Genomic DNA, 57,671 nt, shown 5'->3' on the forward strand with positions numbered 1-57,671 from the left:
AGTTCGGAGTTGAATTCGGGAAGCACTCATCTAATGATAGGTGCTTTTCTCATTATAGTTACAAATTATTAAGTGTTATTTTTCTAACTGTTTAAAGTATGCATCATATGAAATAGGATCTAGGTTTTCTTTAGATCTAACCAATGTCACACTTGTCGCTTTTTCAACATTGTAAATAATAATTTCATCTTTAGAAACGACATCCATTGCCATTAACTTTGAATTAGTGCCTAAAAAGAAAAAATCAACACCTGCTTTTATATCAAATCCATACTGACTTTGAATTTTTGCAATTGAGTTATCCCAACGAGATTTATAGTTGCTAGGTAATACCTCATAATTACGATAAAGAAATAGAGCCATAGCATCAGTGCCATAAATAAGACCTTTCTTATTATAGAAACTAAGCATTAGAGCATTTTCTTCATTATCTTCTACATAATTATTAAATAATTTGAAAGAATCACGGTCTATCTTATTTTTATCTGCGCTAGCATACGTATCTACACTATAATTTTTGTTTATGTAATCAATATCATTGGCTGTCGCCATAATGCTTTTCACATATGATTTGGTTTTATTGGTGTGTAGACGCTCAGTTCTAAGTCCTTGTTTTTTAAATTTATCCATCGTAGCATCAAGAACCCCATTGGATGCCTGAGACATGATAATAAACTTAGGTTTTTTTCTGAAATTTTTAAAGACCTGTCCTTGTTCCTTAACAAGCCATTCACCCGCAATCAAGCTGGAGTTGTATTCTGGTTTGTCACCTTGGTTTTTAATCCAAGGTTCACTTGCAAAAGCGGTTGAGGTGGCTACTAAGGTTGCAGCGATTGTTAAGTATTTTATTTTTTTTAGCATATCAAAACTCCATTTATTAAATTGCTAGTTATAATTTAGTTTGGGCGATACACATCTTTTTGTATTTATTACCCTGACGTTCAATTTTTGAAATAATTTTGCTATCAGACATGGACTGAAATTCATCAGTGCCAGCACTAGCAACCAATTCATCAACTTTTCTAATCGCTTTATTTATTTGGTCATAAAAGTAGTATTCTGGGGTTCGAAATTTAACTTCTGAAGCTGTCTTTGTGTGAGTTGATGAAAAAGCTGTTTTGATTTCTTCGGCTGTTGCACCATTAGCCGCCATTTCCATGATTTTCATATCGTATTGACTGCCAAATTCACACTGTTCATCTTTTGAAGCATCTAAAGGGTATGTATCAGTCAATTCAACATTACTAACGCTCAATGCTCCGCCACTAAACATAGCACCAAGTAGCAGTATCACGGCTAAACCACCTCCACCCAACATTGCTTTTTTCTTATTATCTAAGCCTTTGAGGTTTTCAGCAGTCACATTCCCTTTAGTTTCTTCTGCAATCTTTTCTGCCTTTCCTTTTATTTTTTTAAAGTCCATCTGATATACCTATATATAAATGTCAACACATAATATATAAACAAGCCTGATCAATGAATGCAAAATCAACACTCCGACTTATGCATGCAGATATTTGTGATATATGTCACCAAATGTATATCAACAGGTTTATATGCATAAAAAATAAGTGATTTTTTTCTTACCTATATGCTGATAGATCATTCGTTATTATTCCTGTTTTTCTTTCATAGCATAGTATTCAATCTTACACCGGCGTTGACCAACACGCAGGCTTTCTTAAGAAGGCGAAGCAAAACTACACAGAAGATCGTTGTCAGTTTTTGGCGGGTGATATGAGCAAAATGAACCTTGAGGCGCACGACATTGTCATCGCTAGTGGTTCACTGAACTACATCTCTCGTGATTCTGATTATCTGACAAACATGATTACTCGCATGTATGAACTGGCGAATCAGACGGTGATTTTTAATCTTCTCAACTCAAGCCAGTATCCTTCGCGTAATACCTTGATGAGTTATCACCCTCAAGGTGTCTATCGTTTCTGTAAAACGCTCTGCGATGATGTCTCTTTAACGGAGGGCTACGCAGAAGGGGATTTTACGATAGTGATGAACAAAGCCGTGTCAGGAGCTTGATGTCGTCTTTGTTTTTATCTTTACGCAGGTTTTGATATTAACAACTTTTGATACGAGTACTGACGTAGTAAACAGCAAAAAGCCGCAGCCTTGAAAGGTATGAGGCTTTTTGGGTTCTATGATGAACCTAGGCTAGGTATGTTGCTAGTTCTTCGGTGGTTGGTTTTTAATGAGTCCGTAAGGGATGTTAGTAAACACCTTAGGGTTGCCTTCATAAGTCGGCGCTTCATTCACTTGCTGCCAATCGAGTAGCATGATTGCTAATACGTTGCGGTGTTCACCGTACTCAAGGTCAAAATCGCCAGTAATTGAAGGGATCATGCCTTGTTTCTCATCGATTGAAGCTTGAATCGCGAGTCGAGTTTTCTCTAGAACTGGGTCATCTTCTAAACCTGCCAATAAGAAGGTTAATCCAACCTCAGCAATCACATCTTCTTTCGCACGCAGCAGAATCGTATCGATGTTTTCTCTAAAGTAATCGTAGATCCATTGATGGTCTTGTTCGCTTACTTGATGTTGGTAATATTCTGAGTCGCCGAAGATGACGTGTGTCATACCATAGATCTTATTGCCGAATTGCTGGCTTGAGAGTTTTTTGTCTTTATCGTCTGGATACGCTTTTTTGAAGGTATCGACAAACTCATCAACGACATCCTGCTCACCCAGTTGGCGCAACCAGTAAACCTGATTCGCTAATTGAGCGGCCCACGCTTTCACCATGTCTTCATTGGTCACGTATCGTGAGAAGTCATAGCGACGAATGATTTCGCGTAGCTTGGCATCGTTCTTGTGTTCTAAACCGTATTCGTTAGCACGAGCCATAGAGCCTAGAAGGTCAACACCAAGGTAAAGGTATTCAGGCATGTGCTTGGTGATGTTGTAGCGTCGAATACTGCGCTCATCGTTATCACCAATATAAGATGCAACTCGCTTCTCTGAGTAGAGTACGATTTGTTCCATGGTTTGAACGTCATTCGACAGGGTGCTGAGCTTGCTTGCCACTCGAGCCATGTCGCTCCACACCGCCGCTGAATACTTATCGTCTAATGTTTGACGATACATGCGCAGCTCGTAGTGACCTTCTTTGAATGCAGGCAGGGTGTAAAGCTGGCTTTCGTAGGTGGTGCGAATTAGGTCTGCAGATTGCTTGAAAGATTGTTCTTGAGAATTGAGCGAATCTGCTTGGGATTGAACGTTCACTGCGGTTGGCGCTTGAACGTTTTCTTGTGCGTGAACGGCAACCGAGGCTGATAGCAATGTACACAGTGTGATAGTTTTTAACTTCATGTCGTGAGGTACCAAGCTGATTATTAGTCTATGTAAAATAACATTGATGAATCCTTCAATGTAAGCGTTGAGTCAATACAATGTAAGCTTTATAAGGTTCACTAACCCTTTTTGATTAAACCATTCGTTTAGTAAAGAAGTTTGAAGTGATGGATCACCCAATATTTGATAGATAGTCGACGTTAGTATGGATTTTTAATGACTTAGCGGCATACTGGAGCAATAAGCCAGAAATGAGCCGTTATAAGGCAGTATATAGAACAATAGTGTTAGAGGTTCGTAAATGCCAAGTGGTTCTAGCAAGCAGTGGTCTGCCAGAGTAGTAGCTTTTCTTTTTTTTCTTGCGATAGTAAGCGCAATTGAGTTCTTTCATGCCAAGCAATTAACTTTTCTTAAAAACGAATCGTATTCAGAGGCAAAAAAGCAACTATCCATTATTCGTTCTCGGATTGAAGCCGCGATCGTGTCAGATATGTATATCCTCAATAATTTCTCGACCTTAGTGACTATCAACCCCGATGGTGAGGTGAAAAATTGGGATAAGATTGCTGAGAATATCATTCAAGATGGCTTCCATATTCGACTTATCGGACTCGCCAAAGACGACATTCTAAACTTTGTTTACCCGATGGAAGGTAATGAGCAGATTCTCGGTATTAATTATCGTGATCACCCAAATCAATGGGAGTCTGTTGAGATAGCCCGTAATCTTGGCAACACCTTTATTGCCGGTCCTTTTGAGCTGTTTCAAGGTGGACAAGCCCTCATTGCACGCACTCCGATCTTCCGAGACCCGCCTTTCAATCAAGATTACTGGGGTGTCTCCAGTGCTGTTATCGGTTTAGATGAGCTGTTTGAAGATGTTGGAATCGGCAAGATAGAGAACAAGTATGAATTAGCAATTCGTGGTGCAAACAGTTCAGGGAAAGATGGCGCTGTCTTTTATGGCACTCAGGATGTGTTCGATAATGCGTTCGCCACTGAACAGGTGAGTTTCCCATACGGGGGTTGGTACCTTGCTCTCTCCGGTAACGAACATGTATTGATGGATGAGCCTTGGTATCGAATCCAAGCGGTAAGGCTGGTAGGCTACTCCATTATATTAGTGTTGGCGTTTGCCTTCTTTACTATTTATCGTCTGTACCGGATTGCAGATAGCCGCTCTATGCATGATGAGCTAACGATGTTACCGAATCGTCGATACTTCATGTATAGCCTCAAACAGGCCTTCAAAACCACTCAAAAACAGAGAGCGAGAACCTTTGCCGTTGTAAATATCGACCTCGATGGGTTTAAAGCAATCAACGACACTTATGGTCACGCGGCAGGCGATCAGGTATTGATTGAGTGTGCTAACCGCATCAGAAGTGAGCTGCGTGTTTCAGATATCGTTGCAAGGATAGGCGGTGATGAGTTCTTGGTCTTGTTGCCACGCATCATCGATGATCAACACGTATCTTCAATCGTGACTAAACTACGAAAGGCGATATGCTCGGCGCCAGTTGTGTACGAAGCGCACTCTATTTATCTCAGAATCAGTGTGGGTTGGGTTATTCACAATAGTAACTACAATGATGTCGATGCGCTCTTGAAAGCCGCTGATGAAAAAATGTACGAACAGAAGCGACAAGTTATCTAGGTTGAATTTTAGCTGCGATTAGAATTTAGTTGCTGAATGGGGGGAAAAGCCTCAGAATACCGCGCTTTGCTCCGTATCAATGTATTTGATGAGCAAAAGCTGAAGCAACGAACTTTTTAACGTGTTGCTCATACTAAATGTTATTCAACTGAGAAAATAATCTATGAGTTTTACCTCCCTTGGCCTTTCTGAACCGATCCTTAAAGCTATTGAAGCACAAGGTTACGATAAGCCATCACCAATACAAGAGAAAGCCGTGCCAGCTGTCCTAACGGGCAAAGATGTTATGGCCGCTGCTCAAACAGGTACAGGTAAAACTGCAGGCTTCACGCTACCTATTCTTGAAATGTTATCGAAAGGTACTCGCGTACGTCAGAACCAAGTTCGTGCGCTCGTGCTAACGCCAACTCGTGAGCTTGCTGCGCAAGTGAATGGCAGCGTAGTGAAGTACGGTATTAACTTACCGCTGACTTCGACGGTAGTGTTTGGTGGTGTGAAGATTAACCCTCAGATGCAAAAACTGCGTAAAGGTAGTGACGTGTTGGTGGCAACACCTGGTCGTCTACTTGACCTATACAACCAAAATGCAGTGCGTTTTGACCAACTAGAAATCCTAGTGCTAGATGAAGCGGACCGCATGCTAGACATGGGTTTCATCCGCGATATTCGTAAGATCTTAGCTTTCTTGCCTAAGAAGCGTCAGAACCTACTGTTCTCAGCGACGTTCTCTGATGATATCCGCAGCTTAGCGAAAGGCTTGGTGAACAATCCTGTTGAGATTTCAGTAAGCCCTGCAAACTCAACGGCAAAAACGGTTGAGCAAAGCATCTACCCAGTAGACAAAAAGAAAAAGAGCGCAATGCTAGCGAAGCTAATCAAAGATAACGATTGGCAACAAGTGTTGGTGTTCAGCAAGACGAAACACGGTGCGAACAAGCTTGCTCGCTTCCTTGAAGAGCAAGACATCACTGCTGCACCTATCCATGGTAACAAGAGCCAAGGTGCACGTACTAAAGCCTTAGAGAACTTCAAAACAGGTAAGGTACGAGTACTTGTTGCAACTGATATCGCCGCTCGTGGTATCGATATCCCGCAACTGCCTCAAGTAGTTAACTTCGATCTTCCTCATGTATCAGAAGACTATGTACACCGTATCGGTCGTACTGGCCGTGCAGGTGAAGTAGGTAAAGCGATTTCATTGGTTTGTGCTGATGAAGTGGGTGAGCTGTTCGGTATTGAACGCCTGATTCAACAAGTGCTAGAGCGTCGTGAACTGGAAGGTTTCTCTCCAGTAAATAAGTTACCTGAGTCTCGCTTGGATTCACGTCCAATCAAGCCTAAGAAACCGAAGAAAGCAAAACAGCCACGTGAACATGCTGATGGTCAACGCTCTGGTGATAACGCTCGCGGGCACAAGCCAGCAGGTAAGAACAAGCGTCATGTAGCTGGTAATGGTTCGGCTCCAAAGCGTAAGCCGACATCTGGTAAGAAACCTGCTGAAAACAACTCAGCTGCGACAACTGAAGATAAATCAGTAAGAAACAACGGCAGCAACTTTAAACGCGGTAGTGCGGGCAATAAACCTGCTGCAAATAACGCAGGTGCTCAGAACACTCTGAGCAAACCAAGCGGTGCGGGTAAATCTAACGGTACTGGTAAGCCAAACAACGCGGGTAAACCTGCAGGCAAACCTAAGAAGTCTGGTTACGGCGGCAGCTACGGCCCAAGCAAGTCGTCAAATAAGCCGACAAGCAACAAACCTTCGACAAACAAACCGTCTCGAAGCCGTTCTAAGCCAGCTCCTCAGAAGTAATCTTTTCTGAGATATTGAAAGAGCAACGAACATGAGTCGCTTTATAAAAAGGCGTCTCGTGGGTTAAGTTCTTTCTGTCATAGAAATCGAATAAGCGCGAATATTGAATCTCAATGTTCGCGTTTTTTTATGGGCGTTGTTTAGGGTGTTGTTTATGTTGAGTAACCGTATAGCTTGAGTAAGCTAGGGGAGGTTTATTGCTGTTTAAAGTGATTGAATCTAAGGGAAATATGACATTTTTGGGAAGGGTAATGAATCTTTAATTATTCATTAATAATAACATAATCACTAGCGTTTTTGTTGAATTTTGCAATTTGCAATTCCAGTTTGCAAAACAAACAAGGATATCCGGCCAATACGTGTCCAGATGCGTAGTAAATACGTGTTTTAAAAGTTGGCACGCATGCTGCATTAGTAATGGTGACCCTTCTTAAGCCGAGGGTCACCTAGCCAACTGACGTTGTTAGTGAACCTTTTTTGTTCACACAAAATATATGACCAATCACCCTTATTGTGATTGGTTTTTTTTGCCTGAAATTTAGGTTCTATTTTTTGTTATTACTTTTTTACTCACCACACTTAGAGTAACAGCTTGGTTGGCGTGGGCATTCTCCACCTCTGGAGCAGATAAGCCTCGCCTCTGTCTCAATCCCACGTTCAATCCAATTTATATTTAGAATCTTGGCTATTGTCGTGAGATCTTTTTTGATGTTACGCGGAATTGCCACAGAGCCACCATTGTTAACGCATGACGCTTTAAGCTGCTCTGCTATGTCTCTTGAATTACCGCCTTGAGCATCAATCGCAGGGTTGAGATCTATACCAGCACACAATACACGATTGTTACCCGCAGGATCCGTCATATTGATGGATTCACAGCAGTAGATTCTTGGCTCATCACCCACGTTCAAAATGGAGATTTGAGCCGAGCTTCCCGCTCGAGGTTCTGATAATCGACGGAACACAGCCCAATGTTGACATGGGTCAGCGACCGTTCTCATATTTCCCCAAGGTAGCGGAATCCCGTTCCCGCGATATACCGCCTTGAGTTTCCCCGGCCCATAAGCATCAAAGTAGTGCCAGTGAGGGTAGGGCGATACTACAGTCATTCGACGCATCGCAACAGAGGGGGAAACCCCTGCTCTTTTGTGAACGTCGATTTCGTAACCAGTGCGGTCAAGTAGCTGCCTAAACGGGACTTTCGGGCACAGAAGTGCGCCAGCAAAGAAGCTGGATTCAAAGTCTCGCCATGCTTGAAGAATATCTTGGGAGTTGAGCTGTGAAGAGCCTGATACCTGGTTGTCGTCCCACGTGTTGTTGTTACCGACCGACAACACACTCTTTAGGCCTTCTTTGCTGTGCAGAATGCAATGACCGATATAAACCGAAAGGTCGTATTTCAGACGAGTTGGATACTCTTTAAGAATCTCGTTTAAGAAGATAGTACCGGGAGGCTCAAAGAAGGAGGTCACTAACTGCTTAGCGTTAATTCCGAGCTCATCGACGACGTCTTGCGGCGTGCGCGTCACCCAGCGGATGTTGATTCCTAGGCTTCTAGCGATGTCTATCAGGTCTTCTACGCTGAGGTTAAGACGTTTTAAGCCTACTTCTTCCGCAGCACGCTCAAGGTCAGGGAAGTGGTTCTGGTTGCTCTCTTGGTGTGCTCGAATCAAGAGGTGCGCAAACTGGCGGCCTGAAATGCCCGTTTGTGACAGCATCTCAGGAATCGCAATTTGCAGGATGTCGTTTGAGAATAGGAAGCTCGGCTCGAGCGCCATGCCACTTATCCCACCACGATTCCCCTTATCAGGAGCAATGGCTTGTTGTTCAGATTCGTCGTCGAGGAACCACGTCGGATTCTTCTGAAAGACCTGTGCAATCACTTCCAGCATATCGATGCTCGGAACCCGCTTTCCACGTTCAATCATTGAAAGGTAAGAAACGGAAGGAGCACATTCTGGGTCGATTCTAATACAACGCGCAGACAGGTCTTCCATCGTTAAATGGTTACGTTTTCTTAGGTTACGTATTTTCGTACCTAGGAAATGTGACTGACGAACTAAACTTTTTGACAAGGCCATATTTGTAAAATTCACATTGTAAAATTTTTGTTGTGAAATTGTATGTAAAAAAGCGCTAATCTACAAACTAAGCAATTCACAAAATGACAAATAAATTAAACGTTAGTTTGGAATAATTGCTCTAGGACACATTTTTGCTGTAGAAATCGGTGGTTATCACCGGACTGGTCAAGAGGGAAAGACTATGAATATGCTTACATTCGATAAAACAGAAATCCAAAAACAATCAAAGCCATTTATCGCTGAAGCTGTCTTTGCCGTGGAGACAATCAATGCTAATCAGCAAACTGAAAAGCAAGTGAAAGCAAAGCAGCTGCTTGATCGACTATTCCCACTAGAGAATGGCTCACATCAAGACGTAACCAGCTACGTAGTCGATTACCGCCATATTATGGCTTACTTTAAAGACGGTCAGCACAGCGGTCTGAAGCACCCTAAGCAGTTTGTAGCGTACATGGGTGAGAAGAACGACCCAGACTCTATCTTGTTTCGAGATGGCAGTGGCAGCCACCTAGAGGTGATGTTTGGTTGCCACAAAGGGACAGGTTGTATTGAGCTAGTAGAAATTGATGATATTCAGTTGGAATCATGCACCACGTTTGGCCAATCACCAATGGAAGCAACAACCACAATGCGTGAAGAGACCATTGCAGCGATGCGCCACTGGATCAGTTTGATTCAAGGTGACGCAAAGGGTAAACCAAAGGCATGCAGTGAAGATAAAGAGTTCAGAGCAAAGAGTGGTGAAGACTACTGCTTGAATTATTGCTTCCAGATCTAACGGTGAATCCTAGTTAGCTAAAGTAATTTATACAACTAAAGAAAAAGCCCCGAAGATAATGTCTTTGGGGCTTTCTAGTCTCAATACGAGCCGACTAATATGTCGATAAGAGCATTGTTGGTGTGTTTTACAAAGGCATGACTCGGTTACGGCCAAGTGATTTCGCTTCATAAAGTAGCTTATCAGCACGTTCAATCAGCGATTGAGCTGATTCGCCGGGTTCAAGTTCAGCGACACCAAACGATGCAGTGATACTGCCGACTTGTTGACCACTGCGGCGATCTTTAATCGACAGCTTTTCTAGAGAGCGACGATTGGTATCAGCGAGTTGACGAGCAATACGCAAAGACTTGTTAGGCACAATCAGCGCGAACTCTTCACCACCAAATCGATAGGCAGAAATACCTTCACGGCAACTTAACTTCAGCTTGCGAGCGATCGCTTTAAGCACCATATCGCCAAACAAGTGGCCATAGGTGTCGTTGAAATTTTTAAAGTGGTCGATATCGAGAAGAATCAGACACAAAGATTGTTGTGCTTCACACAGGGTTTCTATGTCACGGTCGAAAGAGCGACGGTTATAGAGTGTGGTTGTACTATCGAAAAGCGCATCTTTCTGAACTTCTACTAACTGGGTTTTTAGCTTGGTGATCTCTGAGGTTGCAGAGTTTAGCTGAGAGTTTAAAAACTGAGTAGAGTGACGAATATGACGGGATTCAGACACCAGCTGTCGAACTAAGGACATGACTTCATCAATAGATAGGCTTTCATTATCAACACGAGCCAAGTCCTCGAAGCTTTTATCGATCATGTCAGAAAAAGCGGAGGTGTCGGTCAGGGTGTCATTCATTGAATTGGAAACTTCAGAAACTAACAGTTCCAAATTAGCGCGAAGGTCATTGATATTGGTTTCGGATTTGCTGGCAACATAATTGTTGTATAGCTGCTCACCAACGGCAGGAGGACAAATACCGTAGTGTTCTAAAACACCATCCATGTCTTGAGTCAGCTGGGGAATAGCGTTATCGACATAGGTGTACCAAAGTGCGTAATTTGCAGGTGTCGTTGACACCCTGTTCTTCATCATAAGAGGCACCGCTTTTTTTAGATTTGCGGTGGATTTCTGAAATTCGTCTTTGTTCATTATTTTTACTGCAGATACCAAAACAACTAAGCCACTTGCGAACAAGGTTAGCGGATTTCGAAGGTCTTTGCTTTAAAAATTATATGATTAGTGGATGAGGGTTGGATAAATAACTCATTTTTATTATGAATATCGATTGCGTATTCATAAGCGTAATCTAATGGATTGTTCTTTAACCATATTTGGGCTTATCAAACTTTCGGCGTAGCGTGAGTTAGTATCAAAAGATTGCTGAGAATTAAGTGTTGTCTAGGGAAGTGCATACAAAAAGTGACGTAAATTGATCGTTGAGCTTTAACTGAGAAAGTCTAGGTTGAGGACGCTTGGCTGGTGATTTGCATTTGTTCAGAGTTTACGGGGGAAAGCCTGTATCGAGAGGGGAAATGTTTATAAGCAGGCATAAAAAAGCGCCGATAAAAATCAGCGCTTTAAAATTCTTTTTAGCTATAAGAGCTAATTATTGAGCAACAACGTTTGCTGCTTGTAGGCCTTTTTGACCGTTTTCAACTTCGAAAGAAACCTTTTGGCCTTCTTTCAGAGTTTTGAAGCCTTCAGAAACGATTGCACGGAAGTGTACGAATACGTCAGCGCCGCCGTTGTCTTGAGAAATGAAACCGAAACCTTTCTCTTCGTTAAACCATTTTACAGTGCCAGTATTTGTGTTAGACATAATTTGTCCCTTATTCATAAATTTTCTAAGTTGTTGATTGCATTTAATGCAATGCGCTGATAATTGAATTATTTAATATTGCTAAGAAATAAGGAAAAACTACTTACAAAAACGGGTAACGATTTTACATGTCAATTTTTTACTATTCATCTAACTTAAATAACTCCGGCTAACAGAGCGAGAGCATGTTAACACAGTCTTTTGAGATGTACACGCATTGCTTAAGAAATTTGTGCTTTTTTTGTCATACCGTGCGAATGTACAAGATTTACACTGATTTAGTGATAGTTTTGTCGCTTCGTCCAACACAACAAAAGGAAGCATCTCAGCTTCCTTTTGATCATTAGTATAGACGATATTAACGCTTAAAGTTGATATCTTCAGTTTGATCTAAATTTATTTTTGTTTTCGCTGGTTGAGTCTCTGCAATCACCTTACCGTGGCGTATTGAGTACTGCACTGGTACTTGGCGGCGTACTGCATCAAAGCCATTGTCAGCAGGAAGAATCAGCAAGCTACCTGGCTTACCTTCTTCGATACCGAAGTTGTCTTGAATGTTCAATGTGCGAGCAGAGTTCTTGCTGATCAAATCAAGTGAGTTGTTGATTTGGTCGTAGCCCATAACCTGTGTTACATGCAGTCCCATGTGCAGAACTTGAAGCATGTTCGCTGTGCCCAGTGGGTACCATGGGTCAAACACATCATCGTGGCCAAAACAAACGTTGATGTCTGCTGCTAGCATCTCTTTAACGCGCGTTACACCGCGGCGTTTCGGGTAATCGTCGAAACGGCCCTGTAAGTGAATGTTCACTAGCGGGTTTGCCACGAAGTTGATACCTGACATCTTCAATAGACGGAACAGGCGAGATGTGTAAGCACTGTTGTACGAACCCATTGCAGTGGTGTGGCTAGCAGTTACTTTCTCGCCCATTTCAAACTTATGAGCAAGGGCTGCTAATGTTTCCACAAAGCGAGACTGTTCGTCGTCGATTTCATCACAGTGAACGTCGATCAGACAGTCGTACTTGCGTGCAAGCTCGAACACATAATGCAAAGATTCAACCCCGTATTCACGAGTGAATTCGAAGTGAGGGATAGCACCGATAACGTCAGCGCCGATCTTCACTGCTTCTTCAAGCAACTCTTTGCCGTTAGGGTATGAAAGAATACCTTCTTGAGGGAATGCAACGATCTGGATGTCGACCCACTCTTTCATCTCTTCACGAACTTCAACCATCGCTCTTAACGCAACGAGTGTTGGGTCAGACACATCAACGTGTGTACGAACGTGTTGAACACCGTTAGCTATCTGCCATTTTAGTGTTTGCTTGGCACGAGACTTTACGTCTTCGATTGATAGCAGTTCTTTGCGCTCAGCCCAACGCTCAATACCTTCAAACAAAGTGCCAGAGATGTTCCAGTTAGGCTCACCAGCAGTTTGAGTAGTATCTAGGTGGATGTGCGGTTCACAGAAAGGAGTAACTGCAATGCCACCTTCAGCATCAAGGATGTCGCCTTGATGATTGATTTGCGCGCCATTATCGAGAATGCGAGAAAATTGACCATTTTCAATCAGAATCTGTTTCAAGCCTTCTTGGTCTTGAAGTTTCGCGTTCTTGATTAATAAGGTTGTCATAGTGTGTCCTTAAGCGGCCTGAGATTTCAGAGCTTTTTTGTTCAATAGAGGATTAAGCACGAGGTAACTGATTGCACCACCTAACACTGCGTTCAAAGGAACAACGCCAGGTAGGAAGTGACCAGCGGCTACGCCTGTTGCTACCGCGATAATGCCAGCCCAGTTAACGGTTTGGAACTCTGCATTTGCAAAATCTTTGTAACGTTTACGGTTCGCGAAGAAGTCGGCGATGATTACGCCACCAATTGGTGGAATCGCCAGCGAAAGGAAGGTTAACCAACCAACGAAGTTGTTGTATAACCAAAGTGCGAAAATCGTACCGATAATGCCGTTAATGATTGACATTGTAGTACTTGAGCGACCAGTGATGTTAGATAAACCCAAACCGGATGCATAAAGTGCATTTTCATTGGTTGTCCAGATATTCAAGCCTAGCACGATGATGGCTGGAAGCAGCAGACCTTGCGCGATCATCACATCTGAAATATCAGCCTGACCGGTTGCTGCTGCTCCTGCTGCGCCGAAGATAAACATCAGCGAGTTACCGATGAAGAACGCAACCATAGTAATTAATACTGCGCTTGCTGGCTTTTTACCAAAGCGAACGAAATCGGCCGTTAACGTACCCGCACTTACGAACGAACCTACAACCATTGTAAGAGCCATTGAAAAGTCCATTGGCGTCTCTGGTTTAATAAGTTGCAATTGCTCTAGTCCACCAACACTGTCTACCGCAGTCAGTACTGAGTAACCACCCAGAATCGCAATCGCAGGCACTGCAATCGCTGAAAGCACCATTAGCGCTTTAATGCCGAAGTACACTGTACCCGTCATCAATAAGCCAGATACGATAATCAAGGTGTTGGTATCAATGCCCGTTGCTTTTTGTACTGGAATAGCAAACATCGCAACACCCACACCAAACCAACCGACTTGTGTACCACCAAGTAAAGCAGAAGGAAGCCATGAGCCTTTAGTACCGAAAGAGAAACGAGCAAGGAGGTGGGTAGAGAGGCCAGTAGATGAGCCGATGTAGCCAAGAAAAGAAGTGTAAATACCGAGGATTAGGTTACCGATGAGAACGGCGAGGAAGAAATCGTTGAATGAAAGACCTGTCCCGAGTGAAGCACCTGTCCACATACTTGCAGAGAAGAAAGTGAGTCCAAGCATTACCATGGTGAGTGAAGCGACTCCTTTCCTAGCCGATGTAGGAACCGGCCCTAGACTGTAGTTATTATCAGCAGCCATTTTTTACCTCCGCAAATGATCAAAATTAAAATTAACGGCCGCCGTATTGCAGGCAAACTTGCGCATTGTAGTGATATAAATCACATAGTCAATGCTAATTTTGTCAATAATTGCCCATAAAAACCAGTTATTGCAGTGATTATCTTGTAAAACATAGGGTTATTTTCTGTCTTTATTTAAAAAAACAAATAGAAAACGTTTTCTATAATGCGTTGGTTATCTGCTGTTCTTGGTTGGCTATGAATGCTTATTATTATACGTCTGAATGGGTGTCTGTATCGAAAAAGAGGGCGGTTGGCCAAACTGCAGGCAAAAAAATAGCCAATCGCAATAATCGCAATTGGCCTATATATTTTGTGAACAAGAATAGGTTCACTAACAACGTCAGTTGGCTAGGTGACCCTCGGCTTAAGAAGGGTCAATATATACATTGCAGTTAGTGTGCCAACTTTTAAAACCACGTAAAACGGCAGTTTTATAGCAATCTGGTGCGTATTTGAGCGTTTAATTTGCGTTTTTGAAATACCCAATTGCAAAATACAATTGCGATTTGCAACTTTAGAGTGTTTATTCGTTTTTCGGGTTTGTGTTCTTTCTGGCGACGAATGGTGAAATAAACAAAAAGCCCGTGCGATCTAAGAGCGCACGGGCTTGGGTATTGTTTCACCAATAGGAAGTATTAGATGGAGTAGAAGAAGTACAGTTGAGACTTCATTCTAATGATGATCCCGCGTATTACGTCTAGGAACGCCATAAAGCTGATAGGCTTCTCACCGCTTACCCACGCTAATCCGACAGAGCCAACAGGAATATCGTAACCCTCTGCCTCATCAATTTTTAAACGAACAAAGTGGTGCTTGTTCTGAAGGTTTTTGCCTGTGGTAACACGAACCTGCTCATCGATACCCAGCAAACTTGCTTGCGCTTCACCAGTGGCTTCTACAATGCCTTCTACGGTTGCAGAGAACACTTTTCCTGGGTATACCGCTGTCGCAAATTCCGCAGGTTGACCGACCTTAATATTACGAATCGCTTGGTGGTTAACTCGCATCAGCACGTACTTCTCTTCGGTATACATCTGGATACGAGGCATCATTGAAACACGCTGACCTTCACGAAGAATAAAGTTCGTTACAAAGCCGTCAGTCGGTGCCGTGACTTTGGTGCTGTTCAAGTCCCATTGTGCTTGTGCCAGTGTTGCCTTTGCTGAATCGACCTCAGTTTGCGTCTTGCTCACATTGGTTTCAGCTTTGTGGATGTTCAACTTCGCATTCTCGGCATCGACTTCTTTCTTGCTAAGCTGAGATTCCAATGTCGTAACGTTATACGTCGCTAAGTCTACCTTTGCTGTTTGTTGGTCGATGTCAGTTTCAGTGATCGTATGTTCTACCACTTTGTTTTGCTTCTGGTAACGATCAAGCGTCTTTGACTGCAGTACTAAGTCTGTTTTAGCCGAATCTATTTGTGCGACTGAAGCTTTGATGTCTTCAAGCGCCGATTGATAGCTGACTTTTGCAATGCTCACTTCTTGACGAGCTGTGTCTAAAGCGACCTCTGCAGACTCAAGTTGAACGCTGGCTTTGTCTCTTGCGATGACATATTTAGTGTCATCAATTTCGTAAATTAGCTGTCCTTCAGTCACATCCTGGTTTGGGTCGATGTGGACTTTGGAAGTTTTTCCCGACACATTAGTTGAATCGGGACGCAGCTGAATATGTGGAGACTGAACCACTGAGCCTCCCGATAGATCCATCGGAGTAAAATTGAGTAGGCCAACCCATACAAACAGCAACCAAGATGTACCCCCTAGGTACGCAAACGCCTTGGTGCCTTTGTTCCAAGGCATACCAACAAGTCTGAGTAAGTAAATGAACAGTGCCCAAATTGCCAAGCCTTCTAACATGTTTGGCTCTCCTCATCTTGCTTGTCGGAAGTTGTTTGCTCCTTGGTTGTGGTCGGTGACTTCCATGTGTCTCTTAGATTGATGATGGCTTTTTCCATATCAACGAAGGCCAAAATTACTGCTAGTACCCATACCCAGTGCCATACAAAACCAATCCATGTTAATGCGGTGATCAAACCGAGTTGTTGATGCTCTTTACTGTGAGCCTTGTTGATTGGTAATTCATGCACACGCCAGAAGCCGTAACATGCAGCAGCGATGGTTGCGACTAACACTACGCCTGCAACTACGTGTAGTGCGGTATCTGCGCCGGTTCCGACAAATGGGACACTAACTAAACTCATTGATATACCCTAGGTTAAATTGAGCACCGAGTGTTATTGATATCAGATTTAGAAGTTGATAATTTACCAATTACTTTAATAATGATGTCATTATGATTTGATCTGTAATAGTGACTTCTAAGTATGGTGGCTAATGAACAATTGTAACTTCTTAAGAGCATTGGGTATTTTGGGTATTTACCAATACGCAACGACTAATAAGGCTGTGAATACTGAGCAATTAGGTATTCCTAAATCGGTGTTTAATAACCCGATGAACCTTATCCCCGTAAGTGAAGTGGACAAATGGTATGGCTTACTTGAACAACAAACCGGTGATTCCGATATTATCTTGAAGCTGGCTGATAGAGTGGATATTGAAAGGCTAGGTCCTCTCTCTAACTGGTTTTTCTCGGGGCACGATCTGGCGTCGTCTATACGCCGAGTTAACATCGGGTTGCACTGTTTGCAGTCCGGGGCTTTTCTATATGGCGCTCAAGTCGGTAATTTCATCAAATGGTGCTACGACAATCCTGCTTATACTGAGGTGGGTAAAGTTCATGACTCAATTCGAGTTGCCATCTTTATGATGAAGATATTAAGGCGTTACTTGGGAGACGACTTTACTCCCGCAGCCGTCTCTATCGCAGGTTATCGCGAGAACACTCAACTCTATCAAGAGTATTTTGGGTGCAATATTCAGTGGGGCCAGCCACGAACTGAAATCTGGATACCAAGCCAGTCGAGGTTATCGAGCAATCAAGCCCCTTCTAGCGGCAAGATGAGCTTGGCAATGAACTTTCATGACTTAGATAATTACCTCAACATGCCTGATGCCGCGGATGAGCATAAGGTGACCTATGAGATGATCAATTACAGTCGCCATTTCGGCCTGCCAACACTGCATAAAGTGTCGAGTTTGCTTGGGTTATCTGAACAGCAATTTCAACGTCGATTGCATAACTTAGGCATCAACTTTTCTACCATTATGGGCTATGCGTTAAGTAATGTGGCGGTGGAGTTGTTGATGTATTCAGTGCCAATAGATAAAGTCGCGACGAGGCTCGGCTATACCAATGTCGCGAGCTTTAATCGGATGTTTAAGAAACATCGAGGTTTGACACCCAAGCAATATGTTGAGCGCCTAAAAACTGGCCTGTAACTATTCAGAGCTAACTTATGGTTCGTTTATGGATCAGGCTGGACAAGTAAACCATCCCCCAAGTACTCAAAATGAAAGGGGCGGTGAGTGGTAGTAGTGACAGTTCATGAAAACCAAGTGTGATGAGACAGCTTAACAGCATGCCTAATAGGATTAACGGCCAACGGATTCGCGGATAGGGCACAAGTGCTAAAGTGGCAAGAATGGCGTTGTACCCGTAAAGACCTTGGGCTACCAGTTCGTTAGAAGCGCCAATCAACCCGCTAAATACGGTGCTAATTATTACTGCGAGCATAACCTAAATGGCATGCTTGATATTGTTGAGTGCGATGGCGACTAAGATAACGAGCCCCGACAACGCATTTTCGATGAAGCTGACTTGGCTTATCCCTTTTAACAACGGGATCACCACTGTCGGCAGGTTGAACCACGAGTTAGCCTCAATACTGATGAGTGGCATCAGTGCGGAATCAGGTGCAGAAAACGCTGACAGCTCAAAGGTTGATTGGATAATATAAATCAGCCAAGTGGTGAGGATAAAGGCGCTAGTGTAACCGCGATATTTCTCAAAACTGAATACGATGTGGGCAATCGGCACCGTGAGTAATGCACCTAACGCAGTCACTAAAGCCAATAATGGTGTCACACCAAAAAAGTTACCGATAAATAAACCAATCAAAGCGCCATTTAGCGCGTACATTCCACTATCAATGTCGTCAACTGACTTGTTGGTGTTGGTGTTGGTGTACATATAGCCATAGAAAGCTAATGCATAGCTGCAACTGGCGCCAAGTAAGGTAAGAAAAGCCAGCGCCAGTGACTCAATAGAAATGGCAAGCAACAGCAAAGTCGACGTCATGATAGACGGTGTGAAATAGACTTGCCCAATGCCATTGAGCAAGCCTTGAAACGGCAGAATATCCTTGTTCGTTTTCATCGTCTGATTACATTATTGAGTCATGTTAAATTTTTGTAATTCAGATTGTATGCAATTTTATCAAGTTCACCATCTTCGAGTGTTAATTCTGATACCAGCGTTCACCATAAGCTTGTTGGTAATCTGGTGTTTCAATGATGCCTTCTTGTTCTGGAACGGTTTCTAACGGCCCAACAACAGTTCTATAGGGTAATACGCCAGCCCAAACTGGAATGTCCATATCGGCTTTATCATCATTCACTCCATGTTTACCAATCTTCACGGAAGCTTCTGTTAAAGGTATCGCCAACAACTCGGTCGCAGTGAGTTCTTTTTCATTACTGAGCCTCACTTCATCGGTTCTGCCCGGTGCGATTTGCTCAATAAAGATATTCAACAAGCGATCCTTTTCTTGATTGTCATCGATGACTGAAAATGACCCCAATACCACAGCAGAACGATAATGCGCACTATGATGAAATGCCGAACGAGCCAGCACCCAACCATCGAACAAGGTGAACGTTAAACAGGTTGGTTCTCCCTTTTTTAGTCCTTTTAGTAGGCGACTGTTTTTAGCTCCATGAATGTAGACTATATCACCCACTCGCCACGCGAGCATCGGGATGACCATTGGTCCTTGTTCGCCCTGCAATGCAATGTGTGCGATTAAGCTCTCATCAATAATTTGGTGCAGTTTCTCTTGTTCAAATACGGCTTTGTGAGCCCCTTTTTTAATCGTGGTTCTTTTCGTGTTAGATAACATAATCGCTCCTTAATCATTGCCTTTTGATTAATGTAGCGATTAACTGGTCTATTAAATAGAGCCACTTTTAAACACTATTTGGATCCAGTTATGCAGCCTATCGATGTCGGTGATCTACAGTTAGACGAACAACACGGCACGCGTCAAACCGCCTTGTTCCACGCGATAAGAGAGAAGATCGTTCAAGATTTATGGAGCAAGGGCAGTAAGTTACCTTCAACACGTAAGTTGGCTGTCGAGTTATCGGTGAGTCGAAATACGGTGATTTATGCGTACGAACAACTGGTTACTGAAGGCTATATCGAGAGTAAGCAAGGCTCAGGGTTTTATGTCTCGGTTGAACAACCAGAACACTTTCTAAGTTTGTCTAAGCCAAACAGTGTTCAGGATCCGAAGGTCAAACAAACAGTCAGTAAACCGAGTACAAACATAGCGACACCTAACGACATTAACCGCAGCTTTGCCCCAGGAGTTCCTGACTTAGATGCGTTCCCTTTTGCGAAATGGCAGAGGTTGCTGCAACGTCACTCTACACGTCAGAACATTGCGGGCAATCAAGAGGTTCAGGGAAGCTCAGCCTTGAGGGAAGCGTTGAGTGGGTATCTTGCAAGCAGTCGTTCCGTTCATTGTAATGCCGACAGAATCATCATCACCGCAGGTGCGCAGCAAGCCATCTCAATCGGATTAATGGCAACGTTAGCGATGGGCGACAAAATCCTCGTGGAGGAACCCGGTTATCGACAAGTACATAAAATTATCGATCTGTTGAGACTAGAGTTAGAAGGTGTAAGTGTGCGTGAAAAGGTGGGGTTGGATATTGAGAAAGTGTTGGCCAGTAATGCTAAGGCTCTGTATGTCACACCGAGTAACCAATACCCAATGGGCACGACTTTAAATACTGAGCAGCGCCTTAAACTAATCGATTGGGCCAATCAACATCAGTCATGGATCATTGAAGATGACTATGACAGTGAGTTCCAGTTTGCTCATCGCCCTTATACCTGCATGCAAGGGTTGGCGGGAAAGTTGGGGTTCGATGATCGCATCATCTATGTCGGCTCTCTGAGTAAGGTTATGTTCAATGGCCTTCGATTAGGGTACTTAGTGGTACCAGAAAGTCTGGTGGCGAAGTGTCTTGAGATCAAAGACGCGCTTACTGGAGACACGGCGTCCCACACACAGGAAGCTTTGGCGGATTTTGTTCGAGAAGGCGACTTGCTGCGTCATATTAGAAAGATGCGTCGGTCATACAAACTCAAGTATGAAGCCATGATAGAAGCGATTGAAAGCGAGTTTAACGGTGATCTTGAAGTGATCAGTCAGGCAGCAGGGCTACATGTGACCGTGAAGTGGTATCAAGGTATATCTGAGACTGAATGGAGTCATAGAGCTGAGATTGAAAATATCATCATTCGTCCGTTTGATTTTTATGAATATGGATCAAGTGATGCTCGTGATTGGAGTGGGGTGGTGTTGGGGTTTGGAAATATCCGATTGGCTGACATAAAGCCGAAGATCAAACAGATCGCTCGGCTTTTTTATCAGTAATATTGGTAGGGCTTGTTTACCATTTTCTGATTCATCACGAATCGAGTTACAACTTGTCGATAGAGACGGTGGGTTTACCTTTACCTAGCCACTTCCGCCAAGGGAGTGACAATGTCACAAAAACAGTCACAGCATAGAGCATCGACCAACTTAAACAGATAAACACCAAGGTACAGATGACCAATGAAAGCATGGCAGTGTATCTAGATGCGCCTGTTAGTAATCGGCAAGCGGCTAACATTGCGAGCAGATAAACCAGAACAAAAATACCGTTGGCGAGCTTGAGAAAGAACTCAAGGTCTAAATTAGACAGCTCACCAATCACACACGAAATAAGCACGACAAAGCCAATTGCTAACGTTGGGTAGAGCGGTACGCCGCGGCTGTTCAGTTGAGCCATTCGACTTGCAGGGCTGTGTTGGCGGGCCTGAGCCCAGATCATCCGAGACAGGCTTTGTGTGTAAAGGTTTAGGCTGGCAAAGCAAGCAAAGAACCCCAGCACGCTGATGACGGTTTTGAAGCCATTACCAAACAGTTGTTCTGTTACCCAAGGGATGGATGCGGCATCGAATTCAGATGAACCGAAAGCACCCAGCTTAAGAATCACTACTGAACAAGCCCAGTACACTAGCCCCGCAACAAAACAGCCTGCAATGATGGCGATTGGGAAGTCACGTTGTGGATTTTTGAATTCCTCTCCCATGTGAGCAAAAGCTTCTATTCCGACAAAGCACCAAAACATGACAGCTAAAGCAGCGCCGATAGACCACATTGAATTGGATGAGATGGCAGGAAGAGCAACATCGGTTGCCGTGATGTCGGCTTTCCAAACAAAAGCGCTGACTAAGGCAAAAATCGACAATGCGATCACGGTTTGCAGTCGGCCAGAAGATTTACTGCCCATCAAATTGACGGCAATAAGCAGGGCGACGGTAAAGGATTGAGCACCAAGTGGTGTATCGAGAGGTGCGGGTAACAATTGTTGAGCAAAACCACCAGCCAGTGCAATGGCCGCTGGAATACCGACAGGAATAACACTCACAAACAACCACGCCACGCTTGTTTCTAATCGCTCGCTAAACGCCTGGCGCACAAAATAGGCAGTACCACCTGCATTCGGGTAGCGTTTTCCTAATGATGCGAAGGTCAGTGCAATCGGGCAAATAGCGATAAACAGGATTAACCAAGCGAGAAGAGACAACTGTCCTGCAATGCCTGCTGCGATCGCAGGGATCATAAATAATCCAGTGCCTAGCAAGGTCGTCGAGAGTTGTCCGATTCCTGAAATAAGCGTGATTTCTTGTTTGAGTTGTGTCATTCGCTCTCCTAGCTATTTGATTCTGGTCACGGTCTTCCAGTAACTTTCTTCTGGTGTGTGAGAAGTTATGATTGAGAGCATACATTGTTGACATCAATAATACAGCTAGCGAAACGTCGTAAGACACCGTCATTTTAACGGTATTAATCCGATTCAGTGTGAAAGTGTCGGCTGTCAGAATGGCTGTTATAAGTAGGAAAGTTGTGTCAAATTAGGCGTTATAAATAGAACAATAAATGAAAAGAATCAGAAGCATGGATAAATTTGATCGCCAGATTTTGGATATTCTCAAAACCAATGCACGATGCTCAGTGAGCGATATCGCCCGAGATGTCAGCCTCTCGCGCTCAGCGGTGAACGCCAGAATCAAGAAACTGGAAAGCGACAAAGTGATTACGGGCTACTGCGCTCAAGTGGTAGAACCCAACCAAACGAAGAATGTGTGCGCTTATATCTTGTTGAAGTTCGACATGTCGAGTAGTGACCATAGTTGTGAGTCTTACGCGAAACAAATCCAGAGTATTGATGAGGTGCAATGGTGCCACTCTATTAGCGGTGAGACAGATATGATGTTGTACGTGGAAGTGGAAAGCATGGAGAGCTTGAACCGAGTTCGCGATCAGCTGCAAAGTTACCCGGATCTTCGCCACTTAATGACTCATACGGTTTTGACCGAGTTTTTCAACAAACAGAATGCGACGGTGCATTCATGTTAGGCAATATCAACTTAAACCTACTGCGTTCACTGCATGTACTTCTTGAAGAGTGTCATGTGAGCCGTGCCGCCCAACGTTTGCATATCACACAATCCGCGGTGAGCCGTCAGCTCAGCCAGTTACGTGATTTGTGTGGCGACCCTTTGCTGGTCCGTGACGGCAACAAACTGGTGCCGACCAACCGTGCATTGCTACTCAAAGGTAAACTCGACGACCTGCTTGGCGAGTTTGACCACCTGTTAGATGATAAACCCTTCGAGCCGCAAGACTGGCAGGGTGAATTGGTGTTGTCTTCGAGTGATTATGTCGCTCAGTATATTCTTCCTGTGATTGTGGCAGAGGTGTCTGCTGAAGCGCCGAACATTAATTTGGCTTATCGATTGTGGCAGCCAAACTACCTTGAAGCACTGAACGAGTCTGGGATTCATTTGGCTTCCAGTATGTTTCCCACAAAGCCAGAACATGTCTCAAGTATCAAACTTGGTGAAGATAAGTCGGTGTGTTTGATGCGAAAGTCGCACCCGCTGGCTCAACAAGCGGTTTTGAGTGCAGAAGATATTGTTCACTACTCTCACATCAAAGTGACGGGTGGTGGAGATAAAGACAGTTACGCGGACATAGCATTGAAGAAGCAAGGGCTGAAGCGAAGAGTGGCTTTACAGGTTCCGTTCTTTTCATCTGCTGGTACTGTGTTATTGCAAGACGACTATCTGATGATCGTGCCAGAACATATCGCCTATAACCTAGGTCGACACCTCGATACTACCTACTTTTCGTTGCCATTTGATACGGAAATGCATACCTATTGGTTAATGTGGCATCCTAAATATGACAACGACTCTGCCCACAAATGGGCGCGAGAAAAAGCATTCCAAGCCATGCAAAAGTCGAGTTACAATATCAGTATGACTTGAAATCATAGGTGTGATGATAATCTTTGATTTCAAATAATACCTCCTGCGAATTATGGTAAGTGCCAAGTATTGAGTATTAAGCGTAGAGCGTTCAGCTGGAACGCTTTATTTTATTAGGAATGGAATGATGACAGTAACAATTTGGTTTTCTTTATTAGCGATTTGCTTGTTGGGTGCAATGTCTCCGGGCCCAAGCTTGGCGATGATCGCTAAACACAGTTTGGCTGGTGGCCGTATGAACGGGCTTATCGCAGCTTGGTCACACGCTGCTGGTATCGGTATTTATGCGTTCGCAACCATTGTTGGTTTAGCCGTTGTGCTTGAGCAATCCCCAATGTTATTTAAAGGTATTAGCTTAGCGGGGGCTGCTTATCTGCTTTATCTTGGCGTTAATGCGTTACGTTCGAAAGGTGGTGTTGCCGCGAAATTAGAAGCGGGTGAAAAGATGAGTTACATGCAGTCTGCTCGTGAGGCTTTCTTGATCTCTATCTTGAGCCCAAAGATCGCATTGTTCTTCATCGCTCTGTTTAGCCAATTTGTAGCGCTAGGTAATGAACTGACCAATCAAGTGATTATTGTCTCAACGCCGCTGATTGTCGACGGCCTTTGGTACACCTTTATCACCTTGGTACTGTCTAGCCCGTTGATTGTTGAACGTATTCGCTCGAAAGCTCAGTTGATTGATCGACTATCTGGCGTGGTGCTGATCCTGCTTGCTGTTCGCGTGGTGTGGACGATATAGCAGTAAACGATAAGAATAAGTAACTAGGGTCTGTTAACTTTTAGTGGTTAAATTTTGTTCGAGATAGAATCGTTTTAGGCGCGGCAAGGAGTATGTAGCCTAGTCATTCTAAGTTAATACTTCTTAACAAAGCATAAAACGATTCTAGCCGAACCCTTCGGGCAGCCTTTGTGGTTCATTTCTACTGCGTTATCGGCTTCTCATGTAGGCTAGCTACACTTCAAAGCCTCTGCCTTGTAGAAATTTCCCACAAAGTGCTGCAAAAATCAGCTCTAAAGGTCAACAGACCCTAGACGTTCACCAGAAACGACACTCATTAAAAAAGGCTCACTAGACGTTATCTAGTGAGCCTTTTTGATTTCTCTGGATTAGCTTTTGGAAGACTTGAGCTTATTAGCCTTCAGAGTTCAGTACGGCATCTAGCTTCGCCATCGAGTCTGAGAAGTAGGGGTTGTAGGTCAAACGCGCATGGTTCTTCCCTTCTTCACGATAGCCCCAAGCTGAGTACCAAACCTCACTGGTTGCATTGCATTGTTCTTCAAACCCTTCTGCCTGACCATTGGAGCAAATCTTCTCGCTACCATTGATTCCGTAATAAGGGTTGTTTGGTGAGAACAGTAAGCCCATGTGAGAGCCGTTCGAGATGCGTTGCTCTGGGATCTTCATGCTGTACTGAACAGCGCGAGGATCCTCGAGAGTCGTCTCTCCTTGCCAAACCAACACATTGTTTGGATTCGGCATAGATTCAGTAAAGGCTTGCTGAACGTAGTTGGTGTCAATCACGCTGTCGCCTTCACTCATCATAATAAAAACTGGTTTATCGAAGTGTTTATCTTGTAAGTCACCACGTACGACTTCTGATGTCTCGTAGTAAACCGATGCACCATTCATTGGCAACGAGTTGTAACGCAACACATTGTCTTCAGGATCTTGATCCGCCCAAGTGACAAAGTAGCTTGCTAGTCCCGCGTATTGAACGGCAGACGAGCTCGGTTGAAACGCAGGTGAGAACAGCAGTAACCCAGAGATCTTTGGATCGTTCATCGCCTGTGAAGTCACGAGGTTCGCGCCGGTTGAATAGCCGCCTAGCCAAACAGAATCATACTCTTGCTCAAGTAACTTCGTATGATGAGCCACCACACCTTGCCAATCTTCTAGGCTCGGCTGCATTAAATCACCCACGCGACTGCCGTGACCCGGAAGTAATACGGTTCTCACTAAGTAACCTTGCTCTGCCAAATGGGTAGCGATGTCTTTAAATGAGTAAGGTGAGTCGCCTAATCCATGAACCAATAATACCGCCTTGCCGTTTGGCGAGGTTGGTTGATACTCGGTTGGTGAATTGAGTTGGATCTCGAGTTGCTTGTCTTCCGTCATGAACACGCGGTTTTTCAATAACCAATCTTGTGTGTCATTGACGTAGGCATCAAAGCTGTCTTGCTGATAGCTAGGCAAGTCTGGAGATGTTTCGTAAGCGGGTATCGGTGTCTCGTTGGAACAACCAACGAGACTTAAAGTCGTTAAGGCCAGCAGTGCTAGGAGGGGCTTTCTTTGCATTATGTAATCTTGTCTCTGTTGTGCTTTCACTATGTCTGAAACTAAAGTTTAGGTTACTTTTTGCTTGAAAGGTCTTCGTATTCACCTTCAATAACACCGGCATCATTGGTTGATGACTGACGAGTGTTCATATGAGCTGCGAAACCTTGTTTCTTCATTTGATTCTGAATGCGCTTGCCAGTAATTAAAGCTGCAATAGCTAAAGGAATAGCAAGGATCAAGCTTGTGAATAACGCCAAAAGGCCAGTAAACAATGCAACAATCGTAACTAATATATTTTTCATATTCATTCCTCTTTTTCTATGTTGTTACTTTATCGCTTCTATTCTGAACGAAACATGAACGCCGTTAATAAATCTCTGAGAGTCACTATGACACGGATGTGTGCTGTTAGGGAGTTTATATGTAGTCATAATCACGCACTAAAAACATGGAATAAAACTAAGTTTAATAAAATCAATATGTTAAAAGTTGGCACGCTTGATGCTCTATAGGGGTTGGAATAAGTCACTGTAAGCAAAGTACTTACAGTTAATAAAAATTACTGGAGCCCTTATATGTTCTGTATTCAATGTGAACAAACAATTCAAACCCCAACCGTAAAAGGCTGTTCTTTCGCACAAGGTATGTGTGGTAAAACTTCGGAAGTATCCGACCTTCAAGACGTGTTGGTGCATTCTCTTCAAGGTGTTTCTTTTTGGGCCAATTTGGGCCGTGCGTGTGATGTTATTGATACTGAAATCGACGAGTGGGCGCCAAAAGCGTTTTTCGCAACACTAACCAACGTTAACTTCGACCCTGCTCGTATCATCGAATTCGCACAACAGTCCCATGAATTCAAGCAGCGTTTAGAGCAACAGGTTCGCGCGGCAGCGACATTGATTGGTTTTGAGATCCCAGCGCTTTCTGCTGCTGCTCAATTCGACCTTCCAACGGACTCTTCAGAGCTATTGGCGCTTGCCCCTCAAGCGGCGGTAAACCGTGGTCACGACTCTCAACACGAAGATGTGATTGGTCTTCGCCTTCTTTGCCTATACGGTCTAAAAGGTGCAGCAGCTTACATGGAGCACGCACGTGTTCTTGGTCAAACTGATAATGCTATTTTCGCTGAATACCATGAAATCATGGCGTTCCTAGGTACAGATCCATCAGACCTAAAACAACTGTTAGATACGTCTATGCAGATCGGCTTAATGAACTACAAGGTCATGGAAATGTTGGATAAAGGCGAGACAGATACCTTCGGTCACCCTCAACCAACAACCGTGAATGTGAAGACGAAGCGAGGTCACTGTATCCTTGTTTCTGGTCACGACCTGCATGATCTAGAAAAGATCCTTCAACAAACGGAAGGCAAGGGCATTAACGTTTACACCAACGGTGAGATGCTACCTGCACACGGCTACCCTGAACTAAACAAGTACCCACACCTTGCGGGTAACTACGGCAGCGCTTGGCAGAACCAGCAAAAAGAATTTGCGAACTTCCCAGGTGCGATCGTAATGACATCTAACTGTCTGCTTAACCCAGATGTGGGCTCGTACGCTGACCGCCTATTTACGCGTAGCATCGTAGGCTGGCCGGGTGTTGCTCACCTTGAAGGTGACGATTTCAGTGCAGTGATCGATTGTGCTCTTGCGCAAGAAGGCTTTAAGCATGACGAGATCGAGCAAATGATCACTGTCGGTTTTGGTCGTAACGCCTTGATGGAAGCAGCGCCTGCGGTTGTTGAACAAGTGAAAGAAGGCAACATCAAACACTTCTTCCTAGTGGGTGGTTGTGACGGCGACAAATCTGAACGTAGCTACTACACAGATTTCACAGCTCAAGCGCCAGAAGATTCAGTAATCCTGACATTGGCATGTGGTAAATTCCGTTTCAACAAAAACCAATTCGGCGACATTAACGGTATTCCACGTCTGCTCGATGTTGGCCAATGTAACGATGCATACTCAGCGATTCAGCTTGCTCTTGCGCTGTCTCAAGAGTTTGATTGTGGCATCAACGAACTACCACTAACACTTGTTCTTTCTTGGTTCGAGCAAAAAGCGATCGTTATCCTGCTTACTCTGTTCGCACTGGGTGTGAAAGGTATCTACACAGGCCCAACAGCGCCTGCATTCCTAACTGAAAACCTACTAAAGATTATTCAAGACGAGTTCGATATGCGTTCTATCTCAACGCCAGAGCAAGATCTTAAAACAATCTTAGCGGCTTAATCTAAGCCCACTCCCAAGCCCCGTTGTTGCTGTTCTCTAGGGACGTGCAGCGGCGGGGCTTTTTAGATTTAATTCTTTAGTATCAGTGAGGTGTGTGAACTATGTATGCATGGTCGGATAGCGATTCAATCAATTTAGTGTGTTTAAAGAAATGGCACGAGACGCCAGATACGGTCAGCTTTGAGCTTGGCAGTATTCCACAAGATTTACATTTCAATTTTAAGCCCGGTCAGTTCATCACCTTGGGTTTAGATATGCCGACGAAAACGGATTACCGTGCTTATTCCGTGGCTTCTTGCCCCGAAGATAACCGCCTGAAGTTGACGGTCAAGCGTGTGGAAGGTGGCTTGGTTTCGAACTTTATTGTTGATGAGCTTGATGAAGGTGACGAGGTTTCTGTGTTGAAGCCGGCAGGCTCGTTTAACTGTATTGATTGCATGCCAACGGCAACAAAGAAAGTAACGCTAGTGAGTGCGGGCTGTGGCATTACACCCGTAATGGCGATGGTAAAATATTGGCTGTCTCAAGACAGTGACAGTGACATTGAGATTGATTTCGTCCACATGGCACGCAACAAGCTTGAGACTATCTACTTTCAAGAACTTCATCAGCTCGATGAATCACATGCGAATTTCAACTTAAAACTGCTGTTAAAAGACAACGAAGGAACAACCGCCCCTCAAGGTCGTTTAGATAAAAACTGGTTGGTGAAACTGAGCCCAGATATCTTAGATAGAACGGTTTACCTGTGTGGGCCTGTCGGCTTCATGCAAGATATTGAGAGTTATCTGAAAGAGCTTGAGTTCAACATGGATAACTTCTATCAAGAAAGCTTTACTCCTGCTACTCAGGATGCTCAATCAGAAGCGTCAAACGCCGAAATTGCTGACGATACGAATAGTGCTGTTAAGGTATTTGTGCCTGCGTTCGGCGCTGAAGTTGAAGCGGAAACTGGCACACCATTGGCGGATTCATTAGAAAAAGCAGGCGTTCCAATTATTATCGCTTGTCGTAGTGGGATTTGTGGTTCGTGTAAATGCAAAGTGACCAAAGGATCTGTGGAATCAAGCAGCCAAGAAACATTGACGCCAGAGCAGATTGAACAGGGCTACGTGCTTGCATGTTCAAGCTCGATTCAGTCAGATGTTGAGGTTGAGTTATAACAGACGTAAAGCTGTGCAAGAGTGATGAAGACAAGATCTTATTATAGCGATAAAAGTTAGGGCGCTAGATGTAAAAAGGCCACCTAGATCAGTTAGAGAGAGCAGATCTAAGTGGTAACCCTCTTGTTTATACGGGGGAGTAAAACAAAAGGGGTTGCGAAGTCCATACAGACTTCGCAGATATAGTTATTATGTTGTGGAGCTTGTTGCGATGGACGTATCTACAAGAGCGAAGTTAATTAAACTTCTGGGTATGTCTTGTAGCGCACACCCATCATTTGTTCCATACAGTGAACAACCTGACAGCTGTAGCCAAACTCGTTGTCGTACCAAATGTAAAGAACAGCACGGTTGTCTTGTGCGATAGTCGCAACACCGTCAACCACACCAGGGTGGCGAGAGCCAACCAAGTCCGTCGATACAATCTCAGTCGAGTCTGTGTAATCAATTTGTGCAGACAGAGAAGAAGACAGCGCCATTTCACGCAGGTACTCGTTCAATTCTTCTTTGTTTGTGCCTTTCTCAAGGTTTAGGTTTGCTACTGCCATTGAAACATTTGGCGTAGGTACGCGAATCGCATTACCTGTTAGCTTACCTTCCATTTCTGGCATCGCTTTTGATACCGCTTTAGCAGCACCAGTCGACGTCAGTACCATGTTCAATGATGCAGCACGACCACGACGATCGCCTGAGTGGAAGTTATCGATTAGGTTTTGGTCATTGGTAAATGAGTGAACCGTTTCAATGTGACCAGACAGTACGCCGAATTTGTCGTGAACCGCTTTCAATACTGGCGTGATTGCGTTTGTCGTACAGCTTGCAGCAGAGATGATAGTGTCTTCTGGTTGAATGACATTCTCGTTCACACCAAATACTACGTTCTTGATGTCGCCTTTGCCTGGCGCAGTCAGTAGTACTTTCTTCGCACCGTTACATGCAACGTGTTGGCTTAGGCCTTCAGCGTCACGCCATACGCCTGTGTTATCAACCACAAGTGCATTTTCAATACCGTAAGTCGTGTAATCCACTTCTTCTGGCTTGTTTGCGTAGATAACTTGAATGAAGTTGCCGTTTACGATGATTGCTTTACGTTCTTGGTCAACTACGATGCTGCCGTTGAACTGGCCGTGAACAGAGTCACGACGAAGTAGGCTAGCACGCTTTTCTAGGTCGCCGTCTTTGCCACCACGTACAACGATTGCACGTAAACGAAGTGGGTAACCTGGGCCACTTTTCTCGATCAATAGACGAGTTAGCAGTCGGCCAATACGACCAAAACCGTACAATACAACGTCACGAGGTTCTGTCATTGCATCGCCTTGAAGCGATTCTACAAGTGCAGTTTGTAGAAAATCATCCAATCCGTGAGTGTCTTCGCGATCTTGCCAGAATGCATGGGCAAGGCGACCAACATCAATACGACATGGAGACAAGTCCATAGAGAGAAGGTGTTGAATGATTGGTTGAGTCTGTTCTGCTGTAAGAGGAGAACCAGTGTAACGTTTTGCGATACGGTGAGCTTTGATGATGTCGATAGTTGTCGCGTTAACCAGGGTCTTACCGAAGAGGATAACTTCTACGCCTTTTTGACGGTATAACTGACCTAAAGTTGGAGCGATGGATTCTGCAATAGTTTGACTAGTTTGCCAGTCTAGGAGGTGCTTTTCGGGACTCATCTTTACTCGGGACCTTTCACGTTAAGTTTCTGCATTCATGGCGGTTGTAGGGAAGCCAATCAGCATAGGGGATTTGAGGCATCAGGCTGTGGTCTTTATTGCCACTTAAATGTGCTTGATATGCCTTGTGTGCAACTTGTAATTTTTATGTGGCAGGATTGTAAGGTACGACGGGTTATTCTGCTAGGAAAAATAAATGCAGACAAATTATCTGTAAGTTGGCTTTATATTAGCCATAAATCAAGTTTTCAGTGTCGATAAAGGCTATTGACTTTAACAATCTGTAGCACTTATTTTTCGCCAAAAAATACTCAAATCAAAATATTAGATGTAATAACAGTCATAGTGATCATTAAAGGTGCGATCGTTAGCTCAAGTTACACGTAAACAGTAAACGACAAATAAGGTGATTAATGCGCTTTCTTGTTCAACCTTTGAATACGCCGAATTCGAGTGCGAAAAGTGCATGACGCAAACGATTGGATCTCACAAATTTCACTTAACTTCGGTGTTTGTTGGTTTATAGAGTCATTACTCCCAACCTTGTGGAGCCGAGAAGCATGGCCGTTTGCTTATTATGGGAGTGATAATAACTGGATAAAGCTTGCTTCGTTAAATTTCACTTGTTCATACCTCGTTTGTATACAGCTCTCTCATCTATACTCCTCCTGTTTAAACATCTTGTGTTTAGATCTCGCGTGTTTAAAGCACAATTGTTCAAAGCATATTTGTTTTAAGTCTATCTGTTTAAGTAACAGCCCCCTTTAAAGCCTAAACATGGAGGTAAGTTGATCATAATTTACCGTTCTGGGCTCAGAGTATCGTTTGTTCATATCCAATTTGATCAATAAGTCCTGTTAATGTCCTATTCTTAACTTGGGCTAGGTAAAATTACTTTCGGGAAGGGAGTCGTTATAAAAATGATAAACATGTCAATTAGATGGCGTCTTATATTTCTTTCCACGGTTTCTGTATTCATCATGTTTGGTTTTACAGTCAATGAAGTGCTCAAGAACGATAAGAAGATGAATCACCTTGAAACAACTCGTATTAAGGTTGAAGCGCTTCAATCTTTTAATACCGTTTCAAGCGATGCTTATCGATGGTTGGTTCTGTCTAATGACTCTCCAGAGAAAGAGCTGCTGCTTTTAAAGCTGCAAGCTGATGTAGCTAGACTCGCTCAGTACGAGAAACAGCTTCGACAGTTCGACAGCAATTGGACTGTTGAACCACAGTTGGTTGAGCTTAAGAGTGTGTTAGCGAAACTCGCTCGCGTAACCTCCAGTATGAACAATGACGCATCACAAATTACGGACAACAACACGCAACTGACAGAGCATGCTTTCGACTTGCTAAAAGGCGTGTTAATGGAGCTATCTGAATATCGCATTAACATCGTGGACGAAAAGATCAGTCAAGCTGACGCGATGTTTATCAATCTTACTCACTACGTGTTCTGGACTCAGCGAGAAGCGTGGTTGAGCTACCGCTTGTATCGTTCTCCAGAGCTGATAGATCAATATTTATTGAGTTATGTTGGTGCTTCAGAAAGGCAGCAGCAGTTATTAGATACGTTTTTCCGTTCTGGAAGCCGTTCGCCTGAAATTAGAAAGCTATTAAGTACGTTTTCTAAAGATGAATTTCAAAACCGTTTTACAGCTCGAATCCTCAAAGGTGACTTCTCGTCGCCTGAAATATATGAACATGTGGAAGGTTTAGAACGAAAGAAGCTAGCGATTTCAAAGGCAGTGGGTGCTTACACGAAGCAATTACAGTTTGATCTGACCAAAAATATAGCGCTGCAAAAAAGGCAAACCTTGGTTATGACATTGCTTATTCTTGTCGTTTCAGGTGTGTTGTTGTGGCTAGGCGTAGCGACATCTCTTCGCTTAAATCGAAACCTATCTATTATTTTGAAAGGGGTGTCTGAATGCGCGGATAGCTACGGCAAGCCCAAGGTCATTCATATTCAAGGCAACGATGAACTTGCCGAGTTCACTGAAACTTTGAATCGAGTGATGGAGCGCAACTATCAACATAACAAAGAGTTAGTAGAAGCAAAAGAAGATGCAATTTCGGCTAACAAGGCCAAGAGCGCATTTTTAGCCAATATGTCCCATGAGATACGTACACCACTCAATGGGATTATTGGCATGGCTGAGATCTTATCTCAAAGCCAACTGAGCGCGAATCAACAAGAAGTGTTAGGAGACATCGAATCGTCTTCTCACTCATTACTGGTTCTGCTTAATGACATTCTTGACCTCTCCAAAATCGAGTCGGGCAACTTAATGCTATCGCCACACAATGCTGATCTGAGAGAGGCGGTTTACGACTCAGTAAGTGTGATTTTATCCAAAGCGATAAGTAAAGATATCGAACTCGACATCAATATCGATTCCCAAACCCCACCGCAGCTGTTTTTCGATGAGTACCGTGTAAGGCAGGTGCTGACCAATTTGCTGTCTAACGCCATCAAATTTACGTCAAAGGGCACGATTACGACGGACATTGCATACACACCTATGTCTTTGGGTAGAGGCAAGCTTGAATGCAGTGTGTCTGATACTGGAATTGGGATTGAGCCCGAGAAGTTAGAGTCCATATTTGAACCTTTCACTCAAGAAGATAGCAGCATTACCCGTCAATTTGGCGGTACGGGGTTAGGGCTTGCGATTTGTCGACAGCTTGTTGATTTGATGGGTGGTTACATTACCGCGCGTTCAGTGAAAGGAGAGGGCTCTACATTCACTTTTTGTTTGTATGTCGATGTTGTAGAAGCGCCTGTTCAAACTTTCGATAACCTGAGCCGAGCGACCATCATCTCGAACTCTTTCAATTACCTCGATCAGCTCGTTAAAGAGTGTGAGCGTTTGAATGTTCGAGCCAATGTGGTGTCATCCATTGCTGCCCTTAGTGAAAGTGTAAAAGAAAGTGACTTCATACTTTATTGTCATACCTTGCACCACTCTATGGAAAAAGATCTTGCGACGTTGAAGGTGATATATCCTCTTGCTCGCGTCATCGTTTGTCAGCATCACCTATTTAAAACCAACCTAATCAGAGAAACGGTCCACTCGACTCATACCTTGCCATTCTTGGGCCGACGTTTCTTAACCAGCTTACAATCTCTCGATGTGGGCGAAGAGCAAACGCCTCAAGTGGAAGCAAAAGATGAAGAAGTTCGCTCTCTGAATCGACGCATTTTGATCGTTGAAGACAATCTGATGAATCAAAAAATAGCGAGCTTCTTCCTTGAGCAGGCGGGTTATGAATATTTGATTGCCAGTAATGGCCAAGAAGCGGTGGATGTCATCACCCAGGGTGCTCAGTTTGATGCAGTCTTAATGGACTGCATGATGCCTGTTATGGATGGCATAACGGCGACTCGTGCGATACGTCAGTGGGAAGCCGATCAACAAGTCACACCATTACCCATCATAGCTTTAACCGCCAGTGTTCTAGAAGAAGACATCAAAGATTGTTTTGAAGCCGGTATGAACGCCTACTTACCTAAACCCTATAAATCTCACCAGCTGTACGATCTTTTCAGTAGCCTTGATATTGTCTAGGGCTCCCGTATCAAGGCTAGCGCGGCGCTACTTAACGAACTTCCAATCCAAGGTTGTATTGTGCAAGGCAACGACCGACATAGCTGATGTTCAGCAAGGCTGCGACTAAGATGGTGCTGATGTGGGCGACGATTTGAATTGGCAGTGAGAAGTGATCGGCCATTGGATAAGCGACAATAATACTGAGAAGCATAAGCAAGGTTGTGATAGCTAGACTGAAGTTTGAAACAGAAAGCAGAGTTTGAAAGCGTTGAGTCATCGTCTTCATATTGAATTCCTAATTGCTATTAATAATTATGATACTTGTTATTAATATCAATTAGCGTTCCATTTTTAATTTACATTTAAAATCATAATCTTATGTAATTTCGCTTGTTTTTAGAGTCTAAGTGACACGTGCGAATTGCAGGTCTTTATGACTTGATCGTGTTTCTTTACCATTGTCTAAACCCACAAGTATCGATGTGGAATCGAACACCTGAATATAAACCAAGCCCAACATTATTTTTTTGCCCGAATTCCGAATGAATATTTTTAAGTTTCACGTGTAGATCTTCGCGAGTAATGTCATTTGCAGGCACTAGGTCTAAGGCACAAAACTCTAAGTGCTTACTTCGCAGTGCACCACCAGCTTGTTGATTGTAGATATCGGTTCGCTCTCCAGATACTGGTATAACAACACCGATTTCAGGCTCAATATATTGTTGTATGTACTTCAGGGTATTGATCATGTTTGGCACATGTTTCTTATTTGGGAGGGTAAACAAGGTTGTATTACTCATTGCCCAATCCGTCCCTTGCAATAGAACGAGATGCAGAGGCATGCTCTGAGTAACGCCATTGTCCTTGAGTTGTTGTCCGATTGCTCTCACTTGGTCTTGAGCGTGATTGAGGAGCATCCAACCTCGAAATGCTGATCGGGTCGGAACCTTGTAGCCATGAACATCGACCACGAGATCGTCATAAGTGATTTCGGTTTCTTCGGTATAAAGTTTCTCAAATTTTTCAGGGTAAGGTTGTGTCGTTGATAACGCCAAGGTTATCAGAATACTTCCGTACATAAAGTCTCTCCATCGCTAGTGTACACTCGTTATTTAGTTTGATACTGCTGTTGAGTTTCATTCATTTTGCTTAGGTACGCTTAAGCCTAGACGGTTAGGTTTAGATGCTTAAGTATAGACGCTGGAGTTTAGGTAAAAAAAAACCCACTACTAAGAGTGGGTTACTAACATTGTTACAAGTAAATTAGCGAGGTTAGATTACTTCTTACCTTGGATTTGCTTGTCTTCTTCTGTCAGTTCACGAATGCGACGGCTGATGTCACGGCGAGCTTTAGAAATCTCAGCGCTCTTGATGATGTGGTCATCAACACGGTCTTCGTAGTCAGCTTTCATATTTTTGATAATGCCTAGGATCTCGTCGTGGGTCATCTCTGGCTTGATGTAATCAAGTAGGTTATCAAGAAGGTCGACACGCTTACGGTTGTCACGAACTTTCTTTTCGTTGTCTAAAAGTTCACGCTTAAGTTTGTTCTTACGTCGTGCTTGGTTAACAATTTCAAATACGCTGCTCATAGATTCCTTTTCCTATTCGTCAAATACGTTGTCTGCTTCTGATTAAAGCACATCAATTGATGATGTAACAGTCTTTAGATCAAAGCAAAAGTAAGGTTGTTTAATTATTCGTCACTCTCGCTGATGTGTGATTGTTTTTATCTTACCGTTCAAGTTAGTATCCCATGTAGATACTGCATTGATACGAAATGTGAAATGAATCAACAACAATTGGAAAACGAAGAATTGGACGACAATGTCACTGAATCTTCAGCAGAACAAAACAAGCTTCGTGATGCGTATGTACAAGAGCGTACTTATTTGGAAGTCGTGGAAATAGAGCTAAACCGTTCTAAGATCATAATGATTGATGAACAGGGCAGAAAGAAACGAGTACCAATTTTGTCTGAACACTAGTTACTGCATTGTTAGGTGTTGAGATGGAATTATCAAAATAATAAAAAGGAAAAACGATGAACACAGTACTTTCCCCAATTGAAGCGAGAATTATCGGTTGTTTGATCGAGAAAGAAGTCACTACTCCCGATCATTACCCACTGACACTGAACAGTTTAACCACGGCATGCAATCAAAAGAGTAACCGTGAACCTGTTCTCTCTCTTTCTGAGTCAGATGTTTTAGATGCAGTTGATGGTTTAATCGGACGTCGCATGGTGAGTGATGAGAGTAGCTTCAATAGCCGTGTTAATAAGTATCAGCATCGTTTCTGCAACACTGAGTTCGGCGATCTGCAATTTACAGAGCAAGAGCGTGCAATCATCTGCTGTATGTTACTGCGCGGTGCGCAAACACCCGGTGAACTTCGTACTCGAACGGGTCGCCTTGCAAACTTTAGTGATGTGAAAGAAGTAGAAGCAACATTAGACAAACTCGCTGCAAGAGAAGCAGGTGCCTTGGTTGTGAAGCTGCCACGCGAAGCGGGTAAACGTGAATCACGCTACCAGCATTTGTTGAACGGTGAAGTGGACGTTGAAGCGTTTGCGATGGCATCAGTAAGCGCGGCTGCCCCCTCTGCAACGAGTGAAAAGTTTGAAGAGCTTGAGTCTGAAGTTGCAAGCCTACGAGCAGAAGTGGCAGAGCTTAAGGCTCTGGTTGAATCACTGCTTTAAATGTCAGATGCTGATAAAAATGCGGATTGGGTCGTGTACTTGATCCGCAATCGTCACAATGCCCTTTATTGTGGCGTGACGAACAATCTAGAACGTCGATTTGAACAACATCAAACCGGTAAAGGCGCCAAAGCTTTAAAAGGTAAAGGCCCACTTAAGCTGGTTTGGAGCTTTGGTGTTGGCTCAAAAAGTGAGGCGTTGAAAACCGAATACGCGATCAAGCAGTTGCCCAAATCCCGCAAAGAAAAACTGGTATCACTCAAACTGATTATTGAGTGGCAAAAAGACAAAATTCAATATATCGAAGTCTCATAATTCATAGCTAAAATGTTTGTTATTGATTAAATCTTAATAGTGTAAGGAGCTATATCGGCTCTAGCTAAGCTTATGAATTTAAATGGTAATTACTCTTACCGTGAATGGGCTGAAATCATAATTTAACTCGTTGTTCTTAATCTCCATTCCAAATTAACATATTGCTCATTTAGAATGTCGTTCTAATTAGTGTTAGACGCTATCATTTATCATCGTTGTCCTACATAATATCCATTAGCCATACAAAGAGATGGTGTCATGCTAGGTTAAAAAATGAGCCAAAGTAGCTCATATAAAACGAGAAAAATATGAAACGTTTACTGATGTTGTTTGGACTTGCCGTATTTTCTGCGTCCGCTCTCTCCCATGGTACTCATGTCCTCAATGGGTACTGGGAATACCAAGGTTATCTTTCCAAGTTTCCAGAGCAAAAAGCACTGACCGATAAAATGGTCGAAGCTGTGCAAAATCACCCTGTGCCATTGAGACGAGCTCAGAATGAGCCTATTACGATCTCAGTGGTGTATCCGGGTCAACAGATCTCGGATTACTGGGTTCGTAATATTCAAGCTTTTGAGAAGCGTCTCGATAGGCTGAAGATCCGCTACCAAATAAATCAAGTATTTACCCGTATTAATGCCGATCTCGCGCAGCAGAGTATTTCGTTGCAAGAAGCGATTGAAAACAAGACGGATTATTTGATTTTCACGCTAGATACCACGCGCCACCGCAAGTTTATCGAGCACGTGTTGACCTCTACAGACACCAAACTGATTCTTCAAAATATCACGACGCCAGTGCGAGCTTGGGCAGATAGACAGCCATTTATGTATGTGGGTTTTGACCATGCGACAGGCAGCTTAAAACTGGCGGACTATTTTAAACAAGTAAGTCCGCCAGACAGTAAGTATTCTGTTTTGTATTACTCACAAGGCTATATCAGTGATGCGCGTGGAGATACTTTTATCCATGAAGTGAATACGGTTACCAACTTTACCCTTAAGTCTTCGTTTTACACAAAATCAAACAAAGACAGTGGCTACCAAGCGGCTAAAATCAGCATAGAGAACGATAAGGATCTAGACTTTATCTATGCATGTTCAACGGATGTCGCTCTCGGTGCAATGGAAGCGATTCGTGAATCGGGCCAAGACATCTTAGTGAATGGTTGGGGAGGCGGCTCTGCTGAACTTGAAGCCATTGCAAGGGGCGACCTAGATGTTACTGTCATGCGTATGAACGACGATACAGGCATTGCAATGGCAGAGGCGATCAAGTGGGATCTAGCCGGTTTGGAAGTGCCTACCGTTTACTCTGGTGAATTTGAAATTGTCACCAAGGAAGATTCCCCAGAACGTATTTCAGAACTTAAACAGCGAGCATTTAGGTACTCAGGTCACTAATGAAGAAAAGTTACGCCAGTACACCTAGAAACACTTTAGCTAGACTCATTACGCGTATCGTTATTTTGGTGATAGGCGTGATGGCACTTGGCGTGCTTATTCATAATTATGAAACCAGCAGTAATATCGTACAGCAAGAGACGAATCGAACGGTACAGCAAACCTCAAGCCTGATCCAAAACATGTTTGATTATCGTTTGTCGGTGCTGCAAATCCATCAAGACAGTAGCTCACACAGTGAAACTCTCAGAGAGTACTTTGATACGGGTAATGACGAGACTCTGAGCTACTTTTTCTTTGGTGTTGACCAACGTGAAGCGGATCATGCACCAGATTTACGCTTTGTCTCAACCCACGATGGTTTGGCTTGGGAAGACGGCAACAGTCAATTTTATGGTTTGGATGAGTCCAACTTAAAGCATATTTCTGATGAGGTTTCGTTCAGCAGTAATTGGCATTTTATTAAACTGAGGACAGATATAGGTAAGCGTCACTTGTTGGCTCGCCGTACCCCTATTGTTGATAACGCTACTGGGGAAGTCCTTGGTCAACTCTATATCGCCATTGTGCTTGACAACAACTTCTCTTTGGCTGAGTCAATCCAACAGGGCAGTAATAGCGAAAATATCGTGATTGAAGCGCACGGTACACCGGTGACATCGACATTCAGTGGTGATGAAAGCTACACCATTACTGACATCCTCAATTACCAAATGTACGAACAGTTGCCGCGTCATTTCGTTACCATCGCAACCATTAAGATTAATGCTGTTGAAACTCCTTTAATCATTCGAGCTGTTCAAAAAAATAATAATTTCATTGCGTTAGAAGAGAATTATCAGCGTGCGATCATCGTGGTGATTGTGGTGATTATATTGATGTCATTCTTTGCGCGAACTTGGATTCAAAGAAGGGTTGCCGCTGAGTTAGATAAGCTGATGGATTTCACTCGTTCAGCAAGTGATGGTGAAGAGTACAACAAGTTCGATGGTTCTAATATTTTCGAATTTCATCATATTGGTTGTACCCTTGAAGACACCTTTGAGCGCTTATCAGAACAGAATCAAAAGTTTCAAGACCTCTTTAACTTTGCTCATTCTCCTATCTTGGTTTGGTCTGATAAAGGTGACTTGATTCAGATGAACCCCGCGGCTCGTATGGCGCTATTTGACGCCGATGATAACTATGGCCCAATCGCTCAAGAATTTGAGCATCGTATGTTGCCTAACATTCAAATGGTGGTTCAAGGTTCTAAGCTAACGGGTATTAATGTCCCCATTGGTGAAAAGGTGTTTCGCTGGAATATGTCTGCTATTCGCGTAGAACACGGCATCACAGGTGTGGTAGTGCAAGGACAAGATATTACTAAGCTTATCGAGGCTGAACGACAAGCCGATCGAGCAAGAGAAGAAGCAGAGCACCTTGCCAATGTACGTGCAGACTTTTTAGCTAAGATGAGTCATGAAATTCGCACGCCACTTAATGGTATTCTCGGTGTGTCGCAGTTGTTGAAACGCTCTATGCACAGTGAAGACAACCGCGATCAGGTGGATGTACTGTGTAATAGTGCGGAACATTTACTAGCGGTACTTAACGATATCTTGGATTTTTCAAAGATTGAGCAAGGGCAGTTCAATATTCAAAAGAAAAATTTCCGCTTAGGGGAGTTAGTTAATACCTTAGAAAGTATCTATCGCCCGCTTTGCGAGGATAAATCGGTCGCGTTCACTATTGTGAACCACTTGGCTGATGATATTGAAATCAACACCGACCAAGTGCGGCTTAATCAGATCATGTTTAACCTCGTGAGTAACGCTCTTAAATTTACTCATCAAGGCGGTATTTCTGTTAGCTTTGAACTTGAAAGTATCTTTAACTCAGAGCACGCCAGTTTGATCGTTCGAGTGAAAGATACCGGTATTGGTATTGATGAAAGTAAGATTGATGCTGTGTTTGAACCGTTTGTTCAAGCAGAAGAGACTACGACACGTGAGTATGGTGGAACAGGGTTAGGCTTAACGATTGTAAAAAATTTGGTCGATATGTTGGATGGGGACATTCAAGTTCGCAGTGAGATAGATCAAGGCTCGGAGTTCATTATAGAAATCCCTGTGATCGTGCTCGCCAAACCGCTATTGGCTGAGGCTAAGCAACAAGCAGAAGTTGAACCGCAGGCATTGTTTAGTCGACCTTTGGATGTGTTGTTGGTGGAAGACAATCACACCAACGCGTTTATTGCGCAGACTTTTTGTAAAAAATATGGCATGGTCGTGACTTGGGCAAAAGATGGCTTAGAAGCAATAGAGATGGCTAAGATGATAAGTTATGACCTGATCTTGATGGATAACCAACTTCCTAATCTCGGTGGTGTTGAAACCACTCAGCAACTAAGAGATGAGATGGGTGTGTCAGCCCCAATTTATGCATGTACCGCAGATGCTCAAGAGTCAACAAGAGACAGTTTTATGGCCGCTGGGGCGAATTACGTCATCGTAAAACCGATAAAAGAAGAGTCGCTGCACCAAGCGTTTGTTCATTTCAAAAACTCACACTGGAATGATATCGAGCACTAGATTTAAGCTTAGTGCTCTTTTAGCGACTCAATTGAAGAAGCGTGAATACTTAGGTATCACTTAACAAACTCTGTTGAACCTGTGTTTATATCGAGCCAGCGACAAAGGCTTGTTCCAACAGCAGTGTTTTTAATTCATCACTCATATCTAGATGTTCAGGGAATTGGATACCTAACAGCCAGCCTTGTCTTTGCCTTTTCTTACTCACTACTTTATAGACCAGTTCATCATCTAAGTACTCATTCAAGTCGGAATTGACTTTTATCTTCCAACCCACATCGATATCTGACTGCTGCGTAAGATAGATACCACAGCCTGATGCTGAAAAATCAACCAGAGTGGCATCCAGTGACAAAGTATCAAACGTGACTTCACAGCTGAGTCGTACCTTATACCTTTCGTGTTCGCGAATAGGCTTGGTCGCAAAATTTGAGGGTGGACGAAGGAAGATAAGATGTGCTGGGGAAGTGATATGAGCCAATACATTGGTTTTGAACGCAACAATGTGCCCAAGTTCGGTGTCGGTAATCGCACGAACAATAATATCCACGTTTGTGAGCTTTCTTAGCGTCAGTGCTTCTGTCGCTTTCTGTGAAAGTTCAAGGATAAGATACTGCTCTTCTTTGTGTCCGATATAAAGTGTACTGATCTGGATTGAGTCGTCTGGGCCAAATTCCAATACACCTGCTGTTTTTGTACCAGGTTTAAGGTATCTAAACAGTTCTAAGTTTTTATCTTTATGCATATTCGTTACTGAACAATGTTAATCGTTTGATAAAATAATATAACGTCCTGATAAAACTATGTCATTAGTTTCATTGAAGTAATTAGCATTCTACAGCAAAAAAATGAATCGTTGTTCAAGGTAAACAACGGCTTACTCTTGCCTTAAAACAAGATACACTGCTGACAGATATATACGTAATGGAGAAGTAGTAAATGGAACTGGAAACCTTATTGAATACTCTGGCTGAAACCCCAGAAACCGTGCGATTTGAAGATACAATGCAAGTGATCGAAGCTCATTATGATTTTTCTGAGAGCGCATTTCGCAATGGTGAGGTCGTGAATGCAGCAGGGCAGAATAATGGTTCGTGTAAGATTTTTGCCTTTGGCTTAGAACAAGGGCTATCACCAGAGCAAACACTTGCTTGTTTTGGTCAATTTTACCGCAATGACGTGCTAGGTTTTCCTGAGAACACCGACCATCAAAATATTCGTAACTTCATGGTTCATGGCTGGAGCGGTATCCAGTTTTCTGAGCCTGCACTGATTGCAAAAGCGAAGTAGGCACTAACCGGGTAGCGATTAAGTCGAAACTTAACGCTGTATTTTAAAGCGAGAGTATAACCTCTCGCTTTTTTGTATAGGTTGAACCGGCTCGTAACTTGCTGGATAGGTTTCAAACTACTGAATAGGCAAAGCAGATAAGCATTTACGGCACATACAAACGCCAGCCTTTGGAATATTGTTTGTGTCTCGTTTTTCTAGATCAAAACACCAACACGTGTCTTTACCGGCGCTGATATCGCATTGAGCGGGTTCATTACATTGTGGACATTGGTGAGTTGAACTCGTGCCGCTAAGGTTATCCATGACTGACGTTCGTTCGTTTTCGGATAAGCCTTTCCAGCCTATGATCTCATCCATTGTGCGAAAGCAGCCACTACACATTCCGCCATTATTTTTACAAGCCGCTCGGCAAGGTGTTTTCATTTATCTAACCTGTGATTCATTTGGGCTGAAATGTAGCATATTTGTTTCGCTATTAAGAGTCAGAAAAATAAAAATGGCCAAGCGAAAGAAGTAAATGACCTCGCAATTTCAAGGCTATTCGTGTAGCATCTCGCCCCTTTTGTTGAGTGGGGGATATTATGTTTATTGGATTTGATTATGGAACAGCGAACTGTTCTGTCGCGGCGATGGTTAATGGAGAGCCAAGCCTGTTACCGCTAGAAGGTAACAACCACTATATTCCCTCAACCGTGTTTGCGCCTACTCGTGAGAGTGTTTCTGAACATCTATTTCGCCATTTAAACATCAAGCCGAGTGATGCGATCGGTGAGCAAGTACTACGACGTGCTATCGCGCTGAACAGAGAAGAGAGTATCGACTTAGTGCCAGAAGACATGGCATTTGGTCAGGCTGCGTTGGACTTATATTTAGAAGACCCTCGCGATGTTTATTATGTTAAGTCCCCTAAGTCTTTCCTTGGCGCGAGTGGGCTGCATGATGTGCAGGTGAGTTTTTTCGAAGATTTAGTGTGCGCCATGATGGCAAATATCAAGCATCAAGCCGAACTCACGACTCAAGAACAGATTAAGCAAGCGGTTATCGGTCGACCGATTAACTTCCACGGTCGAGGTGGTGAAGAGGCAAACAGACAAGCAGAAGACATCCTTACTCGCGCTGCTAAGCGTGCTGGCTTCCTTGATATCGCCTTTCAATTTGAGCCAGTAGCTGCAGGTCTTGATTACGAAAGCACCTTAACTGAAAACCAAACGGTATTGGTGGTCGATATTGGTGGTGGTACGACCGACTGTTCATTGTTAGAAATGGGTCCTAGTTGGTCTGGTCAAGCAGATCGCACTCAGAGCTTACTGGCACATAGCGGGCAAAGGGTAGGGGGTAATGACCTCGATATCTATCTAGCGTTCAAACAATTGATGTCACCTTTCGGTATGGGCAGTAAAGGTATTTCGGGTATCGATATGCCACTGACTCAATTTTGGAATCCAATTGCGATTAATAATGTTGAAGCTCAAAAGAATTTCTATTCAAGAGAAAACCTAGCAGCATTAAAATTACTTCGCAAAGAAGCGTCAGAGCCTCAAAAGCTAGAACGTTTGATGAAGGTTTATCACGACACCTTAGGTTACGGCATTGTGCGCAGAGCGGAAGAAGCCAAGATTGCGCTAGCAGAATCCTCTCATTATCGCGCGGCGATTAATGTAGCCTCTGAACTGGTCGAGGTAGATATCTCAGTCGAACAGATGGTTGAAGCGATTGAAACACCAAAGTCTAAGATGATTGAGTTGGTTAAAGAAGCGATTCAACAAGGCCAGAAAAAGCCAGACGTAATCTACATGACGGGAGGTTCAGCTCGTTCACCGATACTTCGTGAAGCCGTACAACAAGCTGTGCCGAACGTACCTATTGTGAGTGGCAATTACTTCGGTTCAGTAACTGCAGGTTTAGCTCGTTGGGCTGAGGTTTGTTTCAAATAAGAGTCCAATGATGAGTTATTAAGGGCAACCAGTCGCAGATTGGTTGCCCTTTTTTTGTTTTTTTTCTAATGAACTTTCTATTGAGCGATTTTTCCTAGCTCAAATTGGGATTTGTTTCACAAAGCTAAATATTTCAGTCGAGTTCTGAATGTTACAAAATGTTTCATAGGTAAAGGTGAGCCTCTCATGGTCTGATGAGTGAACTATGTGTTCGATTTTTAATGCTTTTTTGGTGATTATAAAAATCAAAAATAATCAAAGTATTTATCTCAAAGAATAAAAGGAAATCTCAGTGATTACTGTGTTATTCATTTGTTTTTACAAGGATTTTTGTTTTTTATAGTGCGATTTTTTTTATTTTATATATTTTCATGCAACTTTCTTGTCATTCATATATTACGGTTTGGTTACTTGTTAAATACAGGTAACAACTTCTCCGTAAGCTCGAGGTTGTTAGTGAATAACTCACCCAGTTACATAATGGATATGACAATGAATAAGAAACTTTTAGCGCTAGCAATTTCTGGTGCAGTATTTGGTACACAGGCAGTTGCAGTAGAACTTTACAACGAAGACGGCACAACATTCTCTGTTGGCGGCCACGTTTCAGTTGCAGTTGGTGACGTAAACAGTGATGACCGTCTTAGTGAAGATGATATCGGTGTAGAGACTGTATCTCCACGTATCAATTTCGGTGCAACTCATGAACTTGGTAACGGCTTCACTGCTGACGCTAAAGGTGAATGGGCGCTAAACATGCTTGACGGTGGTGATCAGTCATTCACAACTCGTCTTGGTTACGTTGGTCTTTCTCATGACGACTTCGGTCGTGCTGCTGTTGGTACTCAATGGGCACCTTACTACAGCGTTGCTGGCGTTGCTGATATGCCAATCGCTTTCGCAAACGACTTTATCTACGATGATCACGGTAACCTAGGTACTGGTCGTGGTGAAGAGATGGTGAGCTACGCTAACGCACTAGATTTCGGTAATGCCGGTACGCTAGGTCTTGGTGTTGCATGGCAAGGTCGCAAAGCTGATAAAGTTAAATACAGCGAGACTCTATCTCTAGATAACGAATACGGTAACCGTGCTCAGATTGCTCTGAACTACAACATCGCAGACTTCTCTGTGAACTACGCATACAACACTGGTGACGTAAACTTTGATGGTATCTCTGGTTCAAAAACTGCGGATTCTAACGTTGTAAGTGCAACTTACGGTTCATACGGTTCAGGTTTATACCTTGCTGGTGTTTACGCTATGAACAACTACATGAACAAGACTTCTGCTGGTCCTCTAGAAGAGACAACGGCGGTTGAACTACTTGCAGCTTACGCACTTTCAAATAGCCTTAACCTAAGCGTTAACTACGAAGCAGTAGAAGACGAGAAGCTAAACGATACTGTATTCAGCACAACTGCTTTACAAGCAGAGTACAACTTTACGTCTCAGTTCGTAGGTTTTGCTGGCTACCAGTTCGATCTACAAGGCTCTGGTACTTACAAAGCAAAATCTGACGACCAATGGCTACTTGGTGCTCGTTACTACCTATAAGTCGCAGACTTATTTAGCATAGTGTTTACTCCTTAAGTTTACCTTTTAGGATACTGTCCTAGACACCATGCTAAGCCCTCTCAAGCCTTTTGGTTTGAGAGGGCTTCTTTCGTTCTATACACACCTGTTTTAGTTTTTCCTTCATGCTCCCCAACTATTCATTTTGTCTACGAAGCTATGGCTCTTGTCATCAGTTCTTATATATCGCGATCTTCGGATAAAAGTATTTAAATCATTTAATTGAGCTAAAGATCAGAATTTAGATATTGGTAACCATCTTGTCGAAGACTCTCATTTTATGATGCGTTAAACTCTGCACTCCAAAAAATAGTTCAGGGATAAACTATGAGCAGTGTTGTCGATCAGGAACAGCTGATGAATTCGAAACGAACAGCAACTCCAACCAAGGTGCTGTGTGTTGGGCGTAACTATGTCGATCACATCGAAGAACTCAATAACGCAATTCCAGACTCTATGGTGGTTTTCAATAAACCGAGCACCAGTGTTACGTCATCTCTGTCTTCTTTTCATCAAGAAGCGCTGCACTACGAAGCAGAAATCTGTTTTATTGTTGAAAATAGCCAGTACTCCGCTGTGGGTTTAGGACTAGATCTCACCAAACGTGAGCTACAAGGTAGCTTAAAAGCGAAAGGCTTACCTTGGGAGCGCGCCAAAGCATTTGATGGTTCAGCCGTATTAAGTCGCTTTGTTCCAACTGATAACTTAGACCTCACGGACTTAAATCTAGAGCTGTTTATTAACTGTGTTCGTGTTCAGAAAGGACATGTTGAGCAGATGCTTTACTCCCCACAAACTATCCTAGAAGAGCTGTCTTCTTATACCACCTTGCTAGACGGTGATGTTGTGATGACGGGTACTCCAAAAGGTGTTGGTGCTGTACACAAAGGCGATATCTTCCTTGGTCGCCTAAAGTGTGGCGATACGACATTGATTGAGATCGAGTGGGTAGCGAGTTAATTAATACTCTATGTTTAGTTAATAAGTTGGTTTGAATGGTTTAAATTGGTTTTTAATTCGTACGATTTACCATCTTACAACTAATTGCATCTGGAGGGGTGTTGGTAATTGATATAAAATCTGCCTCCGTTTTTATCAATACTGAAACCCATGATCGACTTAGCCATTCTACCTGTTTACCTGACTGCCGTTGTCGCACTTCTCCTTTTGCCTGGCCCTGATATGTTACTCATCGCGAGCTCAAGTATGAGCTACGGCCGCAAGGTTGGTGTGTTCGCAAGTTTAGGTAACGCAACTTCTGGAATTATCCTGACAGTATTAGCAGCAATGGGTGTTTCAGCATTGATTGCGATGAGCCCAATAGCTCTAAATGCTCTTCACCTGTTAGGCGGTACCTACTTATTGAAAATGGGGTGGGATTGCCTTCGAACAGAACAGGGTGATGCGCCTGAGTTAAGCGATAACTTTGCAGCGAAAGCCTACTACCAACGAGCACTAATCAGCAACCTGCTTAATCCCAAAGCGCTGGTTTTCTTTGTGATGTTTTTGCCTCAGTTTGTATCGACGAACATTGAAGCGACTTCTGGTGAGCAGATGCTTGTTCTGGGTTTATTGTTGAATGTTCTCGGCTTAACGTTCAACTTTTTGCTGGTGGCTTTAGTGGGGACAATTGGTAAGTCTCTTGTAGAAAATGCTAAGTTTCGTACCTATCAACAGAAAGTAATGGGCGGAGTTTTCATCGTGTTAGCTATCTGGATGTTGTCTTCTTTCTTTACTGCTTAGGCGAATCAAATTAGACATCTTCTTACGGTTAGCCGTAGAGAAAAAAATGGACGCTTCGAGCGTCCATTTTTAGTTTTAACCGTTGCATCTGAACACGCTAAATCGCTATGAGTTCAATTCTTGTTGGTGTTGTTCAATCAGTTTATCCATGTATTGCTCACCGCGCAGACGAGTGTCTTCGTACGTTTCTGTCCCTTCGAACTTTGTCACTGTCTCATAATAGACTTTCACTTTTGGTTCAGTGCCTGAAGGTCTCACGATAATGCGTGAACCGTCTTCGAGGTGGTAGATGAGCACGTCACTCGCGGGTAAGTTAATGGCTTCAGTGTTGCCACCAATGACGAAGCGCAAAGAAGATTGAAGATCTTCAATTACAGAGATAGCGACACCGTTGATTGCTTTAGGCTGTGCTGATCTTAGCTTCGAACCAATCGATGGTGAATCTGGGTCTAGTGCGATACTTCTCTGTGCGTTGGTGTGAACGCCATGTTCAAATGAAATCTGAGCAAGGAGATCCCAAACGGTTCGGCCCTGAGATTTCAACTCTTCAACCAATTGAGCAAATACGACAATAGCTGATAGCCCATCTTTGTCTCTAACCTGAGTACCAATTGTGTAGCCTAGCGCTTCTTCATAGGCGAACAAGAACTCGTTCTGATCATCTTCTAACTGCATGCCAATATTTGCTAACCATTTGAAGCCAGTCAGCGTTTGGAAATAAGTCGCCCCGTGGGATTTAGCCACTTTTTCAAGTAGCGTTGATGAGACGATACTGTTACCAACTAGCTGGTTTTTGGTGTGAGGTTTTGAAAGCAAATAATGCGCGAACAACACACCCACTTGATCACCCGTCAGCATTTTGTAAGAGTCATCTTCAGTTCTGACCGCAACCGCAAAACGGTCTGCATCTGGGTCATTGGCACAAGCAATGTCGGCATCGACACTCTTCGCTAGGTTTATCACCAGATCCATCGCGCCTTTTTCTTCCGGATTCGGGAAGTTTACAGTCGGGAAGTGACCATCGGGTTCTCTCTGTTCGGCAACACTGAACACCTTATGAAAGCCAGAATCATGAAGAAGACCTTCTGCCATTTGAGCGCCCACACCATGCATCGCGGTGTAAGTAATGGTGGTGTTTGCCGATTCAATATCTTTACTCACGTATGGGCTCTGATTGATAGCAGCGCGATACGTTTGATAATAGCCTTCAGTTAACCAAACTAACTTACCTTGTGTTTCAGCATCGCTCAGGCTCATTAAAGGAATAGGTTTGGTTGATGCGATATCGATTTCAGATGCAATGCCAGCATCATGCGGTGGAATGATTTGAGCACCATTCTCCCAGTATACTTTGAAACCATTGTATTCTGGTGGGTTGTGGCTGGCAGTGACAACAACGGCTGCGGCTGCATTGAAATGCTCAATACCGAAAGCAACGATAGGGGTAGCGGCGACATTCGCAGTTAGGTAGACCTTAATGCCTAAAGCGGTGAGTACGGAAGCGGTATCAATAGCGAATTGCTTAGAATCTAAGCGGCCGTCATAACCAACCACAACGCCTCGAATCGTAGCATTGGCGACATGTTCGATTAAGTAGTGGCCGAGTCCGGTTGCCGTTTCCTGTATAACTAAACGGTTCATTCGATTTGGACCACATCCCACTTTTCCTCTAAGTCCCGCTGTTCCGAACTCTAATCGTTGAGTAAAGCGGTCTTCAAGTTCGTCATGCATTCCTTCATCGATGAGGTGTTGAAGCTCTTCACGAGTTCTTGGGTCTGGGTCTCTCGCTAACCAATTCATTGCATCTTGCATAATCACTAAACCTTTTAATGTCTGTATGACTTACTGTTGATTTAACTTAAGTGATATTGATTATCATTTCTATGAAAGCAATCGTAAAACTCGATATAAAATAAATTCCAACGTCAAGAGGGCATGTAGCTTAGTCACTTCAAATAATTGACTGTTTAGTAAGTAAACTTACCTTGAACTATTGGATATCACTAACTAGCCTTTTACATAAATATAACAAAATTTAACAAATACGCCGTTTTTGAATCTTTCATGGAAACCTCCAACGTTTCTGAGCCGTATTGGCTCATGGGGAGATATGAGGTTGATAGTGCCTTAAAGCTGTCTCCATGTGAGTTGTAGATTGAGATTCAGCCTTTTCATGTGTAGTCGGGATAACAATGAATGTTGTCCGGCTCGTAATGAAACATAGCTCGCAACGACATTTAGGTCGCAAGTATCCAATTAGGAAGGATAAGGAGAGATCTTTTGAAAAGATTACTGGTTAGGCTAGCGTGGCTTTTGAAGAGTTTTGTTGTGCTTTTAGTATCGCCTTTAGTGCACGCAAGCAGTGATTACAACATGACTCAAGGCGTCACTGAGATCAGTGGTAAGGTGTATGAACTTCATATGCTGATCTTCTACATCTGTTGTGCGATTGCCTTTGTTGTTTTTGGTGTGATGTTTTATTCGATTTTGAGGCACAGGAAATCGAAGGGCGCAGTTGCTGCCCATTTTCACGAAAGCACGAAAGTCGAAATTCTTTGGACCATCATCCCTATTATTATCCTCATCGCTATGGCGATACCCGCCACCAAAACCTTGATAGCGATGGAAGATACCTCCCAATCAGATCTGACCGTTAAAATCACTGGCTCACAATGGAAATGGCATTACAGCTATTTTGGTGAAAACGTCGAATTTTTCAGCCTTCTAGCGACCAGTGACAAAGAGATTGAAGGTCTCGAAGTGAAAGGCGCGCATTACCTGCTAGAAGTTGACAAGCCGCTTGTATTGCCTGTTGACCGTAAAGTCCGTTTCTTGATGACTTCCGACGATGTGATTCACTCATGGTGGGTGCCAGCATTCGCCGTTAAGAAAGATACCATTCCGGGTTTTATTAACGAGGCTTGGACAAAGATAGATGAGCCCGGTGTCTACCGCGGGCAGTGTGCAGAGTTGTGTGGCCGCGCTCATGGTTTCATGCCGATCGTGGTACATGCCATGGCAGAAGACGAGTTTGACGCATGGCTAGCAGAACAGAAAGAGTTGGCGATAGCTGAACAACAAGCCGCGAAAGATGCATTAGATGCGTCACTTTCTTTGGCGGAGTTGAATACCATCGGTGAAGAGGTTTACAAAACTCGATGCGCGGTCTGCCACCAAGCGAACGGTGAGGGTATTCCTGGTGCATTCCCAGCTATTAAAGGTAGCCCAGTTGCTCTAGGAGATGTCGATGTGCATATCGACACCATTGTTTATGGTCGTGGAGGCACGGCAATGCAAGCCTTCGATAATCAGCTAACTGAGAAAGAGATCGCAGCGGTAGTCACTTATCAAAGAAATGCATGGGGTAATGACACGGGCGATATTGTTCAGGCTTCAGATATTAACGCTTACAAGGTTAAACAAGAAGGCGGAGCCCAAGCACCTGACGAACAGGGCTCAACGGATGAAGCACAAAGTGATGCTAAGGAGCAGCTATGAGTTCACCAATCAATAAGCCGGTGAAATCGGCGCCTGCAGAAGATCAGGCCTTGAGCCATTCTGTGGAAGGCACATTGGACAGCAATGACTTGTCTCTGGATGATCACGATTCTCACGCCGCTCCAAAAGGGTGGGCACGTTGGCTGTATTCAACCAATCATAAAGACATAGGCACATTATACCTGTGGTTCAGCTTTGCGATGTTCTTAACTGGCGGCGCGATGGCAATGGTGATCCGTGCGGAGCTGTTCCAACCGGGTTTACAACTTGTTGAGCCAGATTTCTTCAATCAGATGACTACAGTCCATGGTTTAATCATGGTATTCGGTGCCGTGATGCCTGCATTTACGGGTTTGGCTAACTGGATGATTCCGATGATGATCGGTGCACCAGATATGGCACTGCCGAGAATGAACAACCTCAGTTTCTGGATCTTGCCTTTTGCGTTTCTAATCTTAATCGGATCTTTGTTTACAGAAGGGGGCGGCCCGAGCTTTGGTTGGACCTTTTATGCGCCACTCTCGACAACTTATGGGCCAGACAGTACCGCGCTATTCGTATTCTCAGTTCATATTATGGGGATCAGTTCGATCATGGGGGCGATTAACGTGATCGTAACCATAGTGAACATGCGCGCACCGGGTATGACTTGGTTCAAGCTACCGATGTTCGTTTGGACATGGTTAATTACCGCTTTCTTGCTGATAGCCGTGATGCCTGTGCTCGCGGGGGCTGTGACTATGGTACTGACTGACAAATACTTTGGGACTAGCTTCTTTGATGCCGCTGGTGGTGGGGACCCGGTGATGTTCCAGCATATATTCTGGTTTTTTGGACACCCCGAAGTGTACATCATGATCTTGCCGTCTTTTGGTATCGTCTCAGCCATCATCCCTGCATTCAGTGGTAAGCGCCTGTTTGGTTATCACTCGATGGTTTATGCGACCTGTAGTATTGCACTGCTGTCATTCTTGGTTTGGGCGCACCACATGTTCACAACGGGTATGCCAGTCTTTGCCGAGCTGTTCTTCATGTATTGCACCATGTTGATAGCGGTTCCGACAGGTGTGAAAGTCTTCAATTGGGTAGCGACCATGTGGCGGGGGGCTTTGACCTTTGAAACCCCAATGCTGTTTGCGATTGCCTTTATTGTTCTGTTTACGATTGGTGGGTTATCTGGATTGATGCTCGCTATCGTGCCAGCTGATTTCCAATATCACGATACCTATTTTGTTGTGGCTCACTTCCATTATGTTCTGGTAACAGGGGCCGTGTTCTCGATTATGGCCGCCGCTTACTATTGGTTGCCAAAGTGGACTGGGCATATGTACGACCACAAGCTCAGCCTGTGGCACTTCTGGACGTCGGTAATTTCAGTCAACGTGTTGTTCTTCCCGATGCACTTTTTAGGGCTAGCGGGTATGCCGCGTCGTATTCCTGATTACGCCATTCAGTTTGCTGATGTTAACCAAGTCGTGTCGATTGGTGGCTTTGCCTTTGGGTTGTCTCAGTTGATTTTCTTATGGCTAGCTATTAAGTGCGTAAGAGGCGGAGAGCCTGCTCCAAGCAAGCCTTGGGATAGAGCTGAAGGCCTTGAGTGGACAGTACCAAGCCCTGCGCCTCACCACACCTTTACTCATCCTCCTAAAGTGGATTAGAGGACAGAACAATGAGTGATAAGCAAAGCGGTTTAGATAATAACCAATCCAAACGTTCAACTAAAAAGCTGACAGGCTACTTGGTGTTGAGCGTAGTAGCGATGTTTGGCTTTGGTTTCGCTTTGGTGCCACTTTACGATGTGATGTGTGAGGCTTTAGGGATCAACGGGAAAACCAATACCGTTTCCGCAGTTCAACCTCAGGGAATGCAGCCTGACTATTCTCGTACGGTCCGCGTTGAATTCATGTCCCACATCAAGCCGGATATGCCATGGCAGTTTTCACCAGAAGTGCGAGTGTTAGAGGTTCATCCTGGAGAAGTTGTTCAAACTAACTACATAGCTAAAAACCTATCCGGAGCCTCATTAGTTGGCCAAGCCGTACCGTCGGTTTCTCCAGGTATGGGGGCAACTTACTTCAATAAAATGGAATGCTTTTGCTTTAATCAGCAGCCATTGGACGGGCACAAGAGCGCAGAAATGGGTTTGATATTTTACATTGAGCCAGATATTCCAGAATCGATACATACACTCACGCTCTCATATACGCTGTTTAACATCACGAGTCAGGTGAGTGGAAAGGCAAGTAAGCCAGAAGTGAGTACATCAACATTGAGCACACTACAATCTGGCTCACCAAAAGCGAGCACACTCGCAAGTAACTAGGGATTTACAGAACCAGTATCAACATAAGGAGTTGAGCGATGAGTTCTAAAAAGGAAGTTTATTTCGTTCCACATCAAAGTCACTGGCCATTAGTGGGTGCTGTAGCACTGTTTTTGGTCGCGGTTGGTGCTGGCTTGACGGTGCAAAATATGGGCACCGACGCAGCCGGTGGTGTATTTGGCAAAGCGGTGTTGTTAGTCGGGTTTGCTGTGCTGCTTTACATGCTCGCAGGTTGGTTCAGCAATGTGATCACAGAATCATTAAGTGGCGTTTATTCTGAGCAGATATCTCGTTCTTTTAGACAAGGAATGAGTTGGTTTATTTTCTCCGAAATCATGTTCTTCGGCGCTTTCTTTGGCGCGCTTTTCTATGCTCGTATGATTTCTGTCCCTTGGATTGGTGGTGCGGGTAATAATGAAATGACCCATGAAGTATTGTGGCCGATGTTCCAATCGATATGGCCATTAACGACTACCCCTGATGGCGTAACGACACAAGCCATGCCTTGGCAAGGTATCCCGCTTAAGAACACCATTATCCTGCTGCTTTCCTCTGTGACGCTGCACATGGCACATATCAGTCTTGAACAAAATAAGCGTATGGCTTTGATCGTGTGGCTAGAGATAACCATTGTTCTGGCTGGCTTCTTCCTGTTCTTCCAAGTTGAAGAGTACCTTCACGCTTATCAAGAGATGGGGCTGACACTTCAATCTGGCATCTATGGCAATACCTTCTTCTTATTGACTGGGTTTCATGGTTTGCATGTCTGTTTGGGAACGATTTTTTTGATTGTGTTACTGGCGAGAGTTGCGAAAGACCACTTCACTCCGAAAGACCACTTTGCGTTCCAAGCGGGCAGTTGGTATTGGCACTTTGTTGATGTGGTTTGGTTAGGCCTGTTTGTATTTGTTTATGTGCTTTAACGGTTGAGCCTATAGGGGATTAATAGGGGCGAGGGTTGGGAGTTATCACTCCTGATCCCAGAGCAAGCAATAAAAGTAGCACGACAACGGCTGACCACATGACACGACGCCCCAAGAAGTGACTCAGCCTTTTTCCATTGTGTTTGCCCGAGGCGATTTGGATTAGACCTTTCATCAAGTTGAAAGCGATGAAGAACAGCAAAGCGACTAACACAATTTTAAATAACAACACAAAGGTAGATGACGCCATAGTGATAACTCCAAACCGATTGATTGATGATGAACACAAGTTCCGCAGTAAAGGTTTTTGGATAGCGGTTGTTTTAACTGTGGTTTCAGTCGGCATTTTAATCAAGTTGGGTTTGTGGCAGTTAGATCGAGGTAACGAGAAATTGCGCTATGAAATGCAGCTATCAGAAAGAGCGCAGCAATCGTCTAGGTCATTGGATACGGTTATCTCTGAATGGAAGGGCTCGCGTACACAAATGCAAGGTGCATCTGAACTGCCGTCTTTAAATGGTTTGAGAGTTGACGTGGAGCTGGAAACACCCAGTGGATTAGTGGTTTTGTTAGACAACCAGATTAACCAAGGAACAGTGGGGTATGTGATTTACATGTTGGGTGAGGTTCGCTTTAAAGATGAAAACAATTCCTTAGTGGCTGAAAAGCAGTTATTGATCGATCTGGGGTTCGTTGCGGCAAGTAATGACAGAAGAGAGCTACCCCAATTAGGAAGCATCACACTACCAACCAATCTGTCAGGGCGTTTGTACACACGTTCGGTGAACCCTCTAAGTCATGAGTTGGGTTTGGAAAATACGACACCGAATAGAATCCAAAACTTAAACATAACAGCGCTATCACAGTACACCGGGCAAGAAGTGCTGCCCTTTGTCTTTCAACCACAGAGTTTAGATGCATGGCCCTATGAAATGTTATGGCGTCCAACGGTGATGAAATCTCAGAAGCACTTTGGTTACTCATTTCAATGGTTTGTTATGGCTGCGGTACTTTTGTTTTTGACGATGTTGATTGGCTATCGGTACCTAAAAGCAACACCTATCACGAGGAATAAGGATGGATAAATCTCAAGCACAAGTGAACAGGGAAATTACCGAGGCAAACATGGCTGAGCTCAGAAGCCGTCGTACTAAAGGGCGCTTGGTATTAATTGGACTTGTTTTAATTTTCGCTTTGCCAGCCATTATCGCCAAAACAGTGTTGGACCAGAATTGGTATACCTCCGGTGTCACTAACTCAGGCGAATTGGTAGAACCAAGAACCACGCTTGCGGATTTCGGCGTAACGGTACCCATGGCTGGAGAAGGGTGGTTAGTGGGTTATATCGCTCCTACAGAATGTGAAAGCTTGTGCGAACAACAACTCCATTATTTGAATCAAAGCTATTTGGCGTTAGGGAAAAACAAAGAGCGAGTGACTGCCGTTGTTTTTGTCTCAGAAGGTAATTCGTTGTCGGGTTCGCTCGATAAGCCGGATTTGTCTTTGTTAGCTGGTGGTGATCAGTTAAGTACTGAGTTTTCGCCTGCTTCGATTGTCATTATTGACCCACTAGGGCAGTTGGTCATGGAGTACAAAAGCGTTTCTGACCCGTCTCAGTTAGTTAGTCAATCTAAAGGCATGATTCATGATCTAAGAAAGCTGCTTAAGCTGTCACGAGTTGGGTAGTTAATTAGCTTAAGTTGATACGCTTGAGTTGATGAGCTTTAGCAAATTGCGTTAATGCTGAGTGTTGTTAGCGAAAAGGGAATAAATATAGGGAGATAAACGATGCAGAATAGAGCCCCTGATTTACTCATACACATGATGAGATTAACTATCTTATTAACCCTTACCGTGATCGTGCTCGGCGCTTATACACGTTTGTCTGATGCTGGTCTTGGCTGTCCTGACTGGCCAGGGTGTTATGGGAAGATCACCGTTCCTTCTGATGCTCAAGCAGTGAATCAAGCCAATCTGCAATTCCCTGAGCGAGCTCTTGAAGCAGATAAAGCCTGGATAGAGATGATACATCGCTACTTTGCAGGAACATTAGGACTGCTCATCTTTGTTGTTGTAGCTTGGTGTATTAAAAAGAACATCACACCAGTTGGTCTTCCATTACTTATCTCTGCCACTGTGATATTTCAGGCTTTGCTTGGAATGTGGACGGTGACTCTCAAGTTGATGCCCGTTGTGGTTATGGCACATTTGATGGGGGGCTTCACGCTACTGTCGCTGTTGTGTCTGCTCTACTGTCGTTTGTCTCAATTTCAAAGCCGTTTTGGTGAGGCTACGTATACTTCGTCACTTAAGGCTTGGGCGCTGTTCGGGCTACTAATTGTGGTCGGGCAGATACTGCTTGGTGGTTGGACATCGTCGAACTATGCCGCGTTGGTGTGTACACAGTTACCCATATGTGAAGGTAACTGGATGAGCTATCTCGACTTCAAAAATGCGTTCGATTTTGCTCAACACGGTCATGACAACTATGAGTTTGGTGTGTTGGAATATCCCGCAAGGCTCACCATCCATGTCATGCACAGGTTAGGGGCTATTGTGGCAACGTTGACGGTGCTG

50 protein-coding genes and 2 pseudogenes (1 of these 52 running past the window's edge) are annotated in these 57,671 nt (G+C 43.7%); 29 read left to right on the forward strand and 23 right to left on the reverse strand.

The annotated features are described in order from the left end of the window. Positions 1-75: 75 nt before the first annotated feature. Together AB4209_RS07485 and AB4209_RS07490 are read right to left on the reverse strand one after the other, a co-directional pair. Positions 76-861 carry a hypothetical protein gene (locus AB4209_RS07485; protein ID WP_372055392.1) on the reverse strand — a complete coding sequence of 262 codons (786 nt, stop codon included), beginning with the start codon at positions 859-861 and terminating at the stop codon, positions 76-78. A 28-nt stretch (positions 862-889) separates the two neighbouring features. Beyond that, entirely contained in the window at positions 890-1,423 is a 534-nt protein-coding gene (locus tag AB4209_RS07490) for a hypothetical protein (protein ID WP_372055393.1), read from the reverse strand. A 212-nt stretch (positions 1,424-1,635) separates the two neighbouring features. On the opposite strand from AB4209_RS07490, the pseudogene AB4209_RS07495 reads away from it, so the two are divergent. Then, positions 1,636-2,040, forward strand: a pseudogene (locus tag AB4209_RS07495) (class I SAM-dependent methyltransferase); the annotation flags it as partial. 144 nt (positions 2,041-2,184) lie between these two features. On the opposite strand, the gene AB4209_RS07500 reads toward AB4209_RS07495, so the two are convergent. Beyond that, a complete protein-coding gene (locus tag AB4209_RS07500) occupies positions 2,185-3,327 on the reverse strand; it encodes a DUF3541 domain-containing protein (RefSeq protein WP_372055395.1) in 1,143 nt (380 codons plus the stop codon). A 283-nt stretch (positions 3,328-3,610) separates the two neighbouring features. Between AB4209_RS07500 and AB4209_RS07505 the strand changes: the two genes are divergently transcribed. Beyond that, positions 3,611-4,966 (forward strand): diguanylate cyclase, encoded by a 1,356-nt coding sequence (locus AB4209_RS07505; protein WP_372055397.1) that lies wholly within the window; start codon positions 3,611-3,613, stop codon positions 4,964-4,966. 163 nt (positions 4,967-5,129) lie between these two features. After that, the gene (locus tag AB4209_RS07510; protein ID WP_017060608.1) at positions 5,130-6,779 is read left to right on the forward strand and encodes a DEAD/DEAH box helicase; all 1,650 of its coding nucleotides are present in this window, start codon (positions 5,130-5,132) and stop codon (positions 6,777-6,779) included. Between the two features lie 566 nt (positions 6,780-7,345). Here AB4209_RS07510 and AB4209_RS07515 read toward each other — a convergent pair. Then, positions 7,346-8,875, reverse strand: coding sequence for a DUF3612 domain-containing protein (locus tag AB4209_RS07515; RefSeq protein ID WP_081090203.1), 1,530 nt, complete (start codon positions 8,873-8,875; stop codon positions 7,346-7,348). Positions 8,876-9,044: 169 nt separating this feature from the next. On the opposite strand from AB4209_RS07515, the gene AB4209_RS07520 reads away from it, so the two are divergent. Next, on the forward strand, positions 9,045-9,641 hold the full coding sequence (locus tag AB4209_RS07520) for a malate synthase (protein WP_017060610.1): 597 nt from the start codon (positions 9,045-9,047) through the stop codon (positions 9,639-9,641). Positions 9,642-9,768: 127 nt separating this feature from the next. On the opposite strand, the gene AB4209_RS07525 is transcribed toward AB4209_RS07520, so the two are convergent. From AB4209_RS07525 to AB4209_RS07550, 6 genes are all read right to left on the reverse strand, one after another. Continuing rightward, entirely contained in the window at positions 9,769-10,785 is a 1,017-nt protein-coding gene (locus AB4209_RS07525) for a GGDEF domain-containing protein (RefSeq protein WP_017060611.1), read from the reverse strand. Positions 10,786-11,242: 457 nt separating this feature from the next. Further along, positions 11,243-11,455: a cold-shock protein gene (locus AB4209_RS07530; protein WP_004740083.1), complete on the reverse strand. Its 213-nt coding sequence runs from the start codon at positions 11,453-11,455 to the stop codon at positions 11,243-11,245. Between the two features lie 358 nt (positions 11,456-11,813). Beyond that, on the reverse strand, positions 11,814-13,091 hold the full coding sequence (locus tag AB4209_RS07535) for a cytosine deaminase (protein ID WP_102332003.1): 1,278 nt from the start codon (positions 13,089-13,091) through the stop codon (positions 11,814-11,816). Positions 13,092-13,100: 9 nt separating this feature from the next. Beyond that, positions 13,101-14,339, reverse strand: a complete 1,239-nt coding sequence (gene codB / locus AB4209_RS07540) for a cytosine permease (protein ID WP_372055399.1) — start codon at positions 14,337-14,339, stop codon at positions 13,101-13,103. A gap of 679 nt (positions 14,340-15,018) precedes the next feature. Beyond that, entirely contained in the window at positions 15,019-16,242 is a 1,224-nt protein-coding gene (locus tag AB4209_RS07545; RefSeq protein ID WP_372055401.1) for an HlyD family secretion protein, read from the reverse strand. Then, a complete protein-coding gene (locus tag AB4209_RS07550; RefSeq protein ID WP_017066493.1) occupies positions 16,236-16,586 on the reverse strand; it encodes an MFS transporter in 351 nt (116 codons plus the stop codon). The genes AB4209_RS07545 and AB4209_RS07550 overlap by 7 nt, the downstream gene beginning before the upstream one ends. A 133-nt stretch (positions 16,587-16,719) precedes the next feature. Between AB4209_RS07550 and AB4209_RS07555 the strand changes: the two genes are divergently transcribed. Then, positions 16,720-17,727, forward strand: a complete 1,008-nt coding sequence (locus AB4209_RS07555) for an AraC family transcriptional regulator (RefSeq protein ID WP_017061786.1) — start codon at positions 16,720-16,722, stop codon at positions 17,725-17,727. A gap of 10 nt (positions 17,728-17,737) precedes the next feature. Here the strand turns inward: AB4209_RS07555 and AB4209_RS07560 are convergent. Both AB4209_RS07560 and AB4209_RS07565 read right to left on the reverse strand, forming a co-directional pair. Next, a pseudogene (locus AB4209_RS07560) lies at positions 17,738-18,664 on the reverse strand (urea transporter). Between the two features lie 82 nt (positions 18,665-18,746). Continuing rightward, positions 18,747-19,406, reverse strand: a complete 660-nt coding sequence (locus AB4209_RS07565) for a pyridoxamine 5'-phosphate oxidase family protein (protein WP_017061784.1) — start codon at positions 19,404-19,406, stop codon at positions 18,747-18,749. 90 nt (positions 19,407-19,496) lie between these two features. Here AB4209_RS07565 and AB4209_RS07570 point away from each other — a divergent pair, with 90 nt between their 5' ends. Next, positions 19,497-20,954 (forward strand): PLP-dependent aminotransferase family protein, encoded by a 1,458-nt coding sequence (locus AB4209_RS07570; RefSeq protein ID WP_372055403.1) that lies wholly within the window; start codon positions 19,497-19,499, stop codon positions 20,952-20,954. Between the two features lie 46 nt (positions 20,955-21,000). Here the strand turns inward: AB4209_RS07570 and yjeH are convergent, their stop codons facing one another. Then, a complete protein-coding gene (yjeH, locus tag AB4209_RS07575; protein WP_017066490.1) occupies positions 21,001-22,272 on the reverse strand; it encodes an L-methionine/branched-chain amino acid transporter in 1,272 nt (423 codons plus the stop codon). A gap of 254 nt (positions 22,273-22,526) precedes the next feature. Between yjeH and AB4209_RS07580 the strand changes: the two genes are divergently transcribed. The 3 genes from AB4209_RS07580 to AB4209_RS07590 all read left to right on the forward strand — a co-directional run bounded on the left by AB4209_RS07580 (position 22,527) and on the right by AB4209_RS07590 (position 24,644). Beyond that, positions 22,527-22,988 (forward strand): Lrp/AsnC family transcriptional regulator, encoded by a 462-nt coding sequence (locus AB4209_RS07580; RefSeq protein WP_372055405.1) that lies wholly within the window; start codon positions 22,527-22,529, stop codon positions 22,986-22,988. Then, positions 22,982-23,902 (forward strand): LysR family transcriptional regulator, encoded by a 921-nt coding sequence (locus AB4209_RS07585; protein WP_017061780.1) that lies wholly within the window; start codon positions 22,982-22,984, stop codon positions 23,900-23,902. Before AB4209_RS07580 ends, AB4209_RS07585 begins: the two co-directional genes overlap by 7 nt. A gap of 127 nt (positions 23,903-24,029) precedes the next feature. Beyond that, positions 24,030-24,644 carry a LysE family translocator gene (locus tag AB4209_RS07590; protein ID WP_017061779.1) on the forward strand — a complete coding sequence of 205 codons (615 nt, stop codon included), beginning with the start codon at positions 24,030-24,032 and terminating at the stop codon, positions 24,642-24,644. 393 nt (positions 24,645-25,037) lie between these two features. Here the strand turns inward: AB4209_RS07590 and AB4209_RS07595 are convergent, their stop codons facing one another. Together AB4209_RS07595 and AB4209_RS07600 are read right to left on the reverse strand one after the other, a co-directional pair. Further along, positions 25,038-26,201 (reverse strand): carboxylesterase, encoded by a 1,164-nt coding sequence (locus AB4209_RS07595; protein WP_017061778.1) that lies wholly within the window; start codon positions 26,199-26,201, stop codon positions 25,038-25,040. Positions 26,202-26,254: 53 nt separating this feature from the next. Further along, complete coding sequence (locus tag AB4209_RS07600) at positions 26,255-26,485, reverse strand: hypothetical protein (protein ID WP_017061777.1); 231 nt, start codon at positions 26,483-26,485, stop codon at positions 26,255-26,257. 273 nt (positions 26,486-26,758) lie between these two features. Here AB4209_RS07600 and hcp point away from each other — a divergent pair, with 273 nt between their 5' ends. Together hcp and AB4209_RS07610 are read left to right on the forward strand one after the other, a co-directional pair. Beyond that, the gene (gene hcp, locus AB4209_RS07605; RefSeq protein WP_017068651.1) at positions 26,759-28,420 is read left to right on the forward strand and encodes a hydroxylamine reductase; all 1,662 of its coding nucleotides are present in this window, start codon (positions 26,759-26,761) and stop codon (positions 28,418-28,420) included. Between the two features lie 101 nt (positions 28,421-28,521). After that, positions 28,522-29,583: a hybrid-cluster NAD(P)-dependent oxidoreductase gene (locus AB4209_RS07610; RefSeq protein WP_136982710.1), complete on the forward strand. Its 1,062-nt coding sequence runs from the start codon at positions 28,522-28,524 to the stop codon at positions 29,581-29,583. A gap of 239 nt (positions 29,584-29,822) precedes the next feature. Here AB4209_RS07610 and AB4209_RS07615 read toward each other — a convergent pair whose 3' ends face one another. Next, positions 29,823-31,259 carry a glyceraldehyde-3-phosphate dehydrogenase gene (locus AB4209_RS07615; protein WP_004730041.1) on the reverse strand — a complete coding sequence of 479 codons (1,437 nt, stop codon included), beginning with the start codon at positions 31,257-31,259 and terminating at the stop codon, positions 29,823-29,825. 980 nt (positions 31,260-32,239) lie between these two features. Between AB4209_RS07615 and AB4209_RS07620 the strand changes: the two genes are divergently transcribed. Next, the gene (locus AB4209_RS07620) at positions 32,240-34,831 is read left to right on the forward strand and encodes an ATP-binding protein (RefSeq protein ID WP_372055447.1); all 2,592 of its coding nucleotides are present in this window, start codon (positions 32,240-32,242) and stop codon (positions 34,829-34,831) included. A gap of 31 nt (positions 34,832-34,862) precedes the next feature. Here the strand turns inward: AB4209_RS07620 and AB4209_RS07625 are convergent, their stop codons facing one another. From AB4209_RS07625 to AB4209_RS07635, 3 genes are all read right to left on the reverse strand, one after another. Further along, positions 34,863-35,099 (reverse strand): hypothetical protein, encoded by a 237-nt coding sequence (locus AB4209_RS07625; protein WP_017061772.1) that lies wholly within the window; start codon positions 35,097-35,099, stop codon positions 34,863-34,865. A gap of 166 nt (positions 35,100-35,265) precedes the next feature. After that, the gene (locus tag AB4209_RS07630; protein ID WP_017064850.1) at positions 35,266-35,892 is read right to left on the reverse strand and encodes a D-Ala-D-Ala carboxypeptidase family metallohydrolase; all 627 of its coding nucleotides are present in this window, start codon (positions 35,890-35,892) and stop codon (positions 35,266-35,268) included. 198 nt (positions 35,893-36,090) lie between these two features. Beyond that, positions 36,091-36,405: a DUF496 family protein gene (locus AB4209_RS07635; RefSeq protein WP_004742367.1), complete on the reverse strand. Its 315-nt coding sequence runs from the start codon at positions 36,403-36,405 to the stop codon at positions 36,091-36,093. 195 nt (positions 36,406-36,600) lie between these two features. Between AB4209_RS07635 and AB4209_RS07640 the strand changes: the two genes are divergently transcribed. The 5 genes from AB4209_RS07640 to luxQ all read left to right on the forward strand — a co-directional run bounded on the left by AB4209_RS07640 (position 36,601) and on the right by luxQ (position 41,805). Continuing rightward, positions 36,601-36,801: a hypothetical protein gene (locus tag AB4209_RS07640; protein WP_017068647.1), complete on the forward strand. Its 201-nt coding sequence runs from the start codon at positions 36,601-36,603 to the stop codon at positions 36,799-36,801. 56 nt (positions 36,802-36,857) lie between these two features. Beyond that, positions 36,858-37,514 carry a YceH family protein gene (locus AB4209_RS07645; protein WP_372055408.1) on the forward strand — a complete coding sequence of 219 codons (657 nt, stop codon included), beginning with the start codon at positions 36,858-36,860 and terminating at the stop codon, positions 37,512-37,514. Further along, entirely contained in the window at positions 37,515-37,829 is a 315-nt protein-coding gene (locus AB4209_RS07650) for a GIY-YIG nuclease family protein (RefSeq protein ID WP_017061768.1), read from the forward strand. A gap of 308 nt (positions 37,830-38,137) precedes the next feature. Beyond that, the gene (locus tag AB4209_RS07655) at positions 38,138-39,232 is read left to right on the forward strand and encodes an autoinducer 2-binding periplasmic protein LuxP (protein WP_372055409.1); all 1,095 of its coding nucleotides are present in this window, start codon (positions 38,138-38,140) and stop codon (positions 39,230-39,232) included. Beyond that, positions 39,232-41,805, forward strand: coding sequence for a quorum-sensing autoinducer 2 sensor kinase/phosphatase LuxQ (gene luxQ, locus AB4209_RS07660; RefSeq protein ID WP_372055411.1), 2,574 nt, complete (start codon positions 39,232-39,234; stop codon positions 41,803-41,805). Before AB4209_RS07655 ends, luxQ begins: the two co-directional genes overlap by 1 nt. Positions 41,806-41,890: 85 nt before the next feature. Here luxQ and AB4209_RS07665 read toward each other — a convergent pair whose 3' ends face one another. Further along, complete coding sequence (locus AB4209_RS07665) at positions 41,891-42,550, reverse strand: PilZ domain-containing protein (protein ID WP_372055413.1); 660 nt, start codon at positions 42,548-42,550, stop codon at positions 41,891-41,893. 194 nt (positions 42,551-42,744) lie between these two features. Here AB4209_RS07665 and AB4209_RS07670 point away from each other — a divergent pair, with 194 nt between their 5' ends. Then, positions 42,745-43,095, forward strand: coding sequence for a HopJ type III effector protein (locus tag AB4209_RS07670; RefSeq protein WP_372055415.1), 351 nt, complete (start codon positions 42,745-42,747; stop codon positions 43,093-43,095). A 117-nt stretch (positions 43,096-43,212) separates the two neighbouring features. On the opposite strand, the gene AB4209_RS07675 is transcribed toward AB4209_RS07670, so the two are convergent. Further along, complete coding sequence (locus AB4209_RS07675) at positions 43,213-43,521, reverse strand: DUF1289 domain-containing protein (protein ID WP_372055417.1); 309 nt, start codon at positions 43,519-43,521, stop codon at positions 43,213-43,215. Positions 43,522-43,679: 158 nt separating this feature from the next. Between AB4209_RS07675 and yegD the strand changes: the two genes are divergently transcribed. The 4 genes from yegD (at position 43,680) to AB4209_RS07695 (ending at position 48,350) form a co-directional block, all read left to right on the forward strand. Then, complete coding sequence (yegD, locus tag AB4209_RS07680; RefSeq protein ID WP_372055419.1) at positions 43,680-45,032, forward strand: molecular chaperone; 1,353 nt, start codon at positions 43,680-43,682, stop codon at positions 45,030-45,032. A gap of 492 nt (positions 45,033-45,524) precedes the next feature. Then, complete coding sequence (locus AB4209_RS07685; RefSeq protein WP_372055421.1) at positions 45,525-46,589, forward strand: porin; 1,065 nt, start codon at positions 45,525-45,527, stop codon at positions 46,587-46,589. 345 nt (positions 46,590-46,934) lie between these two features. Next, positions 46,935-47,567, forward strand: a complete 633-nt coding sequence (locus AB4209_RS07690; protein WP_372055423.1) for a fumarylacetoacetate hydrolase family protein — start codon at positions 46,935-46,937, stop codon at positions 47,565-47,567. A 150-nt stretch (positions 47,568-47,717) separates the two neighbouring features. Beyond that, positions 47,718-48,350, forward strand: coding sequence for a LysE family translocator (locus AB4209_RS07695; RefSeq protein ID WP_372055425.1), 633 nt, complete (start codon positions 47,718-47,720; stop codon positions 48,348-48,350). A gap of 105 nt (positions 48,351-48,455) precedes the next feature. On the opposite strand, the gene AB4209_RS07700 is transcribed toward AB4209_RS07695, so the two are convergent. Next, positions 48,456-50,162: a phospho-sugar mutase gene (locus tag AB4209_RS07700; protein WP_372055427.1), complete on the reverse strand. Its 1,707-nt coding sequence runs from the start codon at positions 50,160-50,162 to the stop codon at positions 48,456-48,458. Between the two features lie 468 nt (positions 50,163-50,630). On the opposite strand from AB4209_RS07700, the gene coxB reads away from it, so the two are divergent. From coxB to AB4209_RS07720, 4 genes are read left to right on the forward strand one after another with little or no spacing between them, the layout of a single operon-like run. Next, positions 50,631-51,848: a cytochrome c oxidase subunit II gene (gene coxB, locus AB4209_RS07705; RefSeq protein WP_372055429.1), complete on the forward strand. Its 1,218-nt coding sequence runs from the start codon at positions 50,631-50,633 to the stop codon at positions 51,846-51,848. Then, a complete protein-coding gene (gene ctaD, locus AB4209_RS07710) occupies positions 51,845-53,506 on the forward strand; it encodes a cytochrome c oxidase subunit I (RefSeq protein ID WP_248383985.1) in 1,662 nt (553 codons plus the stop codon). The genes coxB and ctaD overlap by 4 nt, the downstream gene beginning before the upstream one ends. Before the next feature lie 11 nt (positions 53,507-53,517). After that, positions 53,518-54,171, forward strand: a complete 654-nt coding sequence (locus AB4209_RS07715) for a cytochrome c oxidase assembly protein (protein ID WP_372055431.1) — start codon at positions 53,518-53,520, stop codon at positions 54,169-54,171. Between the two features lie 38 nt (positions 54,172-54,209). After that, complete coding sequence (locus AB4209_RS07720) at positions 54,210-55,094, forward strand: cytochrome c oxidase subunit 3 (protein WP_017097020.1); 885 nt, start codon at positions 54,210-54,212, stop codon at positions 55,092-55,094. A 19-nt stretch (positions 55,095-55,113) separates the two neighbouring features. Here the strand turns inward: AB4209_RS07720 and AB4209_RS07725 are convergent, their stop codons facing one another. After that, the gene (locus AB4209_RS07725; protein WP_029203703.1) at positions 55,114-55,344 is read right to left on the reverse strand and encodes a DUF2909 family protein; all 231 of its coding nucleotides are present in this window, start codon (positions 55,342-55,344) and stop codon (positions 55,114-55,116) included. Between the two features lies 1 nt (position 55,345). Here AB4209_RS07725 and AB4209_RS07730 point away from each other — a divergent pair, with 1 nt between their 5' ends. The 3 genes from AB4209_RS07730 to AB4209_RS07740 form a co-directional block, all read left to right on the forward strand. Further along, complete coding sequence (locus tag AB4209_RS07730) at positions 55,346-56,179, forward strand: SURF1 family protein (protein WP_372055434.1); 834 nt, start codon at positions 55,346-55,348, stop codon at positions 56,177-56,179. Continuing rightward, on the forward strand, positions 56,172-56,780 hold the full coding sequence (locus tag AB4209_RS07735) for a hypothetical protein (protein ID WP_065678176.1): 609 nt from the start codon (positions 56,172-56,174) through the stop codon (positions 56,778-56,780). Before AB4209_RS07730 ends, AB4209_RS07735 begins: the two co-directional genes overlap by 8 nt. A gap of 102 nt (positions 56,781-56,882) precedes the next feature. Then, on the forward strand, positions 56,883-57,671 hold the 5' portion of the coding sequence (locus AB4209_RS07740; RefSeq protein WP_372055436.1) for a heme A synthase. It continues 267 nt past the right edge of the window; only the first 789 of its 1,056 coding nucleotides appear in the window; its start codon is at positions 56,883-56,885; its stop codon lies off the right edge, out of view.

This window comes from Vibrio sp. 10N.286.48.C11, from assembly GCF_041469805.1.
In the GTDB taxonomy this organism is placed as follows: domain Bacteria; phylum Pseudomonadota; class Gammaproteobacteria; order Enterobacterales; family Vibrionaceae; genus Vibrio; species Vibrio crassostreae_C.

What these genes read in the sequence shown, in the direction of transcription:
- AB4209_RS07485 (WP_372055392.1), bottom strand. Translation starts at nt 861, where the DNA reads ATGCTAAAAAAAATAAAATACTTAACAATCGCTGCAACCTTAGTAGCC.
- AB4209_RS07490 (WP_372055393.1), bottom strand. Translation starts at nt 1,423, where the DNA reads ATGGACTTTAAAAAAATAAAAGGAAAGGCAGAAAAGATTGCAGAAGAA.
- AB4209_RS07500 (WP_372055395.1), bottom strand. Translation starts at nt 3,327, where the DNA reads ATGAAGTTAAAAACTATCACACTGTGTACATTGCTATCAGCCTCGGTT.
- AB4209_RS07505 (WP_372055397.1), top strand. Translation starts at nt 3,611, where the DNA reads ATGCCAAGTGGTTCTAGCAAGCAGTGGTCTGCCAGAGTAGTAGCTTTT.
- AB4209_RS07510 (WP_017060608.1), top strand. Translation starts at nt 5,130, where the DNA reads ATGAGTTTTACCTCCCTTGGCCTTTCTGAACCGATCCTTAAAGCTATT.
- AB4209_RS07520 (WP_017060610.1), top strand. Translation starts at nt 9,045, where the DNA reads ATGAATATGCTTACATTCGATAAAACAGAAATCCAAAAACAATCAAAG.
- AB4209_RS07525 (WP_017060611.1), bottom strand. Translation starts at nt 10,785, where the DNA reads ATGAACAAAGACGAATTTCAGAAATCCACCGCAAATCTAAAAAAAGCG.
- AB4209_RS07530 (WP_004740083.1), bottom strand. Translation starts at nt 11,455, where the DNA reads ATGTCTAACACAAATACTGGCACTGTAAAATGGTTTAACGAAGAGAAA.
- AB4209_RS07535 (WP_102332003.1), bottom strand. Translation starts at nt 13,091, where the DNA reads ATGACAACCTTATTAATCAAGAACGCGAAACTTCAAGACCAAGAAGGC.
- codB (WP_372055399.1), bottom strand. Translation starts at nt 14,339, where the DNA reads ATGGCTGCTGATAATAACTACAGTCTAGGGCCGGTTCCTACATCGGCT.
- AB4209_RS07545 (WP_372055401.1), bottom strand. Translation starts at nt 16,242, where the DNA reads ATGTTAGAAGGCTTGGCAATTTGGGCACTGTTCATTTACTTACTCAGA.
- AB4209_RS07550 (WP_017066493.1), bottom strand. Translation starts at nt 16,586, where the DNA reads ATGAGTTTAGTTAGTGTCCCATTTGTCGGAACCGGCGCAGATACCGCA.
- AB4209_RS07555 (WP_017061786.1), top strand. Translation starts at nt 16,720, where the DNA reads ATGAACAATTGTAACTTCTTAAGAGCATTGGGTATTTTGGGTATTTAC.
- AB4209_RS07565 (WP_017061784.1), bottom strand. Translation starts at nt 19,406, where the DNA reads ATGTTATCTAACACGAAAAGAACCACGATTAAAAAAGGGGCTCACAAA.
- AB4209_RS07570 (WP_372055403.1), top strand. Translation starts at nt 19,497, where the DNA reads ATGCAGCCTATCGATGTCGGTGATCTACAGTTAGACGAACAACACGGC.
- yjeH (WP_017066490.1), bottom strand. Translation starts at nt 22,272, where the DNA reads ATGACACAACTCAAACAAGAAATCACGCTTATTTCAGGAATCGGACAA.
- AB4209_RS07580 (WP_372055405.1), top strand. Translation starts at nt 22,527, where the DNA reads ATGGATAAATTTGATCGCCAGATTTTGGATATTCTCAAAACCAATGCA.
- AB4209_RS07585 (WP_017061780.1), top strand. Translation starts at nt 22,982, where the DNA reads ATGTTAGGCAATATCAACTTAAACCTACTGCGTTCACTGCATGTACTT.
- AB4209_RS07590 (WP_017061779.1), top strand. Translation starts at nt 24,030, where the DNA reads ATGACAGTAACAATTTGGTTTTCTTTATTAGCGATTTGCTTGTTGGGT.
- AB4209_RS07595 (WP_017061778.1), bottom strand. Translation starts at nt 26,201, where the DNA reads ATGCAAAGAAAGCCCCTCCTAGCACTGCTGGCCTTAACGACTTTAAGT.
- AB4209_RS07600 (WP_017061777.1), bottom strand. Translation starts at nt 26,485, where the DNA reads ATGAAAAATATATTAGTTACGATTGTTGCATTGTTTACTGGCCTTTTG.
- hcp (WP_017068651.1), top strand. Translation starts at nt 26,759, where the DNA reads ATGTTCTGTATTCAATGTGAACAAACAATTCAAACCCCAACCGTAAAA.
- AB4209_RS07610 (WP_136982710.1), top strand. Translation starts at nt 28,522, where the DNA reads ATGTATGCATGGTCGGATAGCGATTCAATCAATTTAGTGTGTTTAAAG.
- AB4209_RS07615 (WP_004730041.1), bottom strand. Translation starts at nt 31,259, where the DNA reads ATGAGTCCCGAAAAGCACCTCCTAGACTGGCAAACTAGTCAAACTATT.
- AB4209_RS07620 (WP_372055447.1), top strand. Translation starts at nt 32,240, where the DNA reads ATGTTTGGTTTTACAGTCAATGAAGTGCTCAAGAACGATAAGAAGATG.
- AB4209_RS07625 (WP_017061772.1), bottom strand. Translation starts at nt 35,099, where the DNA reads ATGAAGACGATGACTCAACGCTTTCAAACTCTGCTTTCTGTTTCAAAC.
- AB4209_RS07630 (WP_017064850.1), bottom strand. Translation starts at nt 35,892, where the DNA reads ATGTACGGAAGTATTCTGATAACCTTGGCGTTATCAACGACACAACCT.
- AB4209_RS07635 (WP_004742367.1), bottom strand. Translation starts at nt 36,405, where the DNA reads ATGAGCAGCGTATTTGAAATTGTTAACCAAGCACGACGTAAGAACAAA.
- AB4209_RS07640 (WP_017068647.1), top strand. Translation starts at nt 36,601, where the DNA reads ATGAATCAACAACAATTGGAAAACGAAGAATTGGACGACAATGTCACT.
- AB4209_RS07645 (WP_372055408.1), top strand. Translation starts at nt 36,858, where the DNA reads ATGAACACAGTACTTTCCCCAATTGAAGCGAGAATTATCGGTTGTTTG.
- AB4209_RS07650 (WP_017061768.1), top strand. Translation starts at nt 37,515, where the DNA reads ATGTCAGATGCTGATAAAAATGCGGATTGGGTCGTGTACTTGATCCGC.
- AB4209_RS07655 (WP_372055409.1), top strand. Translation starts at nt 38,138, where the DNA reads ATGAAACGTTTACTGATGTTGTTTGGACTTGCCGTATTTTCTGCGTCC.
- luxQ (WP_372055411.1), top strand. Translation starts at nt 39,232, where the DNA reads ATGAAGAAAAGTTACGCCAGTACACCTAGAAACACTTTAGCTAGACTC.
- AB4209_RS07665 (WP_372055413.1), bottom strand. Translation starts at nt 42,550, where the DNA reads ATGCATAAAGATAAAAACTTAGAACTGTTTAGATACCTTAAACCTGGT.
- AB4209_RS07670 (WP_372055415.1), top strand. Translation starts at nt 42,745, where the DNA reads ATGGAACTGGAAACCTTATTGAATACTCTGGCTGAAACCCCAGAAACC.
- AB4209_RS07675 (WP_372055417.1), bottom strand. Translation starts at nt 43,521, where the DNA reads ATGAAAACACCTTGCCGAGCGGCTTGTAAAAATAATGGCGGAATGTGT.
- yegD (WP_372055419.1), top strand. Translation starts at nt 43,680, where the DNA reads ATGTTTATTGGATTTGATTATGGAACAGCGAACTGTTCTGTCGCGGCG.
- AB4209_RS07685 (WP_372055421.1), top strand. Translation starts at nt 45,525, where the DNA reads ATGAATAAGAAACTTTTAGCGCTAGCAATTTCTGGTGCAGTATTTGGT.
- AB4209_RS07690 (WP_372055423.1), top strand. Translation starts at nt 46,935, where the DNA reads ATGAGCAGTGTTGTCGATCAGGAACAGCTGATGAATTCGAAACGAACA.
- AB4209_RS07695 (WP_372055425.1), top strand. Translation starts at nt 47,718, where the DNA reads ATGATCGACTTAGCCATTCTACCTGTTTACCTGACTGCCGTTGTCGCA.
- AB4209_RS07700 (WP_372055427.1), bottom strand. Translation starts at nt 50,162, where the DNA reads ATGCAAGATGCAATGAATTGGTTAGCGAGAGACCCAGACCCAAGAACT.
- ctaD (WP_248383985.1), top strand. Translation starts at nt 51,845, where the DNA reads ATGAGTTCACCAATCAATAAGCCGGTGAAATCGGCGCCTGCAGAAGAT.
- AB4209_RS07715 (WP_372055431.1), top strand. Translation starts at nt 53,518, where the DNA reads ATGAGTGATAAGCAAAGCGGTTTAGATAATAACCAATCCAAACGTTCA.
- AB4209_RS07720 (WP_017097020.1), top strand. Translation starts at nt 54,210, where the DNA reads ATGAGTTCTAAAAAGGAAGTTTATTTCGTTCCACATCAAAGTCACTGG.
- AB4209_RS07725 (WP_029203703.1), bottom strand. Translation starts at nt 55,344, where the DNA reads ATGGCGTCATCTACCTTTGTGTTGTTATTTAAAATTGTGTTAGTCGCT.
- AB4209_RS07735 (WP_065678176.1), top strand. Translation starts at nt 56,172, where the DNA reads ATGGATAAATCTCAAGCACAAGTGAACAGGGAAATTACCGAGGCAAAC.